The sequence below is a fragment of the Pseudomonas cichorii genome, assembly GCF_015471405.1.
In the GTDB taxonomy this organism is placed as follows: Bacteria; Pseudomonadota; Gammaproteobacteria; order Pseudomonadales; family Pseudomonadaceae; genus Aquipseudomonas; species Aquipseudomonas serbiensis.
In genome coordinates this window covers 1-56973 of sequence record NZ_BLVZ01000022.1, presented here as the reverse complement: position 1 = coordinate 56973, position 56973 = coordinate 1, and the positions used below count along the sequence as shown (strand labels likewise).

General features: G+C 56.0%; 52 protein-coding genes and 2 tRNA genes (1 of these 54 only partly in view). 25 read left to right on the top strand and 29 right to left on the bottom strand.

Annotated features, from left to right (window positions below; genetic code table 11):
- The 11 genes from secG to JL015_RS26230 form a co-directional block, all read left to right on the top strand.
- Positions 1-214: the 3' portion of a preprotein translocase subunit SecG gene (gene secG, locus JL015_RS26280; RefSeq protein WP_201005512.1), read on the top strand. Its footprint begins 167 nt before the window's first position; 214 of the gene's 381 nt are visible here — the last part of the coding sequence; its start codon lies off the left edge, out of view; the stop codon is at positions 212-214.
- Positions 215-261: 47 nt separating this feature from the next.
- A tRNA-Leu gene (locus JL015_RS26275) sits at positions 262-347 on the top strand.
- A gap of 96 nt (positions 348-443) precedes the next feature.
- Positions 444-520 (top strand) — tRNA-Met (locus JL015_RS26270).
- 129 nt (positions 521-649) lie between these two features.
- Positions 650-1108 (top strand): ribosome maturation factor RimP, encoded by a 459-nt coding sequence (rimP, locus tag JL015_RS26265; protein WP_162880526.1) that lies wholly within the window; start codon positions 650-652, stop codon positions 1106-1108.
- Positions 1109-1167: 59 nt separating this feature from the next.
- Positions 1168-2649, top strand: a complete 1482-nt coding sequence (nusA, locus tag JL015_RS26260; RefSeq protein ID WP_201005510.1) for a transcription termination factor NusA — start codon at positions 1168-1170, stop codon at positions 2647-2649.
- Between the two features lie 26 nt (positions 2650-2675).
- The gene (infB, locus tag JL015_RS26255) at positions 2676-5219 is read left to right on the top strand and encodes a translation initiation factor IF-2 (RefSeq protein ID WP_201020540.1); all 2544 of its coding nucleotides are present in this window, start codon (positions 2676-2678) and stop codon (positions 5217-5219) included.
- Between the two features lie 160 nt (positions 5220-5379).
- Positions 5380-5796: a 30S ribosome-binding factor RbfA gene (gene rbfA, locus JL015_RS26250; protein WP_201005506.1), complete on the top strand. Its 417-nt coding sequence runs from the start codon at positions 5380-5382 to the stop codon at positions 5794-5796.
- A gap of 3 nt (positions 5797-5799) precedes the next feature.
- Positions 5800-6717, top strand: coding sequence for a tRNA pseudouridine(55) synthase TruB (gene truB, locus JL015_RS26245; RefSeq protein ID WP_201020539.1), 918 nt, complete (start codon positions 5800-5802; stop codon positions 6715-6717).
- A 150-nt stretch (positions 6718-6867) separates the two neighbouring features.
- Positions 6868-7137 (top strand): 30S ribosomal protein S15, encoded by a 270-nt coding sequence (gene rpsO / locus JL015_RS26240; RefSeq protein ID WP_002555121.1) that lies wholly within the window; start codon positions 6868-6870, stop codon positions 7135-7137.
- 172 nt (positions 7138-7309) lie between these two features.
- Entirely contained in the window at positions 7310-9415 is a 2106-nt protein-coding gene (gene pnp / locus JL015_RS26235) for a polyribonucleotide nucleotidyltransferase (protein ID WP_201020538.1), read from the top strand.
- A gap of 291 nt (positions 9416-9706) precedes the next feature.
- A complete protein-coding gene (locus JL015_RS26230) occupies positions 9707-10057 on the top strand; it encodes a BON domain-containing protein (protein WP_201020537.1) in 351 nt (116 codons plus the stop codon).
- A gap of 138 nt (positions 10058-10195) precedes the next feature.
- Here JL015_RS26230 and JL015_RS26225 read toward each other — a convergent pair whose 3' ends face one another.
- The 16 genes from JL015_RS26225 to dksA form a co-directional block, all read right to left on the bottom strand.
- Positions 10196-10522 (bottom strand): DUF2845 domain-containing protein, encoded by a 327-nt coding sequence (locus JL015_RS26225; RefSeq protein ID WP_201020536.1) that lies wholly within the window; start codon positions 10520-10522, stop codon positions 10196-10198.
- 5 nt (positions 10523-10527) lie between these two features.
- Positions 10528-13536 (bottom strand): DUF748 domain-containing protein, encoded by a 3009-nt coding sequence (locus JL015_RS26220; protein WP_445177111.1) that lies wholly within the window; start codon positions 13534-13536, stop codon positions 10528-10530.
- Between the two features lie 60 nt (positions 13537-13596).
- The gene (locus tag JL015_RS26215) at positions 13597-14613 is read right to left on the bottom strand and encodes a class I SAM-dependent rRNA methyltransferase (protein ID WP_201020534.1); all 1017 of its coding nucleotides are present in this window, start codon (positions 14611-14613) and stop codon (positions 13597-13599) included.
- Between the two features lie 109 nt (positions 14614-14722).
- A complete protein-coding gene (locus tag JL015_RS26210) occupies positions 14723-15901 on the bottom strand; it encodes an acetyl-CoA C-acetyltransferase (RefSeq protein WP_201020533.1) in 1179 nt (392 codons plus the stop codon).
- A 114-nt stretch (positions 15902-16015) separates the two neighbouring features.
- A complete protein-coding gene (locus JL015_RS26205) occupies positions 16016-16885 on the bottom strand; it encodes an oxygenase MpaB family protein (protein ID WP_201005497.1) in 870 nt (289 codons plus the stop codon).
- A 196-nt stretch (positions 16886-17081) separates the two neighbouring features.
- Positions 17082-18746: a glucose-6-phosphate isomerase gene (gene pgi / locus JL015_RS26200; RefSeq protein ID WP_201005496.1), complete on the bottom strand. Its 1665-nt coding sequence runs from the start codon at positions 18744-18746 to the stop codon at positions 17082-17084.
- 188 nt (positions 18747-18934) lie between these two features.
- Positions 18935-19315 carry an aspartate 1-decarboxylase gene (panD, locus tag JL015_RS26195; protein WP_201020532.1) on the bottom strand — a complete coding sequence of 127 codons (381 nt, stop codon included), beginning with the start codon at positions 19313-19315 and terminating at the stop codon, positions 18935-18937.
- A 7-nt stretch (positions 19316-19322) separates the two neighbouring features.
- Entirely contained in the window at positions 19323-20171 is an 849-nt protein-coding gene (gene panC / locus JL015_RS26190) for a pantoate--beta-alanine ligase (RefSeq protein ID WP_201020531.1), read from the bottom strand.
- A complete protein-coding gene (gene panB / locus JL015_RS26185) occupies positions 20168-20968 on the bottom strand; it encodes a 3-methyl-2-oxobutanoate hydroxymethyltransferase (protein WP_201020530.1) in 801 nt (266 codons plus the stop codon). Before panB ends, panC begins: the two co-directional genes overlap by 4 nt.
- A gap of 223 nt (positions 20969-21191) precedes the next feature.
- Complete coding sequence (gene folK, locus JL015_RS26180; RefSeq protein WP_201020529.1) at positions 21192-21695, bottom strand: 2-amino-4-hydroxy-6-hydroxymethyldihydropteridine diphosphokinase; 504 nt, start codon at positions 21693-21695, stop codon at positions 21192-21194.
- The gene (locus JL015_RS26175; RefSeq protein ID WP_201020528.1) at positions 21688-23088 is read right to left on the bottom strand and encodes a polynucleotide adenylyltransferase PcnB; all 1401 of its coding nucleotides are present in this window, start codon (positions 23086-23088) and stop codon (positions 21688-21690) included. Before JL015_RS26175 ends, folK begins: the two co-directional genes overlap by 8 nt.
- A gap of 690 nt (positions 23089-23778) precedes the next feature.
- A complete protein-coding gene (locus JL015_RS26170) occupies positions 23779-25206 on the bottom strand; it encodes a sigma-54-dependent transcriptional regulator (RefSeq protein WP_201020527.1) in 1428 nt (475 codons plus the stop codon).
- 22 nt (positions 25207-25228) lie between these two features.
- Positions 25229-28183, bottom strand: coding sequence for a sensor histidine kinase (locus tag JL015_RS26165; protein ID WP_201005484.1), 2955 nt, complete (start codon positions 28181-28183; stop codon positions 25229-25231).
- Positions 28167-28343: a hypothetical protein gene (locus JL015_RS26160; protein ID WP_002552060.1), complete on the bottom strand. Its 177-nt coding sequence runs from the start codon at positions 28341-28343 to the stop codon at positions 28167-28169. Before JL015_RS26160 ends, JL015_RS26165 begins: the two co-directional genes overlap by 17 nt.
- A gap of 89 nt (positions 28344-28432) precedes the next feature.
- On the bottom strand, positions 28433-29320 hold the full coding sequence (gluQRS, locus tag JL015_RS26155) for a tRNA glutamyl-Q(34) synthetase GluQRS (RefSeq protein ID WP_201020526.1): 888 nt from the start codon (positions 29318-29320) through the stop codon (positions 28433-28435).
- 80 nt (positions 29321-29400) lie between these two features.
- Positions 29401-29841 carry an RNA polymerase-binding protein DksA gene (gene dksA, locus JL015_RS26150; protein WP_117166288.1) on the bottom strand — a complete coding sequence of 147 codons (441 nt, stop codon included), beginning with the start codon at positions 29839-29841 and terminating at the stop codon, positions 29401-29403.
- A gap of 338 nt (positions 29842-30179) precedes the next feature.
- On the opposite strand from dksA, the gene JL015_RS26145 reads away from it, so the two are divergent.
- Both JL015_RS26145 and sfsA read left to right on the top strand, forming a co-directional pair.
- On the top strand, positions 30180-31352 hold the full coding sequence (locus tag JL015_RS26145; protein WP_201020525.1) for a pyridoxal phosphate-dependent aminotransferase: 1173 nt from the start codon (positions 30180-30182) through the stop codon (positions 31350-31352).
- Positions 31352-32065 (top strand): DNA/RNA nuclease SfsA, encoded by a 714-nt coding sequence (gene sfsA, locus JL015_RS26140; RefSeq protein WP_201020524.1) that lies wholly within the window; start codon positions 31352-31354, stop codon positions 32063-32065. Before JL015_RS26145 ends, sfsA begins: the two co-directional genes overlap by 1 nt.
- Position 32066: 1 nt before the next feature.
- Here the strand turns inward: sfsA and JL015_RS26135 are convergent, their stop codons facing one another.
- From JL015_RS26135 to JL015_RS26090, 10 genes are all read right to left on the bottom strand, one after another.
- Positions 32067-32399, bottom strand: coding sequence for a Rieske (2Fe-2S) protein (locus tag JL015_RS26135; protein WP_201020523.1), 333 nt, complete (start codon positions 32397-32399; stop codon positions 32067-32069).
- Between the two features lie 158 nt (positions 32400-32557).
- Positions 32558-33556: an NAD-dependent epimerase/dehydratase family protein gene (locus JL015_RS26130; RefSeq protein ID WP_201020522.1), complete on the bottom strand. Its 999-nt coding sequence runs from the start codon at positions 33554-33556 to the stop codon at positions 32558-32560.
- The gene (locus tag JL015_RS26125; protein ID WP_201020521.1) at positions 33553-34665 is read right to left on the bottom strand and encodes a MalY/PatB family protein; all 1113 of its coding nucleotides are present in this window, start codon (positions 34663-34665) and stop codon (positions 33553-33555) included. Before JL015_RS26125 ends, JL015_RS26130 begins: the two co-directional genes overlap by 4 nt.
- Positions 34662-35483 carry an NAD(P)-binding domain-containing protein gene (locus JL015_RS26120; protein WP_201020520.1) on the bottom strand — a complete coding sequence of 274 codons (822 nt, stop codon included), beginning with the start codon at positions 35481-35483 and terminating at the stop codon, positions 34662-34664. The genes JL015_RS26125 and JL015_RS26120 overlap by 4 nt, the downstream gene beginning before the upstream one ends.
- On the bottom strand, positions 35476-36126 hold the full coding sequence (locus tag JL015_RS26115; RefSeq protein WP_201020519.1) for a hypothetical protein: 651 nt from the start codon (positions 36124-36126) through the stop codon (positions 35476-35478). Before JL015_RS26115 ends, JL015_RS26120 begins: the two co-directional genes overlap by 8 nt.
- Positions 36127-36206: 80 nt before the next feature.
- Positions 36207-37340 (bottom strand): hypothetical protein, encoded by a 1134-nt coding sequence (locus JL015_RS26110; protein WP_201020518.1) that lies wholly within the window; start codon positions 37338-37340, stop codon positions 36207-36209.
- A gap of 84 nt (positions 37341-37424) precedes the next feature.
- Complete coding sequence (locus JL015_RS26105) at positions 37425-37946, bottom strand: hypothetical protein (RefSeq protein ID WP_201020517.1); 522 nt, start codon at positions 37944-37946, stop codon at positions 37425-37427.
- A complete protein-coding gene (locus tag JL015_RS26100; protein WP_201020516.1) occupies positions 37947-38732 on the bottom strand; it encodes a hypothetical protein in 786 nt (261 codons plus the stop codon).
- Positions 38733-38834: 102 nt separating this feature from the next.
- Positions 38835-40133 (bottom strand): FAD-dependent oxidoreductase, encoded by a 1299-nt coding sequence (locus tag JL015_RS26095; RefSeq protein ID WP_201020515.1) that lies wholly within the window; start codon positions 40131-40133, stop codon positions 38835-38837.
- Between the two features lie 547 nt (positions 40134-40680).
- The gene (locus JL015_RS26090; RefSeq protein ID WP_201020514.1) at positions 40681-41118 is read right to left on the bottom strand and encodes a hypothetical protein; all 438 of its coding nucleotides are present in this window, start codon (positions 41116-41118) and stop codon (positions 40681-40683) included.
- Positions 41119-41810: 692 nt separating this feature from the next.
- Between JL015_RS26090 and JL015_RS26085 the strand changes: the two genes are divergently transcribed.
- The 3 genes from JL015_RS26085 (at position 41811) to deoC (ending at position 44059) form a co-directional block, all read left to right on the top strand.
- Complete coding sequence (locus tag JL015_RS26085) at positions 41811-42107, top strand: c-type cytochrome (protein ID WP_201020513.1); 297 nt, start codon at positions 41811-41813, stop codon at positions 42105-42107.
- Between the two features lie 178 nt (positions 42108-42285).
- Complete coding sequence (locus JL015_RS26080; protein ID WP_201020512.1) at positions 42286-43161, top strand: ChaN family lipoprotein; 876 nt, start codon at positions 42286-42288, stop codon at positions 43159-43161.
- A gap of 118 nt (positions 43162-43279) precedes the next feature.
- Positions 43280-44059, top strand: a complete 780-nt coding sequence (deoC, locus tag JL015_RS26075) for a deoxyribose-phosphate aldolase (RefSeq protein ID WP_201020511.1) — start codon at positions 43280-43282, stop codon at positions 44057-44059.
- 304 nt (positions 44060-44363) lie between these two features.
- Here the strand turns inward: deoC and JL015_RS26070 are convergent, their stop codons facing one another.
- Both JL015_RS26070 and JL015_RS26065 read right to left on the bottom strand, forming a co-directional pair.
- On the bottom strand, positions 44364-44708 hold the full coding sequence (locus JL015_RS26070) for a pentapeptide repeat-containing protein (RefSeq protein ID WP_201005471.1): 345 nt from the start codon (positions 44706-44708) through the stop codon (positions 44364-44366).
- A gap of 95 nt (positions 44709-44803) precedes the next feature.
- Positions 44804-46339, bottom strand: coding sequence for a bifunctional aminoglycoside phosphotransferase/ATP-binding protein (locus JL015_RS26065; RefSeq protein ID WP_201020510.1), 1536 nt, complete (start codon positions 46337-46339; stop codon positions 44804-44806).
- A 130-nt stretch (positions 46340-46469) separates the two neighbouring features.
- Between JL015_RS26065 and mrcB the strand changes: the two genes are divergently transcribed.
- From mrcB to JL015_RS26050, 3 genes are read left to right on the top strand one after another with little or no spacing between them, the layout of a single operon-like run.
- The gene (gene mrcB, locus JL015_RS26060; protein ID WP_201020509.1) at positions 46470-48794 is read left to right on the top strand and encodes a penicillin-binding protein 1B; all 2325 of its coding nucleotides are present in this window, start codon (positions 46470-46472) and stop codon (positions 48792-48794) included.
- A gap of 16 nt (positions 48795-48810) precedes the next feature.
- The gene (locus tag JL015_RS26055; protein WP_201020508.1) at positions 48811-49539 is read left to right on the top strand and encodes a tetratricopeptide repeat protein; all 729 of its coding nucleotides are present in this window, start codon (positions 48811-48813) and stop codon (positions 49537-49539) included.
- Positions 49539-49865: a YqcC family protein gene (locus JL015_RS26050; protein ID WP_201020507.1), complete on the top strand. Its 327-nt coding sequence runs from the start codon at positions 49539-49541 to the stop codon at positions 49863-49865. The genes JL015_RS26055 and JL015_RS26050 overlap by 1 nt, the downstream gene beginning before the upstream one ends.
- On the opposite strand, the gene JL015_RS26045 is transcribed toward JL015_RS26050, so the two are convergent.
- A complete protein-coding gene (locus JL015_RS26045; protein WP_201020506.1) occupies positions 49862-50281 on the bottom strand; it encodes a DUF4124 domain-containing protein in 420 nt (139 codons plus the stop codon). The genes JL015_RS26050 and JL015_RS26045 overlap by 4 nt on opposite strands.
- A gap of 400 nt (positions 50282-50681) precedes the next feature.
- On the opposite strand from JL015_RS26045, the gene JL015_RS26040 reads away from it, so the two are divergent.
- From JL015_RS26040 to msrQ, 6 genes are all read left to right on the top strand, one after another.
- Positions 50682-52406 carry an acetolactate synthase 3 large subunit gene (locus JL015_RS26040; RefSeq protein WP_201020505.1) on the top strand — a complete coding sequence of 575 codons (1725 nt, stop codon included), beginning with the start codon at positions 50682-50684 and terminating at the stop codon, positions 52404-52406.
- 2 nt (positions 52407-52408) lie between these two features.
- A complete protein-coding gene (ilvN, locus tag JL015_RS26035) occupies positions 52409-52900 on the top strand; it encodes an acetolactate synthase small subunit (protein WP_025258538.1) in 492 nt (163 codons plus the stop codon).
- A gap of 53 nt (positions 52901-52953) precedes the next feature.
- Positions 52954-53970 carry a ketol-acid reductoisomerase gene (gene ilvC, locus JL015_RS26030; protein WP_200994731.1) on the top strand — a complete coding sequence of 339 codons (1017 nt, stop codon included), beginning with the start codon at positions 52954-52956 and terminating at the stop codon, positions 53968-53970.
- Between the two features lie 145 nt (positions 53971-54115).
- Positions 54116-54973, top strand: coding sequence for a CDP-diacylglycerol--serine O-phosphatidyltransferase (pssA, locus tag JL015_RS26025; RefSeq protein ID WP_201005457.1), 858 nt, complete (start codon positions 54116-54118; stop codon positions 54971-54973).
- A gap of 63 nt (positions 54974-55036) precedes the next feature.
- On the top strand, positions 55037-56050 hold the full coding sequence (gene msrP, locus JL015_RS26020) for a protein-methionine-sulfoxide reductase catalytic subunit MsrP (RefSeq protein ID WP_201020504.1): 1014 nt from the start codon (positions 55037-55039) through the stop codon (positions 56048-56050).
- Positions 56050-56670, top strand: a complete 621-nt coding sequence (gene msrQ, locus JL015_RS26015) for a protein-methionine-sulfoxide reductase heme-binding subunit MsrQ (RefSeq protein WP_201020503.1) — start codon at positions 56050-56052, stop codon at positions 56668-56670. The genes msrP and msrQ overlap by 1 nt, the downstream gene beginning before the upstream one ends.
- Positions 56671-56973: the final 303 nt, after the last annotated feature.

Below are 56973 nucleotides of genomic sequence, written 5' to 3'. Positions count from 1 at the left end.
TACTGCTATACTCGCCGCAGCTTTTTTCATAACCAGCTTGGGGTTAGGTTACTTTGCTAAAGAGAAAGCTCAAGGGCTGACTGAAGTAGGTTTACCAAATCCAGCGGTATTGGAAGTGAAACAAAAACCGGCAGCAGATGATGTTCCGGTGCTCGAAGGGCAAAAGCCAGCGGTAGTTCCAGCTGACGTACCTCAAGCTCCAGAGCAGAAGTAAAAAAGAATTCGGCGATGTTTGTTGAGGTCGCCAAAAAGAGTTGTAATGCCGAGGTGGTGGAATTGGTAGACACGCAACCTTGAGGTGGTTGTGCCCATAGGGTGTAGGGGTTCGAGTCCCCTTCTCGGTACCAATTAAGCAGGATAGCCCGCACTAGCGGGCTTTCTTGTAGGTGGATGTTGGATTGACCCTTTAAGGGATCGGTCGTATACTTCCGCCCCAGCTTTGTCGCGGGGTGGAGCAGTCTGGTAGCTCGTCGGGCTCATAACCCGAAGGTCGTTGGTTCAAATCCAGCCCCCGCAACCAGTTTCGCGAAGCCCCTATTCTAGGGGCTTTTTGTTAGCTGGACAGTACATAACGCCGATGTTCAGCGGCGTTTTCATGATGGGCTTTAGCCCATTTTTTTATTTCTAAAGCATGCACGAGGGGGTTCAGGTGTCGAGCAAGCTAGAACAGTTGCAGGCCTTGTTGGCCCCGGTGGTCGAGGCTCTTGGCTATCAATGCTGGGGAATTGAATTTCTTTCCCAGGGCCGACATTCACTGCTGCGTATTTATATCGACAAAGAAGGCGGCGTTCTGGTGGAGGACTGCGAAATAGTCAGTCGCCAGGTCAGCGGTGTTTTGGATGTTGAAGATCCCATCAGTGCTGAATACACGCTTGAAGTGTCTTCTCCCGGCATGGATCGCCCGCTGTTCACTCTTGAACAGTTTGCTTTGCACGCTGGGGAACAAGTGAAAATAAAGCTGCGCTCGCCATTCGATGGTCGACGCAACTTTCAAGGCCTTCTCCGCGGGGTGGAGGAGCAGGATGTCGTGGTGCATGTAGAAGATCACGAGTACCTGTTGCCGATCGACTTGATCGACAAAGCCAACATTATTCCCACGTTTGACTGAGACGTGCCAGATACTGCGGATCCCGCGGATCCAATGGCTTGCGAAAGGCGAGGCGTACGATGAGCAAAGAAGTACTGCTGGTTGTTGAGTCGGTGTCCAATGAAAAGGGCGTTCCGGCAGGAGTGATTTTTGAAGCGTTGGAGCTGGCTCTTGCCACTGCTACCAAGAAGCGTTTCGAAGATGAAGTTGAGCTGCGTGTGGAAATCAACCGCCACACCGGGAACTACGAGACGTTCCGTCGCTGGACTGTGGTCGAAGACGAAGATCTGGACGATCCGGCCTACGAGTTGGCTGTAGACCAGGCCCAGGCTAAAAAGCCGGGTGCTGTCGCTGGCGATCTGATCGAAGAGAAGATCGAGTCCATCGAGTTCGGTCGTATTGCTGCGCAGACCGCCAAGCAAGTCATTGTGCAAAAGGTTCGTGAAGCCGAGCGTGCTCAGGTGGTCGATGCCTATCGCGAGCGTCTGGGCGAAATCATTTCCGGTACTGTTAAAAAGGTTACACGTGACAATGTCATCGTTGACCTGGGCAACAATGCCGAAGCATTGCTGGCTCGCGAAGACATCATCTCCCGGGAAACTTTCCGGGTAGGTGTGCGTCTGCGGGCTCTGCTGAAAGAAATCCGCACTGAAAACCGTGGCCCTCAGCTGATTCTGTCGCGTACTGCGCCAGAAATGCTGATCGAGCTTTTCCGTATCGAAGTACCGGAAATTGCCGAAGGTCTGATCGAGGTGATGGCTGCCTCCCGTGACCCGGGTTCTCGTGCAAAGATCGCTGTTCGCTCCAAGGACAAACGAATCGACCCGCAAGGCGCCTGCATCGGCATGCGCGGTTCGCGTGTTCAGGCCGTATCCGGCGAGTTGGGTGGCGAGCGTGTGGATATCGTGCTCTGGGACGATAACCCGGCGCAGTTCGTGATCAACGCAATGTCCCCTGCAGAAGTGGCGGCAATCATCGTCGATGAAGATGCCCATGCAATGGATATCGCTGTTGGTGCGGACAACCTGGCTCAGGCCATTGGTCGTGGCGGTCAGAACGTGCGTCTGGCGAGTCAGTTGACTGGCTGGACCCTGAACGTGATGACCGAATCGGACATCCAGGCCAAGCAGCAGGCAGAGACCGGTGACATTCTGCGCAACTTCATCGAAGAGCTGGAAGTCGACGAAGATCTGGCGCAGGTACTGGTTGATGAAGGCTTCACAAGCCTGGAAGAGATTGCCTACGTACCGCTGGAAGAAATGCTCAACATCGATGGCTTTGACGAAGAAACCGTCAACGAGCTTCGCGCTCGTGCCAAGGATCGCTTGTTGACTAAAGCCATCGCTACTGAGGAAAAGCTGGCAGACGCCCATCCGGCCGAAGACCTGCTCTCGCTTGAGGGTATGGACAAGGATTTGGCGATGGAACTGGCGGTGCGCGGCGTAATTACCCGCGAAGACCTGGCCGAGCAGTCTATAGATGACCTGCTCGACATCGACGGCATTGACGATGATCGTGCCGGCAAGTTGATCATGGCCGCCCGAGCCCATTGGTTCGAGTAACAGGCGCGGCCTGAGGAGAGAAGTGCATGACGCAAGTCACGGTGAAACAACTGGCCGATGAGGTCAAAACACCGGTAGAGCGCCTGCTGCAGCAGATGCGTGAGGCAGGTCTGCCGCACACCGCCGCCGAGGAACATGTGACCGACAGTGAAAAGCAATCGTTGCTGACTCACTTGAAAAGCAGCCACAAGGCTAAAGTGGAAGAGCCGCGCAAGATTACCTTGCAGCGCAAGACCACGAGCACCTTGCGCGTTGCTGGCAGCAAAAGCATCAGCGTTGAAGTGCGCAAGAAGAAAGTTTTCGTGCAACGCAGCCCGGAAGAAATCGAAGCCGAGCGCAAGCGTGAGCTGGACGAACGCCGTGCGGTAGAAAATGCCGCCCGTCAAAAGGCTGAAGAAGAAGCCAAGCGCCGCGCCGAAGAAGAAGCGCGTCGCCAGCCTGCTGCTCAACCGGTCGTTGCAGAAGCTGCTCCTGCGCCAGCCCCTGTGGCTGCTGCCGAGCCAGTACGTGAAGCGCCTGCTGCCCCTGCGGCACCTGCGCCAACATCCGCACCTGCTGCGCCTGTTGTCGAAGTTCGCAAGCGTGACGATCAGCGTCGTCCGGACAAGACCCGTGGCGATGATCGCAACTCTCGTGGCGGCGACGGCGAGCGCAAGAACGCCCCGCATCGTGCTTCGGTAAAAGAGAAGGCACCGGCTGTTCGCGTTGCTCCTCGTACTACCGACGAAGAAAGCGATGGTTTCCGTCGTGGTGGTCGTGGCAAGTCCAAGCTGAAGAAACGCAATGCCCACGGTTTCCAGAACCCTACCGGTCCGGTTATTCGTGACGTTGCCATCGGCGAGACGATCACTGTTGGCGAACTGTCGGCACAGATGTCCGTCAAGGCAGCTGAAGTCATCAAGTTCATGTTCAAGCTGGGCACTCCGGTGACCATCAACCAGGTACTGGATCAGGAAACTGCCCAGTTGATCGCCGAAGAGCTGGGCCACAAGGTCACGCTGGTCAGCGACAACGCCTTGGAAGACTCCCTGGCCGAATCGCTGAAATTCGTAGGTGAGACGTTCTCCCGTGCTCCGGTCGTGACCGTAATGGGCCACGTTGACCACGGTAAGACTTCCCTGCTCGACTATATCCGTCGTGCCAAGGTTGCTGCTGGCGAAGCCGGCGGTATCACCCAGCACATCGGTGCCTACCACGTTGAAACCGAACGCGGCATGGTCACCTTCCTCGACACCCCTGGTCACGCCGCGTTTACCGCAATGCGTGCCCGTGGTGCCAAGGCGACCGATATCGTCATCCTGGTTGTTGCAGCAGACGACGGCGTGATGCCGCAAACCATCGAAGCCGTTCAGCATGCCGTAGCTGCTGGCGTGCCGCTGGTTGTTGCAGTGAACAAGATCGACAAGCCGGGCGCTGACCTCGATCGCATCCGCAGCGAACTGTCGGTCCATGGCGTGACTTCCGAAGAGTGGGGCGGTGATACGCCTTTCGTTCCGGTTTCCGCGAAAATGGGTACCGGCGTCGACGAACTGCTCGAAGCGGTCCTGCTGCAGGCTGAAGTTCTGGAACTCAAGGCCACTCCATCGGCTCCTGGCCGTGGTGTTGTCGTTGAATCCCGTCTGGACAAAGGCCGGGGCCCGGTTGCGACCGTTCTGGTTCAGGACGGTACTCTGCGTCAGGGCGACATGGTTCTGGTCGGCTCGAACTTCGGTCGTATCCGCGCCATGCTCGACGAGAACGGCAAGCCTGTAAAAGAGGCTGGCCCGTCGATTCCGGTCGAGATCCTCGGTCTGGATGGCACGCCGGACGCTGGCGACGAGATGAGCGTACTGGCTGACGAGAAGAAGGCTCGTGAGGTCGCTCTGTTCCGTCAAGGCAAGTTCCGCGAAGTCAAACTGGCTCGCGCTCATGCCGGCAAGTTGGAAAACATCTTCGAGAACATGGGCCAGGAAGAGAAGAAGACGCTTAACATCGTCCTCAAATCCGACGTCCGTGGTTCGCTGGAAGCACTGCAGGGCGCCCTGGGCGGCCTGGGTAACGACGAAGTGCAAGTGCGTGTTGTCGGTGGCGGTGTCGGTGGTATCACCGAGAGCGACGCCAACCTGGCACTGGCCTCCAACGCTGTACTGTTCGGCTTCAACGTGCGTGCCGATGCCGGCGCTCGCAAGATCGTCGAGCAGGAAGGTCTGGATATGCGTTACTACAACGTGATCTACGACATCATCGAAGACGTCAAGAAAGCACTGACCGGTATGCTGGGCAGCGATGTTCGCGAGAACATCCTCGGTATCGCCGAAGTGCGTGACGTGTTCCGCTCGCCGAAGTTCGGCGCGATTGCAGGTTGTATGGTTATTGAAGGTGTCGTTCACCGTAACCGTCCAATCCGCGTTCTGCGCGACGACATCGTTATCTTTGAAGGCGAGCTGGAATCCCTGCGTCGCTTCAAGGACGATGCTTCTGAAGTTCGTGCCGGCATGGAATGCGGTATCGGCGTCAAGAGCTACAACGACGTCAAGGTCGGTGACAAGATCGAAGTCTTCGAGAAGGTCCAGGTTGCTCGCAGCCTTTAAGTCGCGAGCTGTAGGAGCCATGGCAGAACGAGGCATGCAAATGCCTCAGCTTCTGTCATGGGCTCTAAACGCAACGCCCGGTCTGGCAATTGTCAGGCCGGGCGTTTGCCGCTTTCAGACTGTCAGGGTTTGGTCCCGAGTCAGTAACAGGTAGCAAACCATGGCAAAAGAATATAGCCGTACCCAACGAATTGGCGATCAGATGCAGCGCGAACTGGCGCAGTTGATCCGCCGCGAAATCAAGGACCCACGTGTGGGTCTGGTCACCATCACTGCTGTCGATGTCAGTCGTGATGTCGGTCACGCCAAGATTTTCATGACCGTAATGGGCCAGGACAGCGCCGAGGAAATCGCGCAGAGCATCAAGGTGCTCAACTCCGCCGCAGGCTTTCTGCGCATGCAGCTGGCCCGTGAAATGAAACTGCGCAGCGTGCCGCAGTTGCACTTCCACTACGACGAAAGCGTGGCTCGTGGCGCACATCTCTCGGCATTGATCGAGCGTGCAGTGGCCGAAGACGGACAACATCAGGAAGGTTCCGCGCCACAAGGCGTGAAGCCGGACAGTACCGAGGAGTAAGGCGTGGCTCAGGTCAAGCGTATACGCCGAAACGTCAGCGGTATCATTCTGCTCGACAAGCCTCTGGGCTTTACTTCCAATGCGGCCCTGCAAAAGGTGCGCTGGTTGCTCAATGCCGAAAAGGCCGGGCATACCGGCAGCCTCGATCCTTTGGCGACAGGTGTGTTGCCGTTGTGCTTTGGTGAAGCCACCAAGTTCTCTCAGTACCTGCTCGATTCGGACAAGTCCTACGAGACGCTGATGCAACTGGGCAAGACCACCACCACGGCAGACTCTGAAGGCGAAGTGTTACAGACTCGCCCGGTGACCGTTGGTCGCGAAGATATCGAAGCGGTGTTGCCTGCTTTTCGCGGTCAAATCAGCCAGATACCTCCTATGTACTCGGCCCTCAAGCGTGATGGCCAGCCTCTTTACAAGCTGGCCCGTGCCGGGGAAGTAGTGGAGCGCGAGCCTCGTTCTGTTATTATTGCGCGCCTGGAATTGCTGGCTAGCGAGTCCGAGACTGCGCGTCTTTCGGTCGATTGCAGCAAAGGCACTTATATCCGGACTCTGGTCGAGGATATTGGTGAGAAACTGGGCTGTGGGGCCTATGTAGCCGAACTGCGTCGTACCCAGGCCGGGCCTTTCAACCTGAGCCAGACGGTCACGCTCGAAGAGCTTGAGCAGGTACACGCCGACGGTGGCAACGAAGCGGTCGACCGTTTTCTGATGCCATCGGACAGCGGTCTGCTACATTGGCCACTGCTGAAGTTTTCGGAACACAGTTCTTTCTACTGGCTGCATGGTCAGCCGGTAAGAGCACCGGATGCGCCGAAGTTCGGCATGGTTCGGGTGCAGGATCATGAAGGTCGCTTCATCGGTATCGGTGAAGTAAGCGAAGACGGGCGTATAGCGCCGCGTCGTCTGATTCGGTCAGAATGACCGGAACCAGGCTGGCTGCATGCAGGCAGCCTGGAACGAGGGTGGCTGTCAACAGGCACGGTCACATCTCATTTTTTAATACGGGGTTTGTCCCCGGCCTGTTGGAACCGTCTTCCCCGGAAGCGGCTCCTTTACTGAAGGATTGCCCACATGGCACTCAGCGTTGAAGAAAAAGCTCAGATCGTAACCGACTACCAGCAAGCTGTTGGTGACACTGGTTCGCCAGAAGTGCAAGTTGCACTGCTGACCGCCAACATCAACAAACTGCAAGGCCACTTCAAGGCCAACGGTAAGGACCACCACTCGCGTCGTGGTCTGATCCGTATGGTAAACCAGCGTCGCAAGCTGCTGGATTACCTGAAAGGTAAGGACGTTAGCCGTTACAGCGCCCTGATCGGTCGTCTGGGTCTGCGTCGCTAATAACGACGTTGCGAGAGGTTGGTTGTCTGTCACGATTCATCGGTATACCGATGGTTCTGGCAGGCTTCCAGCCTCTAGTTTTATCTGGACTGCCGAAGGGTCCGATTCCCCTCGCTGCCCAAGAATTCGCAAGAAACCAGTTCCCCAAGAGCCACAGAAAAGGTAGGAAACCGTGAACCCGGTAATCAAGAAATTTCAGTTCGGTCAATCGACCGTAACCCTGGAGACTGGCCGCATCGCCCGTCAGGCTTCCGGCGCAGTATTGGTCACCGTTGACGATGACGTCAGCGTATTGGTGACAGTGGTCGGCGCCAAGAACGCCGATGCAAGCAAAGGCTTCTTCCCGCTGTCCGTGCACTATCAGGAAAAAACCTACGCTGCCGGCAAGATCCCTGGTGGTTTCTTCAAGCGTGAAGGTCGTCCTTCCGAGAAAGAAACCCTGACTTCGCGTCTGATCGACCGTCCGATTCGTCCGTTGTTTCCAGAAGGCTTCATGAACGAAGTGCAGGTTGTCTGCACCGTGGTTTCCACCAGCAAGAAAACCGATCCGGACATCGCTGCGATGATCGGTACTTCGGCTGCCCTGGCCATCTCCGGCATTCCGTTCGACGGCCCTGTCGGCGCTGCCCGTGTTGCTTTCCACGAAAGCACCGGCTACCTGCTGAACCCGACTTACGAGCAACTGCAGGCTTCGAGCCTGGACATGGTTGTAGCCGGTACTTCCGAAGCCGTTCTGATGGTTGAGTCCGAAGCCCGTGAGCTGACCGAAGACCAGATGCTGGGTGCCGTTCTGTTCGCCCACGACGAATTCCAGGTCGTGATCAATGCCGTCAAGGAGCTGGCCGCCGAAGCCGCCAAGCCTGTCTGGGACTGGCAGCCAAAGCCTGAAGCCACTGACCTGCTGGGCGCGATCCGTTCCGAGTTCGGCGACGCGATCTCCCAGGCTTACACCATCACTGTCAAAGCCGACCGCTATGCGCGTCTGGGCGAGCTGCGTGACCAGGTCGTTGCCAAGCTGGCTGTTGAAGAAGGCAGCCCGTCTGCCGGTGAAGTCAAAGCCGCTTTCGGTGAAATCGAATACCGCACCGTGCGTGAGAACATCGTCAACGGCAAGCCTCGTATCGATGGCCGTGACACCCGCACCGTTCGCCCTCTGAACATCGAAGTGGGCGTTCTGCCGAAGACTCACGGTTCTGCACTGTTCACCCGTGGCGAAACCCAGGCTCTGGTTGTCGCTACTCTGGGTACTGCGCGTGACGCACAGCTGCTGGACACCCTCGAAGGCGAGAAGAAAGACCCCTTCATGCTGCACTACAACTTCCCTCCGTTCTCGGTAGGCGAGTGTGGCCGCATGGGTGGCGCTGGTCGTCGTGAAATCGGTCACGGCCGTCTGGCTCGTCGCAGCGTTCAGGCCATGCTGCCTGAGACTGACGTGTTCCCGTACACCATCCGTGTCGTATCGGAAATCACCGAGTCCAACGGTTCCAGCTCCATGGCTTCGGTCTGCGGTGCTTCCCTGGCTCTGATGGATGCCGGTGTGCCGATGAAAGCTCCTGTTGCCGGTATCGCCATGGGTCTGGTCAAGGAAGGCGAGAAATTCGCAGTTCTGACCGACATCCTGGGTGATGAAGATCACCTGGGCGACATGGACTTCAAGGTAGCCGGTACCTCCAAAGGTGTTACCGCGCTGCAGATGGACATCAAGATCAAAGGCATCACCGAAGAAATCATGGAGATCGCCCTGGGCCAGGCCCTGGAAGCTCGCCTGAACATCCTCGGCCAGATGAACCAGATCATTGGTCAGTCGCGTACCGAACTGTCGGCCAACGCTCCGACCATGATCGCGATGAAGATCGACACCGACAAGATCCGTGACGTCATCGGTAAAGGCGGCGCGACCATCCGTGCAATCTGTGAAGAGACCAAGGCTTCGATCGACATCGAAGACGACGGCTCGATCAAGATCTTCGGCGAAACCAAGGAAGCGGCTGAAGCAGCACGTCAGCGCGTTCTGGGTATCACCGCCGAGGCGGAAATCGGCAAGATCTACGTCGGTAAGGTTGAGCGTATCGTCGACTTCGGCGCATTCGTGAACATCCTGCCTGGCAAGGACGGTCTGGTTCACATCTCCATGCTGAGCGATGCTCGCGTAGAGAAAGTGACCGATATCCTGAAAGAAGGTCAGGAAGTTGAAGTTCTGGTACTGGACGTGGACAACCGCGGCCGTATCAAGCTGTCGATCAAAGACGTAGCCGCTGCAAAAGCGTCGGGCGTTTGATAGCTCGCTAGGCTTCGCCAAAGAAAGGATCCTTCGGGATCCTTTTTTTATGAGCGTAAATAACGGCTTACGCAAAGTCTCTCAAAACGCCCGACGGGAACATGCATCTTGCAAGTGAGGTTTTTGGTCGAACGGGCAATCTGCACGATCGTGCAAAATAGATAAAAATATAACTCATTGAATTTAAACGATTTTATTTCTTGTGGCAGATTGGCACACCCCTTGCGATATACCTGATAACCCTGCAGCCAACGATGTGCTGCAGTTTCTGAGAAAAACAGGAGTTATCGTATGAAGAAGTTCGCTATCGCTGCTGCCACTGCAACTGCCCTGACTCTGACCATGGCTAACGCTGCATTCGCTCAGACCAACACCCAGGCTCCAATGATGCTGGCTGCCGGTGAAGTGACTGAGGCCAAGGAAGCGACTACCGATACCTGGATCACCACCAAGGTCAAAGCTGACTTGCTGACTGAAAAAGGCATCCCAGGCTCGGACATCAAGGTTGAAACCAACAAAGGCGTGGTTTCCCTGTCCTCCACCGTCGCGGTGACTGAAGCCCAGAAGAAAACTGCTGTGGCTATCACCAAGAAAATCAAAGGCGTTCAGGCTGTTTCGGCCGATGGCCTGAAGGCTGAATAACCCTTTGAAATGAGCATCTGACGTCGAGCCGATGACCCCGCAGGTTGTCGGCTGACAGGAAGTTCATGCGAGAGGCTACAAGGATGTGGCCATTACAGGCCCCGGTGTTCGCACTGGGGCCTGTTCTATTTCTGCCGCTCAATGTCCGCGTTTGCTGTCGATCCTGACCAGACGACCACCCTCGAAGCGCAGGTATCGATACATCCCGTTATCGGGGCCGTAGACCCATTCCTCGACTCTCACTTCCTCGGACCTGCGGTAGTTGCTGCTGTAGGTTTCCTTGCTGCCCACAACTTCCTGGCTGACAGGTGTTCCGCACTTCTGCTGAACCTCGAAGATCCGGTCCCCCGTACTGATCAACTGGCTGCCGCAACGCAAGGTCGAAGCCTGTGCGCTTGTCGCCGCCAGCGCTCCAGAGAGCGCCAGCAGGATGAAGCCGGCAAGGCTGATCGGGGTTCTCTTCAAGTCGTTTACTCGCTGTCCAGATGAAGTGGGCTGATAACCCGGCCATCTGCTTGTGCCTGACCCAGGTGTGCATCGACGAAATAGATACGTTCGTCTTCCAGTTGCCCCTTCTGTACCAGATAGTCCTTGATACTGCCAGCCCGGTCCTGACCCAGTTCACGCAACAGGACCTCGTTGCCGCTCCAGAACTTGAGCACGGCGGCACGCATTCTGTTCAGGCGCTCTTCCTTGCCCAGGTCCGTCCACTCTGCCGGTGGCTGCTGCTTGAGGCGGGCGCGATAGATGCCTTCGAGCATCGGGCCTTTCTCGTCTTCAGGCACTTGCAACAAGGCGGCTCTGGCCGGGACCTTGTCACCACGGCGTTGCATGATCTTGTAGTAAGTGAACTGGTATTCACGCTCCAGGCGCTGCTGGGCGATCAGTGGGCCGTCGCTGCTGGCCGCGCTGGTGCCTTCGATCTCCAGGCGCAGGGCAGGGCGCTCCCTGAGTGCTGCTGCAAGTGTATCCAGAGCTTTTGTGGCGTCACTGCTCAACTCGCTGGAACCGGGCGCGAAACTCACATTGCCCAAATCTTCAGAGCCACCACCGCTGACCAGGCCGCCTAATAACTTGAAGGGCGCCTGGGCCGCGCGCAGCACAAGATTACGCAGGGTTTGCCAGACAATCGGCATGACGCTGAATTGCGGGTTGTTCAGGTCACCTTCGACCGGCAGCTCAAGTGCAATCCGGCCCTGAGTGTCCTTGAGCAAGGCGACCGCCAGACGAATCGGTAAGTCCACCGCGTCGGGGCTGTCGACTTTCTCGCCCAGTTGCAACTGCTCGACGAGCACCTTGTTTTCGGCCTTCAGCTTGCCCTGGGTGATCAGGTAATGCAGATCGAGATTAAGGCGGCCCTTGCGGATTCGGAACCCGGCGAACTTCCCGGAGTAGGGCGTCAGTGTGGTCAGCTCTACACGCTTGAAGCTGGTGGCGATATCGAGGCTGGCCATCGGATCGAACGGGTTGAGGCTGCCCTTGATGGTGACCGGGGCATAACGGTCCACCTTGCCCTCGACATTGACCGGTGCCGGTTTGGCCTGACGGTTATCGATGGTGCCAATACGGCCATTGAGCTGCTGCACGGCGGTGATGAAGTTGGGTGTCAGGGTAAAGTCGGCGAAGTTGGCCGAACCGTCCTTGATGTTGACCTCGCCGATATGAATACCCAGCGGTTTTTCATTGCCAGCTGTTTTGGGCGAGTCTTTGGCAGGCTGCTTGTCGGCAGGCTGGGGAATAAGCAGGTCGTCGATATTGGTGGTCCGGTCGTCATTGATCATGAAGCGTGCATAAGGCTGCTCCAGATTGACCTGGGTAATCGACAGGTTGTCGCCATGTTGATAGTTCAGGCCTTCAACCTCCAGGCGCTGCCACTTCATGAAGTCGCGCTGCTTGAGGGTGTCGAGCGTGTGCAGTTGATTGACCTGAGCCTTGCCGGTAACCCCCAGCGCCAGAGGCTCGGTACTTTTCAGGTCGAGCGCAATATCGCTGTCCAGCATCCCGCTGCGCATTTCCAGGCGAATGAACGGGCTGATATAGGCTTGAGCGAGACGCAGGTCGATGTCCCGTGTCGTGACCTTCAGGCGTGCGCTGACCGGGCTGAGATTGACGTCGCCCGCTGCTGTCAGCTTGCCTTGCTTGCCTAGCCCGGTATCGAGTTTGAGGGTAAAGGGCGATTTGTTCAGGCTGTCGAAGTTCTGCAGGTCCAGATTCAAGGGGCCGACGTCCAGTGCAACCGCTTCTGCAGGCACTCGGTCAGCCAGATGAACCTGATAGTCGCGCAGTTGCACGTCTCGTAGCAGCACCTGCCAGGGTTTCGCCGGAGGCGCGGGGCGAGCGGCAGTCTGGGGTTGGGCATCGGCGGAAGAGGCAGGCTCGGCAGCCTTGGCATCGATTTCCGGTTTTTTCGGTGCTGGTTTTGCCGGTTGGCTGGCAAACAGCTTCTGCCAGTCCAGTTGGCCATCCGCTTCACGGGCCGCCCAGGTTTCCAGCTTGTTGCTGCGGATCTTGCCGACAGTGACAAGCTGCTTGGCCAGATCCACCGAAGTCTCGCTGACCTCCAGACGCTGCAGGCGTACCAGTGGCCTCCCGTCAGGCGCATCGAGCGAGAACGGCGCGATGCTGGCCGCTGCGTTGCTGAGCTTGAGTTCGGTTTCCTTGCTCAGGTCGAGCGTGTAGGCGGTACTGAAGTTCAGTACACCGTCTTTCAATACGAGTGGCAGGGCATCGCGAACATACGGCCACCAGAGTTTCATCTTGCTGTCGGTGACTTTGAGCGTGCCCTCGGAGGTGATCGGCACGAGGCTGATGCGCCCCACCCAGTCGATCTGGCCGCCATCGGGGCCAGCGGCGACCAGTGTCATGTCTGCGTTGTCTTCAGGGAGCGTGCTGAGGTTCTTCAACTCCAGGTTCAGCTTGTCGTAAAGGAACTCAATGGGCTCGCCGGGGCGCATGTCCTGAAAGTGTACATAGCCGTCGGCCAGCTTTATTTCATCGATACGCAGCGGGAAGGGTTTGCTTGCGGGCTCATCCTTGGCGGGTTCACTGGGCGGCAGCTTGAACAGTTGCGCCAGATTCAGCTGGCCGGCCTTGTCGAACAGCAGCTCGGTTCTCGGAGTGCTCAGCTCTACCTTTTGCAGATGCAGCGCACCGCTCCAGAGGCTGTCGATCTGCAGGTTGGCATACAGCTTCTCGAAGGCAATCTGCTCTTTGCCTGGAATGCCGATGTTCAGGCCCCAGAGAGTCAGTTCAAGGCTGTAGGGATTGAGTTCCAGGCGTTCGAGCTTTGCCGGAACGGTGGAGTAGTTGCTCAACTGCTGGTTGGCGATACGCAGGGCAATGCCGGGCAGAATGAAAAAGCCCAGCAGGCTGTAAAGCACGAATACAGCCAGCAAAGTGCCAAGAGTACGTTTCAATCCTTTGGACATGTGGGGCTTTGTCTCTTTCTTTCGGAGCTCCTTGGAGTATGGCACGCCCATTGGGTTCAAAAGGCAAAGCCTCCCAGCGTCGTAGGAAATTTCCTTTAATACGAGGCGATATCAGAACTGCAGAATCAGCGTTTTGAGCGGAGGCTGATTGTCCTGTGAAGGGAAGTCTGCGGCAGGCTGAATGACCTGACAGTCACGTACCGGTCGGCCAGCTTTGGTTGCGCAACGCAGAACCTGCTCTCGCCAATCGTCCATGCTGACTTTTGCCAGGTTGTTGCAGCAGATCAGTACACCGTCTTCGGCAGTGCTCAGGAGTGCCGGTTTGAGCAGGCTCTGGTAGTCACGCAGGAGGTCGACCGTGCCGAAGGCGCTTTTCGCCCAGGCTGGCGGGTCGAGCAGCACCAGATCGTACTGACGTTGTTCAAGTCTTGTGTAGGCTGGAAGTTTTTGCCCGCGACGCGAACTGACCGGCAAGCCTGCCAGTTGCCGAATGGCCGGGAAATAATCCGACTGGATGAATTGCATCGGCGGCAAGTGCGGGTTGAGGGCTCCGTTTTCACGGCCCACGGCCAGATTGCTCTCGGCAAAGTCCAGATTGCAGACTTCACTCGCGCCACCGGCAGCAGCGCTCAAGCCGACGCCGCAGGTGTAGGAAAACAGGTTCAATACACTTTTGCCCTTGCTGTGCGCCTTGACCCAGCCGCGTGTATTGCGCAGGTCGAGAAACAGCAGCGGGTCCTGCCCGGTATGACGGCCGCGCACCCGATATTTCAGGCCCCACTCGTGACCGATCAGGTCCTCCAGAGCGGCCTCTTGAGGCTTGTAGACCGGGTCCTGGCGGTCGATGCGCGAGTTGCCCTGCGAGCGGTCGTTATAAACCAGCAAGGTTTCCAGGCCCAACCGGGCATTGACCTGTGCGTGCAGCCCAAGCAACGAGTCCAGATCCAGCGTGTTATGAAAGCTTTGTACCAGCAGTTGCGGGCCATAGCGGTCGATGGTCAAGCCGCTGGCACCTTCCTGGCTGCCGTGAAACAGGCGATAGCAGTCCGTCCCTTGCTGATGTAGCTCGGCCAGCAGGTTTTGACGGTTATCGAGGGCGACGCTGAGCGCCTGATTCAAGGAAGACATGCAGAGCGCCTTGGGCTGGAATTAGGCGCGGGAGTTTACCAGTTACAGGGCGAGGAGAGATTGCCGATCGCTCCCACAGGCATGAGAGCGATCGGCCAGACACCATAAATCAGCGAGCCAGCGCCAGTGCGACACCCTGACCGCCGCCAATGCAGAGCGTAGCCAGCCCTTTTTTGGCGTCGCGCCTGATCATTTCATGCAACAGCGTCACCAGCACGCGGCAGCCAGATGCGCCGATGGGATGACCCAGGGCGATGGCGCCGCCATTGACGTTGACCTTGTTCAGATCCAGGCCCAGTTCCTTGGCAACCGATAGCGACTGCGCGGCAAACGCTTCGTTGGCTTCTATCAGGTCCAGCTCTTCCAGTGCCCAGCCGGCCTTGTCCAGACAGCGGCGTGTCGCGCTGACCGGGCCGATGCCCATGATGGCCGGGTCTACGCCAGCATTGGCATAGCCGGCTATGCGCGCCAGCACCGGCAACCCCAGTTGTTCGGCTTTGGCGGCGCTCATCAGCATCACGGCCGCTGCTCCATCATTGATGGACGAGGCATTGCCAGCGGTGACTGTGCCGTCTTTCTTGAAGGCGGCCTTGAGCTTGCCCAGGGATTCGGCGGTGGTGCCGGCGCGTGGCTGTTCATCGGTATCGAAGTGCAGTGGGTCGCCTTTGCGCTGCGGAATCAGGATCGGGGTGATTTCATCCACGAAACGCCCGGCTTCGATGGCCGCGACCGCGTGCTGTTGCGAAGTGGCCGCGAATTCATCCTGGGCCTGGCGGCTGATTTCGTATTTGTCGGCGAGGTTTTCGGCCGTGATCCCCATATGGTAATCGTTGAAGGCGTCCCACAGGCCGTCGCTGATCATGGTGTCCACCAGAGAAGCGTGGCCCATGCGCAGACCGGTGCGTGCGCCGGGCATCACGTAATTGGCCAGGCTCATGTTCTCCTGGCCACCGGCAATGATGATTTCGGCATCACCACAACGAATCGCCTGGGTTGCCAGATGCAGAGCCTTGAGGCCGGAGCCGCAGACCTTGTTCAGGGTCATGGCAGGCACGGCAAACGGCAGCCCGGCCTTGATCGCAGCCTGACGTGCAGGGTTCTGGCCTGCACCAGCGGTCAGCACCTGGCCCATGATGACTTCATCGATCTGCCCGCCATCCACACCGGTCCGGGTCAGGAGTTGGCGAATAACCGCAGCGCCCAGTTCCACAGCGGGCACGCTGGCCAGTGAGCCCTGAAAGCTGCCCACGGCAGTCCGGGTGGCGGCAACGATAACGACGTCTTGCATGGTGCTGATCCTCATTGTTATTGGGGCTGAGCCGGGTAGCGGCTCTGTGTGATCAATCGGCTCATGTTGGCACATCTGCAAACCGGGGTTCCAACCGAGAACCCGGCGGTCACCTTATCCAGGCGCCATTCTTCGCTGTGCCCGATGAATGGAGCCGTTGCGCACGGCCCAGCGCAGTATCGGGGCGCTGCCATTGACTCCAGCTCGAATCATCTTGCGCCGCAGAGGGCCTTGCTCGACATCGAGCATCTCGCAGGCCCAGAGTGGAAGCAGGTCGATCCCGGCCTGCATCATCAGGGCGCCGAACGGTTTGACCAGCCAGTTGGGGGCCGGCTCGTTGAGCAACAGGCGTATCACCTCGCGGCTGCGCTCGTCGCACAGCAGTTGCCCGCGTATGTTCTCCAGATAGCTGGCAATTTCCTGGCGTGAGCCGGGTACATCACGTGCGCCCAGGCGTTCGGCGATAAGGGCTGTTTCAGCGTAGTAGGTGTCTTGATCGGCCAGTGACAACTCAGGGTTGAGATAGCGCAGATGTGCCGCGAGAAAGCTGCTGACTTCCGCTACATGCACCCAGGTCAGCAGCTCGGGATCGCTGGCGGCGTAAGGCCGGCCATCGGGCGCGGTTCCGGTGATCTGTAGATGGATGGTGCGCACCTTTTCGATCAGCCAGTTCGCATCGTGGGTGGCGCCAAAGGTTGTGCCAGCCAGGAACTGTCCGGTGCGACGCAGCCGGCCCAGCATGTCCTGTCGGAAGTTGGAGTGATCCCAGATACCGGACAATGCCAGGGGATGAAGCGCCTGCAACATCAAGGCGCTGATGCCGCCGATCAGCATGCTGGTGAAGTCGCCATGCACGCGCCAGCAAATGGCCTGCGGGCCGAACAGACCGGGATCGCCCTTGGGATTTTCCAGATCCAGTTGGCCCAATGACAATCCGGTCAGGCTTATGACCTGAGTTTCGATACGACGACGAATGAATTCCATGTGCTCTCGTTTTGAAACAACGGGCAGCTTCTACAGAGAGTAGGAGCCTTGTCGCCTGCAAGCTGCCTCCTACAAGTTTTGTATCGGCATTACAGAGCAGGAGCGAATTCATTCGCGAGAGGCCGTCACATCCGACAGATATTTGTCGTGTTCAATACCGTCATCGCAAATGAATCTGCCCCTGTTTCGACCTCGATCAGCCGCGATGACGCCCGCGGAAGTAGTTGATCAGGCCTTGAGTCGAAGCATCTTCGGCAGGGTCTTCGATACCGCCGGTCAGGCGCTGATAAACGCCTTTGCCCAGCTCTTTACCCAGCTCGACGCCCCACTGGTCGAAGGCGTTGATGCCCCAGATCACGCTCTGCACGAAGACCTTGTGTTCATACATGGCCACCAGCGCACCCAGACGGCGTGGGCTGATGCGTTCAACCACCAGCGTGTTGCTCGGGCGGTTGCCCGGAATGACCTTGTGCGGCGCAATCTGCTGCACCTGATCTTCCGGCAGGCCTTTTTCACGCAGCTCGGCTTCGGCTTCGGCGCGGGTCTTGCCCAGCATCAGTGCCTGGCTTTGCGACAGGCAGTTGGCGTACAGCCACTGGTGATGGTCGGAAACCGGGTTGAAGCTGACGATCGGCACGATGAAGTCAGCCGGAATCAGTTGGGTGCCTTGGTGCAGCAACTGGTGGTAAGCGTGCTGACCATTGCAGCCGACGCCACCCCAGATGACCGGGCCGGTATCGGTGGAAACCGGAGTACCGTCCTGGCGCACGCTCTTGCCGTTGGATTCCATGTCCAGCTGTTGCAAGTGCTTGGTGATGTTGCGCAGGTAGTGGTCGTAAGGCAGGATCGCGTGGCTCTGCGAGCCCCAGAAATTGCCATACCAGACGCCCAGCAGTGCCAGCAGAACCGGCATGTTCTTTTCAAAAGGCGCGCTCTGGAAGTGCTGGTCCATGGTGTAGGCACCGGACAGCAATTCCTTGAAGTTGGACATGCCGATGGCCAGCGCGATAGGCAGGCCGATGGCCGACCACAGCGAGTAACGTCCGCCAACCCAGTCCCACATCGGGAAGATGTTCTCTTCACGAATACCGAAGGCCACCGCCGCAGCGTTGTTGCTCGATACCGCGATGAAGTGGCGATACAGCTCGGCCTCGGAGCCCCCTTGAGCCAGATACCAGGCGCGTGCTGCCTGAGCGTTCTTCAGGGTTTCCAGCGTATTGAAGGATTTCGACGACACGATAAACAGCGTGGTTTCGGCGCGAATCTTCATCGACAGTTCGTGGAATTCACTGCCGTCGATATTGGCCAGGTAATGGCAGCGCACGCCTTTGTGGGCGTACGACAAGAGTGCTTCGGAGACCAGCTCCGGGCCGAGGAACGAGCCACCGATACCGATGTTCACCACGTCGGTGATGGGTTTCTCGGTGTAGCCGCGCCAGAGGCCATCGTGAATGCGCCCGACCAGTTCGGTGATCTGGTTGAGGACTTTGTGGACTTCCGGCATCACGTTGACGCCGTTGACCAGCAACTTGTCGCCAACCGGGCGGCGCAGCGCGGTATGCAGGGCCGGACGACCTTCTGAAGAGTTGACCAGTTCGCCGTCGTACTGCGCTTTGATAGCTTCTTTCAGGCCGACTTCATTGGCCAGATTGACCAGCAAATCCTGGGTTTCGCCGGTAATCAGGTTTTTCGAGTAGTCGAGAAACAGGCCGCAACTGCTGAGGGTGAATTGGCTGAAGCGTTGCGGATCTGCATTGAACGCATCGCGCATGCTGAAATCCTGCATGGCTTGGCGGTGTTGACTCAGCGCTTGCCAGGCGGGCAGAGCGGTCACATCAGAAGGATTGCGGTAGTACGCCATCGCTGCGGGTTTCCTTTAACTTGAACTGCCTTGGAGGTTGAAAAGCCAGGTCGCAAACTCGAATGCTCGGCAACGTAACGGAGACTACCCTCCGCATGCCTGTTTGTCTGCGCTCTGTCTTACCTGAGCCCGGTACTATTTCACACATGTCAGTGACCGGGCTTTTAGCTATTCGGTGTATGGATTGCTTAAGCAACCTGTACCGGTATGGCATTACTTGTATGGCTAAGTTCATTGCCCGGCGCCATATAGAGCATGCGCGGCTTGAAATTGACCAGCTCGGCGTCGGAGTACTGAGCATAGGCGCAGATGATCACACGGTCGCCGACCTTTGCCTTGTGGGCCGCTGCGCCATTGACCGAAATCATGCGCGAACCTTCTTCACCACGGATGGCGTAGGTGGTAAAACGCTCGCCATTGTCGATGTTGTAGATCTGGATCTGTTCGTACTCGCGAATGCCGGACAGGTCCAGCCACTCGCCATCGATGGCGCATGAGCCTTCGTAGTCGAGCACGGCGTGGGTGACTTCTGCGCGGTGCAGTTTGGCTTTGAGCATCACGGTTTGCATCTTGTTGTTATTCCTTGGTCAGGTGCAGATTGTCGATCAAGCGGGTCTTGCCCAGAAAGGCTGCAGCCAGAATGACCAGGTCCCGGTCTTGTCCGGTCGCAGGACGCAGGCTGGTGGCTTCGCGCACTTCCAGATAGTCGATACGGAAACCTTCGGTTTCCAGCGTCCTTTTGCCGATGTCGATCAGGGCATTGATGTCTTCGTTGTTGCGAATGCCGTCGGCTACCGTACTGAGCACGCGATACAGCGCAGGCGCTTTGGCGCGTTGCTCTTCGCTCAGATAACCGTTACGCGATGACAGGGCCAGGCCATCGCTGGCGCGCACGGTCGGCTCGCCAATGATCTGGATCGGCATGTTCAGATCCCGGACCAGGGCACGAATCACAGCCAGTTGCTGGAAGTCTTTTTCGCCAAACACGGCCAGATCGGGCTGCACCATGTTGAACAGCTTGCTGACGACGGTGGCGACACCATCGAAATGGCCTGGACGGCTTGCACCGCACAGCCCTTCGGAAAGGTGCGGGACGCTGACCAGCGTCTGATCAGCCATGCCGTGCGGGTACATTTCTTCGACGCTGGGCGTGAACAGCAGGTTGCAACCTGCTTCCAGAAGTTTTTCCTGATCGGCAGCCAGAGTGCGCGGGTAACTCGCCAGGTCTTCGTTGGGGCCGAACTGCAACGGGTTGACGAAGATGGTGGCTACCACGAAGTCTGCACGCTGGGATGCACGAGTGACCAGTGCCGTATGCCCGCTGTGCAGGTTGCCCATCGTGGGCGTCAAGCCGATCCGTTTACCTTCGCTGCGGGCGCGAGCAACGGCTGCGCGCAGTTCCAGTACGGTTTTTACTGTGTTCATGCCGAGAATCCGTGTTCAGTTGCCGGGAAGCTGACGTTTTTCACTGCGATGACGTAGGCCTGGATAGCGGACTGGATATCCGGCTGGCCGACCATGAAGTTCTTGACGAATTTCGGGACGCGACCGCTGATCGACAGGCCGAGCATGTCATGCAGCACCAGCACCTGGCCGTCGGTGGAGCTGCCAGCGCCTATGCCGATGACCGGGACTTTAACGGCCTGGGTGATTTCCTCGGCCAGTTCGCTCGGTACGCATTCCAGCAGGATCATGGCCGCACCGGCCTGCTCCAGAGTAATTGCGTCAGCGCGCATCTGGCGTGCCTGGGCTTCCAGGCGGCCCTGAACCTTGTAACCGCCCAGCACGTTCACAGCCTGCGGTGTCAGGCCCATGTGGGCACATACCGGAATCCCGCGTTCGGCGAGCAGGCGTATCGATTCGGCCAGCCACGCGGCACCTTCGACCTTGACCATGTGTGCGCCAGCCTGCATGAGTGCCGCGCTGTTGCTGAAGGTCTGCTCAAGGGTGGCGTTGGCCATGAACGGCAGGTCGGCGAGAATCAGCGCGCCCTGATTGCCGCGTTTGACGCAGGCAACGTGATAAGCCATTTCGGCAGTGGTAACAGGCAAGGTGCTGTCATGCCCTTGCAGGACCATGCCCAGCGAGTCGCCAACCAGCAACACTTCGACACCTGCCTGGCTGGCGGTGTGGGCGAAGGTCGCGTCGTAGCAGGTCAGCATGGTGATTTTTTCACCTTTCTGCTTGAGTGCCAGCAGCGACGTAACAGTTATATCAGGCATTTAAAGTCTCCATCAGGCGCTATGCACACTGCGGCGATTCATCTTGGAAAAGCAGGCACACCGTCGTGTCGCGGTGTTTCGCAAAGGCCTGTTTCACGCCCGTTCACCCTTGGGTTGGCGGCGGGAGGCCTATCTTCGTGAGGAGGGGGCATGAAGTCAATTGCAGGTGTTACCCGTTTTCATCATCGGTTACAGATGCGGCGTAACGGGTGACACAACAGCGTTACGCCTGAGCGGACAAACGCTCCAGACCCGCGAATGGACAGTCGGCCAATAACTGGCTCAGGGCGCGTCCGTCTGCCAGATGCAGTCGGGGGGCGAGTTCTGCCAAAGGGTAGAGCACGAAGGGCCGGGCGTGCATGTGATAGTGCGGCACTTTCAGGCGTGGCTCGTCGATAAGTCGCTCGCCGAACAGCAGGATATCCAGGTCCAGCGTGCGTGGCCCCCAGCGTTCATGGCGTTCGCGGCCTTGATCCAGCTCGATGCCTTGCAATGCATCGAGCAGCTCAAGCGGTGCCAGTGATGTATCCAGCGCTGCTACCGCATTGGTATAGCGGGGCTGGCCGGGCAGCAGGGAGTCGCTGACGTAAAAGGACGAGACGCCTGCCAGTTGGCTCTGTGGCAGTTGCGCTATTGCATCGAGGGCATGACGCAATTGCTCGGCCGGGTCAGCAAGATTGCTGCCCAGGCCGATATAGACACGTTCGAGGGTCGACTGCTTACTCACCCGACGCCTCGGCGTCTGAGCGCTTGCGTTTGGCGCCGCTGCTGCGACGACGCTTGCGTGGACCGGTGCCGGCCGCTTCAGGCTTGTTGCTCAGGTCACGAATCATGTCGCGGCGTTCGCTGTCGTTGCTGTCCTGATAATCGGTCCACCACTCGCCCAGGCCGTCGGTCTGCTCGCCAGCGGTTTCGCGCAGCAGCAGGAAGTCGTAACCGGCACGGAAGCGCGGGTTGTCGAGCAGCAGGTCGGCGCGCTTGCCGGAGCGGCGCGGCAGACGTTCCTGCATGTCCCAGATCTCGCGGATCGGCATGGTGAAACGCTTGGGGATCGCGATGCGCTGGCATTGCTCGATGATCAGCTCGTGGGCGGCTTCCTGCATGGCAGCAATCGGCGGCATGCCGCGCTCTTGCAGGCGCAGTACCTTGGCTGGCAGTGCCGGCCAGAGCAGGGCAGCGAACAGGAATGCCGGAGTGACCGGCTTGTTCTGCTTGATGCGCAGGTCGGTGTTGATCAAGGCCTGGCTGATCAGGGTATGGGTGTAGGTCGGGTTGTATTCCAGGGCCTTGGAGCTGGCCGGGAACAGTGGCTCGAACAGCTCCAGGTCCACCAGCATTTCAAAGGTGGGCTCGGCGTGGCCGGACAGGAACAGCTTGAGCACTTCTTCAAACAGACGGGCCGACGGGATATCACGCAGCATCGGGGCCAGCGGGCGAATCGGCAGGGTGCTGTGTTTTTCGATGCCGAAATCCAGCTTGGCCGCGAAGCGCACGGCCCGCAGCATGCGTACCGGGTCTTCCTTGTAGCGTTGCTCCGGGTCGCCAATCAGGCGGATCAGGCGGTTGCGAATATCGTGTACGCCGTTGGCGTAATCGAGAACCCGCTCGCTGACCGGATCGTAATACAGCGCGTTGATTGTGAAGTCACGGCGCTGGGCGTCTTCTTCCAGCGTGCCATAGACGTTGTCACGCAGGATGCGGCCGCTTTCATTGCGCGAGGACTGGTTGCTGTCCTCTTCGTCCTCATCCTGAGGATGATTGGCACGAAAGGTCGCGACTTCGATGATTTCCCGGCCAAAATGGATATGGACCAGCTTGAAGCGGCGGCCGATGATCCGGGCGTTACGGAATTCTGCACGTACCTGCTCGGGAGTGGCGCTGGTCGCCACGTCGAAGTCCTTTGGCTCGATATTGAGCATCAGGTCGCGTACACAACCGCCGACCAGATAGGCCTGGTAGCCAGCGTTTTGCAGGCGTTCGACGATATTGACGGCATGACGGCTGAACTGGCTGCGTTGCAGCGAGTGCTGGCTGCTATTGAGCACTTCAGGCGTGGTGCGCGTGTGTTGCTGCGGTTTACGCAGTGGGGAACGGAATGACTGGAACAGCTTCTTCAGCATGGGATGCACTGTTTGAAGGAATATTCGGCCAAAATGAAGAATGGCCGCACGATGGGCGGGGATTCTAGCATTTAGTCGGGGGATGGTGTAGGACGCTGCGCATCGGCATCAAGAGGAAGGGATGTAAAAGCTCTGGAAGCTACTGGGGGAGCCGAAGCTCCCCCAAAGTGCGTGCTCTTTATTTTTATTGTCTTTTTGGGCTTCTTGTTTTTGTTGAGTGCCCATTCACAGGGTTTCGCCTGTGAAATCTCCCAATCGGGAGTCAAGAGCAAACGGATTGCTTTGGTCGCTGCGTTGCAATGATCATTCGATCCAACCAGTTCAGGCGCTACCTAAGGGTAGTTTTTATTGTTCTCGGCCTGGTTGCGGGGCAAGCCCCAAATACAACTCCTCTCCAAAAGAATCAGTTAGCTGCGCCTCCGCCGTGTTGTTCTTGTTATGCGTGAGTCGATTCGTCTTATTTTTATTATGGGTGTCGTACTGCTTGTTGTTCTTCTTGTACTAAGCATATAGCAGAAGGTGTGCCAACTTTTGCGAACCCAGTAAAACCGGGGCTTTGCGGGTATCCGGCTTTTGGGTCAGGTACAAAAAAGCCGGGCTTCGTTACCGTAAGACCCGGCTTTTGTTACGGAGGAGGTACGAAGGTAACAGTTTTGTTAACTGACCTGCGCACCCCGACGCAGAGCCTTCTCAGGTTTCGTTGGCGACCCCTTTGCGGCGTGGAATGCCCAGGCGCTGGCGGCGTTCCCACAGGCATTTGCGGCTGACGCCCAGTTTGCGCGCCAGTTCGGTCTCGGTCATGTGGTCCTGATGCTCCAGAACGAAATGCTGGAAGTAGTCTTCCAGTGAGAGGTCTTCGGTAGGCTCGTTGTTGGTCGAGTTCGCGGAAGCGCTCAGTGGGGCCAGCCCCATGTATTCGTCTTCGTCCAGGCCGTCCAGTTCTATATCGATGCCCAGCAGGTCGGCAGAGATTTCCGGGCTTTCGCACAGGATCACCGAACGTTCCACTGCGTTTTCCAGTTCCCGCACGTTACCCGGCCAACTGTAATGACGGATCGCCTGTTCAGCGTCGGGGGCAAACTTCAGGTCGTTACGGCCGGCCTTGGCGCTCTGGCGTACCAGAAAGGCGCGGGCGATTTCGAGTACATCGTTACCGCGTTCGCGCAGTGCCGGCAGTTTCAGCGCAATCACGTGCAAGCGGTAATAAAGGTCTTCACGGAACTCGCCATTCTTGGCCAGGGTCTTGAGGTCCCGGTGGGTTGCGGCGATCAGGCGAACATCGACCTTCTGTGACTGCACGGAGCCCACGCGACGAATCTCGCCTTCCTGCAGTACCCGCAAGAGTCGGGCCTGCGCTTCCAGAGGCAGTTCGCCGATTTCATCGAGAAACAGGGTCCCGCCATCGGCGGCTTCCACCAGGCCTGCGCGACCTGCGCTGGCTCCGGTGAAGGCACCTTTTTCATGGCCGAAGAGTTCGGACTCGATCAGGGATTCGGGAATCGCTGCGCAGTTCACGGATATCATCGGTGCCTTGGCGCGGCGCGAAAGATTGTGCAGAGCGCGGGCGACCAGTTCCTTGCCGGTACCGGACTCGCCCTGGACCAGAACGTTGGAGTCGGTCGGCGCGACTTTACGGATCTTGCTGTAAAGATCGAGCATGGGCGGGCAGGAGCCGATGATGCCGATTTCGCCGTTGTGCGTGGCGCCCTTGTCGGCACCATTGGCTTTGGCGGGGGCACTGCGTTCTGCCTGCTGGCTTGAGCTGGTCTGGCGATCACGCAGGATACGTGCGACAGCCTGGAGCATTTCATCGTGGTCGAAGGGTTTGGCGATGTAATCCACTGCGCCCATTTTCATGGAATCAACGGCCGAGCGCAGGCTGGCATAGCTGGTCATGATAAGGACAGGCTTACCTTCGCCAAGCTTGATCAGTTCGGTGCCAGGAGCGCCAGGCAGTCGCAGGTCGCTGACGATCAGGTCAAACGACGAAATATTGAAACGCTCCTGAGCCTCGGGTACCGATCCTGCTTCGCTGACTTCGTACTGGTTGCGCTCAAGCAGACGACGCAGGGCAGAGCGGATAATGGTTTCGTCTTCGACGATCAAAATATGCGGCATCGATTCAGTTCTCTCGACGGTCTCAGTTCACGGCGGACGTCGCTTCGACATGGCGCGGCAAGGTTACCCTGATACGGGTGCCTCGTTGCTGCTCGGGGTCAGCCGGGCTGTCGATGGTGATTTGTCCATAATGCTCTTCAACGATGGAATAGACCAGTGCAAGACCTAGCCCGGTTCCTTCTCCCGGTTCCTTGGTCGTGAAGAATGGTTCAAACAATCGATCCATGATTGCCTTCGGAATTCCACTGCCTTCGTCTTCGACGATCAGATCTACAGTGTGTTCGGATGCTTCGCTCTTGACCCTGACAGCGCTGCCGGATGGCGAGGCGTCGCGGGCGTTGGAGAGCAGATTGATCAACACCTGTGCCAGCCGTTGCGGGTCGCCATCGACCTTGTGCTGAGGGTTGCACAGGTTATAGAACTGGACTTCGAAATTGCGGCGGTTCAGTGCCAGCAGACCAATGGCATCCTGAGCGACCTCGGCCAGACAGACGGCTTCGTCGTTATGCTGATGAGCGCCTGCGTGGGCGAAGCTCATCAAGGATTGCACGATGCGCGAGACACGCTTGGTCTGCTCAAGGATCTGACTGCTGATTTCCTTGATTTCACCGTCTTCCTCGCGCTCTTCGCGCAGGTTCTGCGCAAGGCAGGCGATGCCGGTGATCGGGTTGCCGATCTCATGGGCAACGCCGGCCGCCAGACGCCCGATACTTGCCAGTCGTTCCGAGTGGACCAGCTTGTCTTCCAGCATCTGGGTTTCGGTCAGGTCTTCGACCAGCACCACCAGGCCGCTGCTGCCGGGGGCCAGCGGCTCGTCGATAGCGGCCTTGTGCAGGTTGAGCCAGCGGGTCTGTCCGTCCAGAGCGAGCTTCTGCTTGTGCAAGTGCTCGTCCGGTACATTGATAAAGCCTGTCAGCAGGCCTTTCCATGGTTCTGTGATGGTTTCCAGGCGCGAGCCCACCACGCGCTGAGCGGCAATGCCGGTCAGCTCTTCCATGGCCCGGTTCCACATGAGGATTTCCTGATCCTTGGCCAGCGAGCAGACACCCATGGGCAGTTCCTGAAGGGTCTGACGGTGATAGCGGCGCAAGGCATCGAGTTCGGCGGCAAGGCCGGTCAGGCGCGAGTGATAGTCCTCAAGGCGGCTCTCGATGAAGTGAATGTCTTCAGTGACGTATTTCTCGCTGCCGGACTTGTAGGGCAGGAAGGTTTCCACCATGTCCTGGGCCACGCTTGGCCCCATCAGGCCGGACAGGTTGGCCTCGATTCGGTCGCGCAGACGGCGCAGGGCATAAGGGCGGCGCTCGTCAAACGGCAGATACAGATCGCGCAGCGCCTGCTCGACCTCCTTCTGCGCAGCCTTGGCACCCAGCGGCTTGGCCAGTTGCGTGGCGAATTCCTGTGGCGACACTGCATACAGCTCGCGGCGCTGCGGGCGACGTACATTGTCGACGGCACAGGCCTCGGCAGCACTGACTTCTTCGGGGCTAGCATTGGTGAACAGCGAAATCAGAGTGAACAACAGCACGTTGGCTGCCAGCGAGGCGATGGCCGCCATGTGCCAGCTTGTGTCATCCAGCACGTAGATCATGTTCAGCAGCGGAATATAGAAACCCTGCAGGTTACCGATCAGAGGTAACAGCATGCCCACAACCCAGACAGCCGTTCCGGCAAGCAGGCCAGCGATGAAACCGCGCCGGTTGGCGGTTGGCCAATACAGCACCGACAGCACACCGGGGAGAAATTGCAGGGTCGCAACGAAGGCGACGATGCCCAGGTTGGCCAGATCCTGTTGCGCACCAAGCATCAGGTAGAAGCAATAGCCTGCGGTGATGATCGCCACGATCAGGCCGCGCCGGGTCCATTTCAGCCAGCGATAGATATTGCCTTCGGCCGGAGGCTGATAAAGCGGCAGCACCAGATGGTTGAGCGCCATCCCCGAAAGCGCCAGAGTGGTGACGATAATCAGGCCGCTGGCAGCCGCCAGCCCGCCCACATACGCCAGCAAGGCCAGCGGCTTGCTGTTGGCGGCGATGCCGATCCCCAGGGTGAAATATTCAGGGCTGGTGGTGGCGCCCAGCTTGAGCCCGGCCCACAGAATCAGTGGCACAGCCAGACTGATCAGCAGCAGGAACAGCGGCAACCCCCAACTGGCGCTGACCAACGAGCGCGGGTTGAGGTTTTCAGTGAAGGTCATGTGATACATGTGCGGCATCACGATGGCTGAAGCGAAAAACACTAACAGCAATGTGCGCCATGGACCTTCCTGCAACGGCGTATGCAACGAGGCCAGAGCCGTCTGGTTTTGCAGCAGCCAAAGCTCCAGGTTCTGCGGGCCGTCGAATACGCCATACAAGGCATAAAGCCCGACGCCGCCCAGGGCAATCAGCTTGATCAGTGACTCGAAAGCAACGGCGAACACCAGCCCTTCATGTTTTTCCCGCGTTGCGATATGCCGTGAGCCGAAGAAGATGGTGAAGAGCGTGATCAACGCACAGAACGCTACGGCGACCCGATCCTGTACCGGCTCACGGGTCAGGATGCTGATGGAATCGGCCACGGCCTGAATCTGCAATGCCAGAAGCGGCAGCACGCCAATCAGCATGAAAACCGTGGTCAGCGCGCCAGCCCAGGTGCTTCTGAAACGAAAGGCAAACAGGTCGGCCAGGGACGAAAGCTGGTAGGTGCGGGTGATCTTGAGAATGGGGTAAAGCAACACCGGGGCCAGCAGAAATGCCCCGGAAACCCCGAGGTAGCTGGACAGGAAGCCATAGCCATACTGATACGCCAGGCCGACAGAACCATAGAACGCCCATGCACTGGCATACACGCCCAGCGACAAGGTGTAGGTCAGGGGGTGACGAATGATCCAGCGTGGAATGACGCCACGTTCACTGATCCAGGCAATGCCGAACAGGAACAGCAGATATCCGGCGCTGACCAGCAGCATCTGCGTCAGGCTAAAGCTCATCGGCATCTCGCTGGCTCTGAAGAATGAAGGTCACCACAATCAGGATCAGCCACAGCATATAGGGGCGATACCAGGCACCTGTCGCGTCGATCCACCAGTCCATGATGGCCGGGGAGAAGAGGTAGATGCCTACTACCAGGAGTAAGACCAGCCGGTAAATATACATAGGGTCTCCCTAGTAAGGAGCGGCATGGTAACGGATGCCGTACAACCTGCAAGTCTACTTATGTACGAGTTTTCCGCGACCGCTCTAGCTCAGTCTATTCGGGCTTCCTCAATTGTGCTCGTGCGCGGTATTGCCGCTGCATCCCAGTGCGCGATGCCCCAGTCGAGCACTTCACGGGCGCTGCCGTAGACCAGGTCGCTGGTCGTGGGCTGGCCGAGCGCTCGTAATGCCCGCAGCAATAAAGGTGTCGCCTGATCGGCGGGCAGTGGTGGCGAGCGATAGGATTTGCCCAGCTTGTGGCCATCGGGCTGAGTGATCAGCGGCACATGCAGGTAACGCGGCTGCGGCAGCCCCAGCAACTCCTGAAGGTAGAGCTGGCGAGGCGTTGAGTCCAGCAAGTCGGCACCGCGCACGATATCGGTAACGCCCTGCCAGGCATCATCGATCACCACGGCCAGTTGATAGGCATACAGGCCGTCGCGCCGTCGAATGACAAAGTCCCCGGATTCGCGGCCCAGATGCTGCTTGAAGGCACCCTGTACCCGATCGATGAAGCGGTACTCCAGCTCCGGTACGCGGATACGTATCGCGGCATCTTCGGTTGCATGCCCGGCGTTGCGGCAAAAACCGGGGTAGATGCCCTCGAAACCTTCCAGTTGTTTGCGCGAACAGGTGCAGGCATAGGCCAGGCCGTGACTGAACCAGCGATTCAGGACTTCGGCATAGGCATCATGGCGCAGGCTCTGGCGGACCAGTTCACCATCCCATTCAAAGCCGTAGCGCTCAAGGGTGTCGAGAATCGCAGCTTGCGCCCCGGCGACCTCCCGAGGCGGGTCCAGGTCTTCCATGCGCATCAGCCATTTGCCGCCTGCGGCACGGGCGTCGAGATAGGACGCGAGCGCTGCGACCAATGAGCCGAAGTGCAGGTAACCGCTTGGAGTTGGCGCAAAGCGTCCGATGTAAACCGGGTTTTTCATGGTTGCATCCAAACCAGGAAGTGGACTCATGAAACCAAAAAAGACGCCGAAGCGTCTTTTTGTTCAAGGTGGTCGTCAGATCACTTGCCGACCTGTTTTTCCTTGATTTCTGCCAGTGTCTTGCAGTCGATGCAAAGGTCGGCAGTCGGCCGTGCTTCAAGGCGACGAAGGCCGATTTCCACACCGCAGGATTCACACCAGCCGTATTCTTCGTCCAGGATCAGTTGCAGCGTCTTGTCGATCTTCTTGATCAGCTTGCGCTCACGATCACGGGCACGAAGTTCCAGGCTGAATTCTTCTTCCTGACTGGCACGGTCTGCTGGGTCGGGGAAGTTTGCAGCTTCGTCCTTCATGTGGTCTACCGTGCGGTCGACCTCTTGCATCAGATCCTGTTTCCACTTGTTCAGGATCTTGGTGAAGTGCGCGCGCATGGGCTCGCCCATATACTCTTCACCCGCTTTTTCCACGTAGGGTTCAAAGCCGCTGATTAGATGATTCTGTTGCTTTTCTGGGGTGGGCATGTATGGACCGCCTCTCACTCTTCTAATCTATTGCGCAGGATTGTTCCATCACCGACCCCTGTCGGCCCTGCAGCTGCAAGCGGGCGAACTTACCAGATCAAATCGTGGTGCGCTACTCCCGGTTGTCGAGCATCGTCTCGCTTCTCTACAGAACAGGACGCTTGTAACGCAAGCACACAGTCATCAAGGCGTGCAGCTGTCCCGGTCTTTTTATTTTCTGTTCAACAAGTACTGGCGTTTCATGATTTAAAGTACGGCACGGCAAACGCTTGGTTAGAATCTAGCCGAATGGTCATGACCGTTATGTTTCTGATTCGTGTTTCATTTAAGGAAGAAAAATGGCCCAGCCTTACAGTGAGCGTAGTCGCGCCATCGAACCTTTTCATGTCATGGCGCTTTTGGCGCGGGCCAATGAGTTGCAGGCGGCGGGCCACGATGTCATTCATCTGGAGATCGGAGAGCCCGATTTCACCACGGCAGAGCCCATCATTGCGGCTGGGCAGGCGGCGCTTGCAGAGGGTAAAACCCGTTATACCGCAGCCCGCGGCCTGCCGGAGTTGCGCCAGGCTATCGCCGGTTTCTACGCTCAGCGCTATCGACTGGATATCGACCCGGAGCGGATTCTTGTCACGCCCGGTGGTTCAGGTGCATTGCTGCTGGCCAGCAGTCTTCTGGTCGATCCCGGCAAACACTGGTTGCTGGCCGATCCGGGTTATCCGTGCAATCGGCATTTTCTGCGTCTGGTGGAAGGCGCCGCGCAACTGGTGCCGGTCGGGCCGCAAGAGCGTTACCAATTGACTCCAGAACTGGTAGCGCAGCACTGGAATCAAGACAGCGTCGGTGCCTTGGTCGCATCCCCGGCCAACCCGACAGGCACGCTTCTGCATGTGGATGAGCTGGCCGCGTTGTCGCAGACGCTCAAGGCGCGCAACGGTCATCTGGTCGTGGATGAGATCTATCACGGACTGACTTACGGCGTTGACGCGAGCAGCGTGCTGGAAGTCGATAACGATGCGTTCGTCCTCAATAGTTTTTCAAAGTATTTCGGCATGACGGGCTGGCGTCTGGGGTGGCTGGTGGCGCCTCCCGAAGCCGTTGCCGATCTGGAGAAGCTGGCGCAGAACCTCTACATCAGCGCTCCGAGCATGGCCCAATATGCCGCGCTGGCCTGTTTCGAGCCGCAGACCATCGAGATTTTCGAGCAGCGCCGCGCCGAATTCGGCCGCCGCCGCGACTTCCTGCTGCCTGCCTTGCGCGAGCTGGGTTTCGGTATTGCGGTCGAGCCGCAAGGGGCTTTCTATCTGTATGCCGATATCAGCGCCTTCGGTGGCGATGCCTTTGAGTTTTGTCGGCACTTCCTTGAAACCGAGCACGTCGCGTTCACGCCTGGGCTGGATTTCGGACGCTTTCAGGCGGTGCATCATGTGCGTTTTGCTTATACCCAAAGCCTGCCAAGGCTTGAAGAGGCGGTCGAGCGGATTGCCCGTGGCTTGCGGAGCTGGAAAAGCTGATGCGTTTCTCTCCTGAACTTGAGCAAGGTCGCTTGCTGATTCGCTACAAACGCTTCCTGGCTGACATCGAGACCGATAGCGGCGAGTTGCTGACCATTCATTGCCCCAATACCGGCTCGATGCTCAATTGCATGCTGCCGGGAGGACGAGTCTGGTTCAGTCGCTCCAATGATCCCAAGCGCAAGCTGCCCGGGACCTGGGAGATCAGCGAAACGCCTCAGGGACGCATTGCCTGCATCAATACCGGGCGCGCCAATACGCTGGTCGAGGAAGCACTGCGCGCCGGGGTTATCAGCGAACTCAATGGCTTTACGGCACTCAAGCGCGAGGTGGCTTACGGGCAGGAAAAAAGCCGGGTGGATTTTCGCCTCGAATACCCCGAAGGCTATGCCTATGTGGAGGTCAAGAGCGTCACGCTGGGCTTTGATGATTCAACTGTTGCGGCCTTTCCCGACGCGGTCACTCAGCGTGGTGCCCGGCATTTGCGTGAGCTGGCGGCACTGGCTCGCGATGGCGTGCGTGCCGTCTTGCTGTATTGCGTGAACCTCAGCGGCATAGATGCGGTTCGCCCGGCAGAGGAAATCGATCCGGCTTATGCCGCTGCGCTGCGTGAAGCTGTGGCGGCGGGTGTCGAGGTGTTGGCTTATGGGGTTCAACTGACGCCGGAAGAGGTACGCATCGACAGGCGTTTGCAGGTTCAGGGTTTGAGCTGAACTATTGCTCCTCATCCGGCAGCATGACCCAGATCCCTTCGGCGTCCTCCCGGCAGGCAATGGCGCTCAGCGATTGTCCTTCGCAAGGCCCCGCAACACATTCGCCATTCTCGACAAGAAACAGTGCGCCATGGCTGGCGCACTGGATCAGGCTGGCGCTGTCATCCAGAAACCGGTCCGCCTCCCACTCCAGCGCAATGCCGCGATGGGGGCAACGATTCCTGTAGACGAACACTTGACCCTGGCGACGTACTGCCAGCAGCTTCAGCCCACCACTTTCGAACCCGCGGCTTTCTGCCTCGGGAAGATCGGCTGCGGCACATAGACGCTTCATGAGGTTTTCCATTCGGTCTGATGTTCAAACGCAAACTATCAATCAGCCGGGCCAGCGTTCGGATTGGTGACTACAGGGATGGGATTGTATATCACTGTACGGTTTTTCATTACGAGCACTCTTGTGGAGTACTCGTAATGAGAAAGATCGATCAGCCACTAAACGGATGACAGTTTAGACTCCCAGCGGATGGAGTTGAGAATAGATGTTTCGAGAATGGTAGAAGGGCTCCAGCCAAGCAGTTCGCGCGCTAGCTTGCTGGATGCATAGCCACCAATGATATCTCCTGAACGACGACCAACCAGTTCCACGATCAGGTCGGATGTCGTAGCTTTTGTGAAAACAGAGACAAACTCTTTGACTGTGACACCTTGCTCCGAGCCCAGGTTTATGATGGGAAGACCAAAGGTATTGAGTGGAACAGACAAGTTATCTTTGCCAAATACTTCGGCTGCCAGAACGTGCGCGTCCGCAAGGTCGCGTACGTCCACGAAGTCTCTAATGGTCGAGCCATCACGAGTATCCCAGTCGACACCATTGAGCTGAAACGGCTTATTGAGGGTTGCACATTGGATCAACGAGTTCAAAAGGCTGCTCTTGTTGCTCCCCCGGAAACCCGTTCTTAGTTCTTTGTCGCTTCCAATCGGGTTGAAATACCTGAAGATGACGAACTGAAAGTCTCTTGCTCTCGCAATGTCACTGAGAGCGAGTTCCAGGAAGTATTTGGACCGGGCATAAGGGCTGGTTGGGTTGGGGGTTGCATTTTCATCGAAGCTATAAGCAACTTCTGAGTTGTACAACGAAGCTGTACCGCTGAGTATCAGCTTTTTAACACCGAGGTCAATCAAGTGATTAACCATGGCAACGGATTTCGAGAAGTTATTGGTGTAGTACAGTTCTGGTTCCAGGGTCGACTCGGACACATCAATCTTGGCCGCACAGTGAATAACCAATTGTATTTCAGGGTGCGCTTCAACGATGGCTGTCAGCAGCGTTTTGTCTGCAATGTCACCTTGATAGTAGTCAAAAGAGGTAAATGTCTCATGAGCCTGAGCAGGTTGTTCATCGAGAATGATCGGGTGATAGCCGGCATCAGCCAACGCAAAGGCAATGGTATTGCCAATATATCCAGCGCCGCCAGTAACAAGAATTTTCATTTAGAACTTCCAAACAAACTTAACATTGTGTTGGTTGCATTTTTTAGTTGATCTGTCGGGCAGGAGAAATTTAATCTTATCCAGCCGGGGGACCCAAACTCATGGCCGTCCGATACTGCAATGCCCCTGTGTAAAAGCTTCTCGAAAATGTTGTCACCTGCTTCTCTAGCATCAATCCACGCGAGATATGTCGCATCTGAAGGGCTATACCGTAGCGATGTGTGCAGCAAATCGTTGCGCAGTATAGCTTGGTTTTCCTTCAGGTGCACGACAAGCTTGTCAAGCCATTTTGCACAATGAAGATAAGCGTGCTCTAGCGCCACGAGTCCCAATGCGTTGATTCCCGTAGAGTAAAACTCTTTAGTCGATATAAACTTTTCCCGAAGTGACCGCGACGGAATCACTGCATAGGCTACGGATATACCCGCCAGATTGAACGTTTTACTGGGGGACAAGATTGTTATGGATCTATTCTCCAGGCCCTTTACTGAGCCCGCCGGGATATGGTAGCGCTCCCCGAGAATGAAATCTGCATGAGCTTCGTCAGAAATGATGACCGTGTCCAGATCCTGAATGCAGTTAGCCATGGCTTCTAATTGTTCCCGGCTGGACACGATTCCGGTCGGATTCGTAGGGTTACATAAAACCACTGCTGATGGTCGGGCACGTTTTATCTCAAGAAAATCGTTAGCGTAAAATGGCGTGCCTGCCATGGCTGGATTTATGATCCTGGATTCAACGTCGAAACCACTGCTTAGATTCAGCAGCTTGCTGTAATTAGGCCGTTGAAAGAAAAGAGGGCCTTTCTCGCAGACACTTTTAACGCCGGTCCTTACACCAGACATGGTATTTGGGACGATAACAATCCACTCACGATCAATATCCCACTGGTAACGGGTTTTGCACCAGTGTTGAATGGCGTCGTATAAAGTATCCGGTGTGTTGGGGTAGGAAAAGTGCCCTTCTGCAACTCTATCCTTTATTGCGGATAGTACAGGCTCAGGTGTTGCAAAAGACATGTCGGCGACCCAGTGCGGCTGGGCTTCCGGGTATTTGGCAAGTGCTAAAGTGTGCTTCGCCTGACGATGGATAACACGTAATTCATTCATCTGAAAAGCTCGCACATTGAAGTGAAATCCAGATCGTTGTAGTGCTGGGCTCCGTCTTTCTCCAGTAGGGAAAGTAAGTGTTTGGATAAGTCCAGGTTGTAATCTCTGAATTCATCCAAGGCGTATCGTATATCTTTTGTTGCGTATTTTAGTTTGCAGTGAACATCGTCATACTGTTGAGACAGGCTTTGATGAAGTTTCTGTCTGGCGATGGTATTCATCCAGAATCCTTCATGGGAGGTGAGTATTTCGGATATTAACTCCGCTTGGGGCAAAGAGCGCATGATTTGAAGCATTTGCCCCATCAGGCCAAGAGAGGTGAGCCCCCAGAGGTTATAAAATAATTTGAACTGTGTCGGGGTGCCGATATTCTGGAAGTTGTATATTTTTGAAGAAGTGCTTTTAAGAAAGACATCGTGTTCGGGTGACGCAATGTCCGAGGCTGCAAAGTAAATAAGGCTTCCATTTAAGGCGCCTGTTTTACTGCCCGTAAAAGGGGCTTCGATAAAGGTAAAGTGTTCACGACAGAAGTCGGCATTTATGTTTTTAATCGTTTCACATGTCAGTGTGGATATTTCAATAAATACGGTCTTGTGTGCCTTGCTAGCCACCGCTGAAATTAAAATATCGTCCCATACTTTTTTTGCAGTTTCTGCATCAGGCAGGCAGGAGACGACGTAGTCATACAGTGAAAGGTCGCAGGTGTTTAAATTCCCCTCTTCCCTGTGGTGATGACTGACCTTCCACGCGCAGCTGTCCAGATGTTTGCCCAGCGATGTCGTGATGATTCCTTTTCCGATAAAGAGGACTTTAGACATAGCTGGCACCCAGCACGGTGAAGGAGTCGGAAATCATCCCGACTTTGTAGGGGCTCAGTGGCGTAATTCCGCACTGCTCGAGAAATGGAAAATCCACAGCCAGGGATGTGCATTTTGAAATGGGTGAGGCGATGTGATCTGTAATGTCGATCACCGATAGCCCTTTGGCTTCAAAGTCAGGGGTTCGATAGTGTCGATAGGTCAGATGCGGGAGGAGGGATATCTCTTCGATTTCCGAGGGGGACATATCGAATTGAATGAAATTGTCGACCCCTTCCATATGGAAATGACTGAGTGAATTACCAAATTTAACCTCCCCGATGTGTTTTGCATATCCGAGAAAGGCACCTCTTGTAATAGAGTGGGGGGCATCAACAATGGCCAGTATCGGGTAATAGTACAGCACAGAGTCTAGCTCAATCATCACTTTCATAATGACTTCATGGCTGACGATGAAATCGTTGTCGCTATAACAGGTTGAGTGCATTTTTGAAATCGTCAAGAGTGTTCTTTGACTGATCGTTGCTTCCTTCGGTAAAAAAGAAAGAGCGTCGGAAATTTTAAGAGATAGACGTTCATGGCAAAAGGCTGCGTCAAACTGGATGTGTAGGTTTTCACACTTGAACTTCCATGGCGCTATCATTTAAAGAGTCCTTGTTGTAGTTGAATCAATGCGGGAATTAATGTTTTTAGGGGCGAGGGCTAATCATTTGTGTCATGATTTTAGCGGGAAGGCCTCAGGTGCTTGAGGCATAGCAGAAAAAGTAGTGCGGTGGCGCTGCATGTTAGAAATACCAGCTCTATGCCGCCGGATTTATATAGAAGAGGCCCCAGCAGATACCCGGTAGTCATTCCCGTAAATGTATATAGACCACGTATGCCGTTGAGCCTGGCTGTCAAACCATGAGGGATCTTGCGTTGAAACTGGTTGTGAGATCTTAAAAACATGATTTGAAAGGAAAAGCCGATCAGGAATGAGAGTGTGCCGATAAGCAATTTCGACTCTGCCAGGATGAAAGCAAGCTCTGAAAGTGCGATGATTGTAATGAGGATGCTGTATCGTTTGAAACGCTCGCCAAAAAAACGTTCAAACAGTATGTTGGCGATAATAAGACCGACCATTTGCGACAATATGATATGCGCATAAAGTCGGTCTGGTTGATCTGAAATGCTTTTGCAGTATATAAGTAGAGTGCTGATGAATAAGCCGGAAAGTAGCATTCCAATAAATATGAAGTTGTTTGCGAAACCCAGTTCTCTGGATTCGGCCCGGTCGGGGGGGGCTGATTTTGAGGTTTTTGAGATCAAGGAAGTGGATGTGGACGACGTGCAGGCGCTAAAAACGATGCAGATCGATAGCATGACAATGGCGAAACTCAGATAGTTGCCGGGAGCAATAAGGGTCAGGCACAGGGGGGCAATGGCCATGGCAACTGTTATTGAAAGTTGCATACGGGTATGGGCGCGCGAGAGTTCGCTTTTAATAACTTCGCTATTTATTACTGAGAGACGACGAAGGTTTATAATGCGAAGCGCTGCGCCGATGCAGAACATCAGGAAACACCCCCATCCCAGCGCTCGGGTATAGCCAAACATGAAAAAGGACAAGACCGCTACAGCGCCAAGAAAGCCCATAAGCCCCAGGAAATATCTTCTGTTATAGGCATCGACATAAGGAGCAATGACGACGCTTGTAAAGACAGTCGATGCCGCCATTGCACTGAGAAATAATGACATCTCAATGCTGCTCAACCCCAGGTGATCGACAATCAGAGGAATGGATGCTTGGGTAAAACGTTCCGTGAGGGAAATGCCAAAGCACAGTAATATAATGACGTGGTTTTTTAAGGTATTCATCACTAGGCTCCTTTGACCAGGTACTGGTATCGCCCAGGTGAAAAGGCGTTTTATAAAAATTGTGCTTTGGGAGGGGCACATGTTTTATGATGAGGTGCTTCTCATTCGGTATAAACACCACACCATTGTGGGGTTGAATTGAGCTTTGATACAGGCACGGTCAGACTCTTCATTTGTGAGGCAAGTGCTTGCGATCACTGCGGATGCTTTTCCTTGGGCAAATAACTGGTAGGCCTCCACCTTCGATCTGGTGTAGTTGACATGTTCGTATCTTTCTAGCTCAGGTACCAATGATGATGTCGAGGGGTGAATGGCGATTGAATGATAGGATTTATGGAGTAGAACCATTGGCATTGTTTTTTCAAACCAGACCTTTTCAAGTTCAATCGTCCCAATATTTTCAAAGTGGAAGTCCACCCAGGAGAATGGCTTGCCGTCGCGGTTTTCTCTGAAGCCTGCGGGCACTAAAAGTTTTGTGCCATGAGTTTTTGCATGTTCAACCGCTGCGTGGAATGTGTCATGTAATGACACACGGGCTCCAAGCTGTTCAGCTTGCTTGTGTGAATCGGTTCCGACTGGACCCAATGTGGCGATTGTCTCACACATTTAGGCTGCCCTTATAAATAGAGCGTCTGATCTTTTCAGCTTGTTGTTTTCTAAAAACACGGCCTCGATGATGTGCGCTGAGCACGTTTCCTTATCGGATAAATAGAGTGTCGTCGACGTCAGAACACTGGCTGCCTTGACTATCAGTGGGCACTGTATTACCAGTTTCTCCAAGTGCTCCGCTGCACGCTGCAGTGGCTCATCTGGTAATTCTCTATTGATGATGCTGTGGACAAGCACTTCGTCAACGTTCGTAAAGTTATGTTGCTTCAATTCACTTTCATAAATGAAGCTTCTTTTATCTGTATGGTCCGCCAGGTAAAGCAGTTTCAAACAGGTTATCGCGACCTTGCTGTACAGTCGTCTTTTCAAGGCGGGTGTCGAATGGCGTAAGTTTGAGGTGTAGTAAGCCAGCGGTTGGAGTTGATAGGCTATGAATTCTGCCGCGTTTACGTCGTCGAAAAGTGGTTGTGATAAATGAAGGTCGTTGATTATAAGTGAGTCAAATGCAATGGACAGGACGGCATTCGATGGATGATTTAAAGCCTCCGAACTCATTAAAATTAGCGACGTGGACTCGCTGCATTTTTCTTTGCATGACAATGCCGCTGCAATATCGCTGGGGGCCAGGATGCAAAGTATGTCTGTATCTGAATTGTAATCATAGGGGCTTGAGTTGCTGCGTAACTCGCCTCTCGCAGTTGACCCCGTTAATGCCAGTGTGTAAGGAATTCTGGACTCCCTTAAGCTGTCGACAAAGCTCTTGATTTCAACCAGGTTGTACATGTATTGATTTCCCTATTCTTCAATATCCTCGCAAGAAAACTCGGTTTTAAGGCAAGGGTATTTTTTAAAGATTTCCACTCTTCAAGGCTGATCCGTTGAGTGTCAGCCAAATGCCCCGGTTACCATATTGTTGAACATGGTGTAGGCGGATTGCACCTCGCTGATGTATTGATCTGCTGGCGCATCAAGCGGTGTTATGTTTGAGGAAATTGTTTCAATCTTGTTCGTTTCCGGATTTTGTCGGTAGTTGACGGCCACTGAAATTGCGTAGTTGGTTTCGCAGACGCTGAAGCAGACATTCATGTATTCGGGGTGCATCAACGGTCGGTTATTGAATATCGAATAGATCGCCAGAGCACAGACTCTTGCCTGGCAAGTTGCTGCGAACGCAGATTTCGGCAGGCTTGGGGCCTCAGCAGCATCACCAATCACATGGATGCCAGGAATCTTCAGCGATTCAAGTGTTTGCGTATTTACCGGGCACCATCCGTGATCACCGGTCAGCCCGTTAGCGGCGGTGAAGAGGTCAGCCTTCTGCCGGGGAATAATATTGATCACGTCGCCTTTGAATGTACCTGCCGCGCAGATCAGCTCGCGCGTATCTGCTCTCAGTTCAGTTACCGTGCCTCCTTGTTTTGCACCGATCCACTGGATGTAACTCTTGTCGGTTCCATAACCATAAAGCCGTGTCCATGCCAGTTCGAATTGAGCCTGTTTGGGAAAACGCTCTTTGGAGTCCAGAAAAATCAGCTTTGAATTTGGCTTGTGTTGCTTAAGATATTCTGCGATCAGGCTGACTCGCTCGTAGGGGCCGGGAGGGCACCTGTACTCTGTATTGGGGGCAGACATAAGGATGGTGCCGCCATCTGGCATTTCATGCAGTTGCTTTTTTAAGAGCGTCATCTGCTTTCCGCCTTGCCAGGCATGTGGAAATGCTTCAGTGAGCTCTTGGCTATAACCCTTGATATGCTCGAAATCGAAACTGATACCTGCGGCGACAACGCACCGATCATAGGGATAGCTCGAGCTACGGGTTTCTACCCGTTTTTTCTCGGTGTCGATGTTGACCGCACGGTCATACACCATATTGATTCCTTCAGAGGCGAGCTTTTTGTAGTTAAAAGTTAATGTGCTCTCATCTCGTTTGTCGACCAGGTATTCCGCACTCAGTGGTCCGCTGCGATATTCAGGGTTTGCTTCGATTAAGGTGATATTTACCTTTGGATCAAGGCGTCGCAGTGTGCGTGCAAATGTGGCACCTGCAAATCCGCCTCCGATGACCACAACGTTAAACTCCTTGGCATAAGCGGCGTTTATCGCAGGCCCTGCCACCGCGTCCAGCGCTGCAAGCCCGGCGCCCGTTGCTAGCCATTTAAGAAGCATTCTACGTTCGTCAATCATCCTGCTTTTCCGTTATTCGAGTTTCAAATGATTAGTTGAAATCAAAGGCTCTGTTTGTATGCCTATTTATCAAATGATCTTGATGCAGTGGCTCATGTCGTTGAGTGTGACAACTCAGTGTTTTCCACCAGCGTCGGGTTATGCCTTTAGAGGCTACTCCGTTCGAGCCAGTCGAAACGCTGCATGGAGAGGTTCCATGGCTGGATCCTTTGACGCCTGCCCTGTGCAGCAGGTTAAACGTCGAATGAGAACGGGATGATCATAATGGTGATCACCACGTACTTTGGTGTCGAATGGCCCAGCTGTTTTTAATTCTGAAGCTCATTGGTTTATGCAATGCATACACAGGTTGTCTCATGCGCTGAGGAGCAATCCAGAGAATGAGGATTCATATTGCTTTTTAGCGCTATGCTTGCACAGGCATTAATCGGAGGAAAATCAAAACGTACCCAACAGGGGGCGAGTACTGTTTCTCATGCAGAGCCTCCAGACTAATGCGTGCGTCTCTGTTAAATAGCAGCCTCTCATTCATCAGAGGCTTTATATTTTAGTTGGGGACGTCAGCAAAGTAGGACTGTGAATTCTGGAGGTATATCTTCGGTATATTGAGGTCGCCGTACTTTTCAGAGTGCTTGCCTACGTAGGCCCCTCTGTTTTCGCGAGGGCCGAAGGCTTTGTAGGTTTCCTCAAAACGTGCTTTGTCCGAGAAGATGGTAATATGAATTAACGGCTCCCCTAACTTTGTAGGAATCACGTTGATGGATTCCGTCCCTTTCTTTTGAGCATGGGAGTGGGCTTTGAAGTTGGCGGTTTGCTCTTTTACAAACGACTCCAGGAACTCTTTCTCCATTCCTTTGGGTGGGTTGAAAAGTATGACCACGGCTTTTCGGTCTTCTGTTTTTTGTGCGGCTTCATCCGCCAGGGCCGAGACGCTATTGAATCCAATAGAGAGTGACAGCAATGACAGCAGAATGGTCTTTTTCATGGAGGTCCCTGTTATTTCCTTGGGCGTCTGATCAGGTTTGGTTTATCACGTGTGGCTTGGCCCGAGAGGGAGGGCTCACGAGCTATTTATTTTTATTTGGCTTGATTGTATGTGTTTTGCTATTTTCAAGTTGTGCTTGTAAATGGCAGGTCTGTATATTTTTTGTGTTGGCGGTCGGGCTGATTGGTAATGTTGGGCCATTATTAGTCAGGTGCGATTTAAAGTAAAGTGCCGCCTATGGCCATTTGTCGACTGTTATATCTTTCGCGTTTTCTGTCGACAAGTCAGCAAGTGTAACAAAATGTGTTTATATGTCGAGTCCAATGTAGTGGTGTACGGAAGAGGAAAAACACTGTGGAATTTCAGACTTTCCGCCGCTTCATTTGTTGAATAGTAAATGCTGTGCTTCTTTGGTTTTTTGCGTTTAGCGGCGTCCTTGACGCAGCGTGTTTTCCCGAGATACGATTAAGGAAAAATCGTTACCGTGCAGTCATTAGCCCAAAAAATCACTACCCAATGAAATGCTTCGTCATTGCCAGAACAGCGTAAATATCACTAAAGGTGCTATTTATGTGTTCCGAGAAGCTGTCGAGGTCTCTGCCGGCGTGCCTCTTCGTTTGTTCAAACAGCGTGCCGCATGGCTTGGTTTCTGTGGCGTGCGGGTTGTTAAAAAAATATAAGGATATGGTTTGATGAGGGGTCTTGTTGCGGTGCCATTTTTTTTTATGTCCAGCCTCGCTTTTGCTGAAAGTGATGTGGCTGGTGTGATGGCAACTAATGGTTGTGTGAATTGTCACGGGTTCGAGGGGCGAGGTACCAGGGATGGCAATATTCCAGCTTTGGCAGGGCGCCCAAAAGAGTTTCTTGTCACCGTGATGGAGGGGTATAAGAAAGGTACTTTACAGGGGACGGTAATGAATCGCGTCCTGAAGGACTTTGATGAGCAGAAAATAGAGTTTCTGGCGAACTACTTTAGTTCGATAAAATGACTTTCAAATCGTTGTGATTGCATCTTAATAAAACTTAATCCAGGCCTGTTGCTCAAGACGGCTGCATGCCTTTTCATGAAATGCCCTGCGCGGGGTGATCGTTTGCTCTATATTAGGGCTGGTGTTGCTTACCTGAGCGTGGCAACACTGTCTCGGGTATCTACCTGACCACGGCATCATGGATCTCTGTGCTTGCCAAGCGCCGCTCTTGTTGCCGAATATGCCGTCCTCGCAGAGCCCGGACGGGCATGAGCATTTGGATTTAGGCATGATTCGTGACAACAGGAGTGGGCAGTTGCTGACCGCGCAGCAGCTCGCTCAGCGTCTGGCAATTGCTCCGCGTATTCTGGTTGGCGAGCAACACGACAACCCCGATCACCATGCATTACAGCTATGGCTTATGCAGGTACTGGCTGCCCGACGCCCGCAAGGCAGTCTGTTGCTTGAGATGCTGACCCCCGATCAGCAGGCCAGGGTCAGTGCGGTTCAGGCCGATCTGGCTGAGGAAAAATACCCGGCCGATCTGCCAACTGCGTTGCATTGGCAAAAGGCCTGGGACTGGTCGCTGTATGGTCCGCTCATGCGTTATGTGTTGGCTCAGCCTTATCCGGTGCTGTCCGCCAATCTCGATGCCCATGAGGTCATGTCGATTTACAGGCAGCTCCCTGAATCAAGCGGTACTCGCTCTACGGCTCCAGCAGTGCGTGAGCGGTTATTGGCGCAGATTCGTGATGCTCATTGCGGTCGGCTGCCCGAAGAGCAACTGCCAGCGATGCTGGCGGTCCAGCAGCAGCGTGATCGACGAATGGCCCAGAGCCTGCTGGCCGCTCCAGTCCCGGCTGTGCTGTTTGCCGGTGCCTGGCATGTGCGCAAGGATGTGGGAGTGCCTTTGCATCTGGCGGATCTGGGTGTTACCGAGCCTGTGGTTGTGCTGCTTCTGGCGCAGGAGGGAGAAGAGGTCGAACCGCAGAGTGCCGATTACGTCTGGTACACCGCAGCGATTCCTGGCAAGGATTACTGCGCTCAGTTTCGTCAGCGATCACCAGATACTTGATCTCGCCGACTCAGGCTTTTCTCTTCTTTTGGTAGTCCTTTTCTCTGACTGAGCTGCGTCCATCTCAGGCGAAGGCCACTCGTATATCGTCCTGCTCATATTTTTCGGAGCGGGACGTATGAAAGAAATGACCGCAGATGATGAGCGACTGGCTCTCCAGATTTTGAGCCTGCTTGATCTGTTCGCCTTTAGCAGTGATGACACCGAGCAGCGGATTGTCAGTATGTGTCAGCGCGCAGTGACACCTTTGGGAGCGGTGGCGGCTGTGTGCGTGTCCCCGCGTTTTGTCTGTCTGGCGCGCACTACGCTTGATCGTCTGTTTGCCCCGAAGGTCCGGGTGGTGGCGCTTGTGAATTTTCCCTACGGTGGCCCTGGCATTGAGCCTGTTCTGGCCGAGGTGCGTTCAGCTGTGATGTCGGGAGCTGACGAGATAGATGTCGTCTATCCGTTTCACGCCCTCTTGTCCGGCGACCAACAAACCGGCATGGATATGATTACGGCCTGCAAGGCCGAGTGCGGCAGCCGCGTGGTGCTGACCGTTACCCTGGAAACCGGTGGGTTGCGTGACCCGCAAATCATTCTTCACGCTTGTCGCAGCTCGATTCTGTTCGGCGCCGATTTCCTCAAGACCGGAACCGGTAAAGGTGTGGTCAGTACAACGCCGCAAGCCGCACGCATCATGCTTGAGTCGATTGCCGAGGTAGGCGGGCAGGTTGGCCTCAAGGTTGCGGGAGGAGTCCGTACCTTCAACGATGCAAGAGGCTTCATGGACATGGCGCGTTCCCGTTTCGGACCGCACTGGCTCAATGTCGACAGGCTGCGTCTGGGGGCTTCGAGCCTGCTGGATGACTTGCTGGTGAGGTTGGGTATGCAGGAGCCCGACATCAATAGACCCTGAAAAACAGGCAAAAAAAGACCCGGCAAAAAGCCGGGTCAAAAACCGTGATTAGCCTGATGAGGAGATAATCCTGAAAGTCCGAACCAAGGTCTTTCAGGCTATCGGCCAGTCTCGCGACCGGTTGTGATAATCATAACGATTCTCATTTCTAAGTCAACAGTTCTTTTTTCGCACGTCAATGCCGCACCGAATCCGACAGGAACGAACTCATTCGCGAAGAAGGTATGAAGAGAAAGACATCAAAAAAATCAACGCAACACAAAGCCCGCATGCATTGCGCACGCAGGCTTGATGGATGTGTTGCTTAGCGCGTGTGGTAGCGCATCCGGGTCCCGAAGGTCACCGACATCCGGATCTCATCCGCCGACAGTTCTGGCGGGAAGAACGCTCCCGAGATTTGTGCGTGCGCGATGCTTGCGCCTTCCATCGGGGTGTGGCGCAGGTCCAGGCCGCGAAGGTCGGCAGAGCGGAAGTAGGCGTCAGTAAAGTCGATGCCTGTTGGATCAAGAGCGCGCAAGTCCAGGCCCCTGAAATCCCCACCGACCATATCGATCGTGCCTGTTTTGGGCTTCTCTTGATTGAAGCCTTCGACATCATCTCTACGTAACAGCATGTAAAGCGGCGAATCGAGCTGCTTGGGCTGGCTCATGGGTGCCTCTGGGGTTCGTTGGAATTATGGCGCCATTATATCGCCATCATTGTCGGGCCGTGAAGCACTAGCTGCCAAACGGCTCAACGTTCATTTCACAGTCCTGGCAGGCGCTGGCGAAGGTTTTCGACAAGCTCATCCAGGTCGCTGCTTTTATGGGTCTCAACGTGCTTGCTACGCAGGCGTTCGTCCGCTGTTAGTGGCTCGCGACTTGCCTGTTGAGCTTCGATGACCTCCAGAGTGGCGTCCGAAGGATCGTTATTCTGTTCCTGGCGCTGCTTGAGCCAGCTGGCAATGACGGCCTGTGGCGCTTCACAATCAAGAATCAGAAAAGGCACACCTGTTGTTTCGGCAGCTTTGGCCGCAGCATTACGTTGTTCTTGCTTGAGGTAAGTCGCATCGATGACTACCGAGAAGCCAGCACGCAGAATGGTTTCGGCCAGTTCGTGCAGGCGGTCATAGGTGGCCTTGCTGGCTTCAGCGTTGTAAAGCTCGGAGCTCTCTGAGAAAAGGCGTTTGCGCTCGACATCCGAGCGCAGGCGAATGGCGCCCAGCGACTCGACCAGACGCATCGCCACATGGCTTTTACCCACGGCAGAGACACCATGGGTAATGGCCAGGAAGCTGGAGGGGATAGCGCTGTAGCTCTCGGCCAGATTGGCGTAGTTGCGATAGCGGCGCAGTGTGGCAGCCCGCTGTACACCGTCGGCGTCTGCCGGCTGGCTGAACAGTGCGACCTTGGCGCGAACCAGAGCGCGATAGGCTTTATAGAAGTTGAGCAGTTCCAGGCCCTGATAGTCGCCGGTCTGTTCCAGGTATTGGCTGATGAGACGGCGCGACAGGGATTTCAGGCCGCGGTCTTCAAGGTCCATGGCCAGGAAGCCGATGTCTGCGTAGACGTCGGTCATGCGGAAGGGCTCATTGAATTCGATGCAGTCGAAAATCACTACCTTGCCGTCGATCACCGTAGCGTTGCCCAGGTGAATGTCACCATGGCACTCGCGGATGAAGCCGTCTGCCTTGCGCTGGGCAAGCAGGGGCTTGAGGCGCTCGAAACTGGATTCGGCCCAGGCTTGCAGGGAATCAAGTTGTAACAGGTCGGCCTTTTCACTGAGGAGCGGGCGAATCTGCTCGAAGTTCTGCACGACCGGTGCCATGACGCTGTCTGGAGAGCCCAGCTCATTCTCGGTGGTGACTGTCGGCACACTGAGGTGGGCGTCGGCAATCTGCTTGGCCAGCTCGTCGATGTGCCCGACCGTCAGCTCGCCATTGGCTTGTAGGGAACTGAGCAAACCTTCCTGCGAGAACTGACGCATCTTGAGGGCGTATTCGAGGACTTCACCGCTGCCACCCAGTTGTGGCGCTTCTGCCGGGCCGGTGACCGGGATGACTTCCAGGTAGAGGCCTTCGGTCAGGCGCTGATTGAGGCGCAGTTCTTCATTACAGAAGTGTTCACGAGCGGCGAGGGTGGTGAAATCCAGAAAGCCGAAATTGACCGGCTTCTTGAATTTGTAGGCATAGGTGCCGGTGAGCAGAACCCATGAAATGTGTGTCTCGATGACCCGGAAGTTCTCTACCGGATGGGGGAAGAGGGCGGGATTCTGCAGGGCTGCAATCAATGACTGGCTCACGGGCGATCCTTCAAGAGTTGATTCAGAATGTAAGTGCTCATGGCCGCCATTATGGCCGCTTGGCGCGAGGCTGCAAACCGCTTGCTCGGGCGTCTGTCGGTCGTTGGCAAAGTGCGTATAATCCGCGGCCATGACTCGATCTCGCACTTCTCGTACTTCCAAAAAACCAGCTCCCCGTGGCCTTCCCAAGTGGTTGGGCTGGGTGCTGAAGCTCAGTATCGTCGGCTTTGTGGCGCTGGCTTGCGTTGCCGTTTACCTGGACGCGGTGGTCCAGGAGAAGTTTTCCGGCAAGCGCTGGACCATTCCGGCCAAGGTCTACGCACGCCCTCTGGAGCTGTTCGTAGGCCAGAAACTGAGCCGCGATGACTTCCTCATAGAACTCGACGCTCTGGGCTATCGCCGCGAAAGCGTGGCCAACGGCCCGGGCGCGGCAGCGGTCAATGGCAATACGGTCGATCTCAACACTCGTGGTTTTCAATTCTACGAAGGCACTGATCCTGCGCAGCAGGTCCGCGTGCGTTTTTCTGGCGACTATGTGGCGGACCTGACCTCTGGCAGCAGTGGTGCAAAACTGGCGGTGGCCCGTCTCGAACCGCTGATGATCGGCGGCCTGTATCCGAAAAATCTGGAAGACCGGATCCTGATCAAGCTCGATCAGGCACCTCCGTATCTGCTCGATGCCCTGGTTGCAGTCGAGGATCGTGATTTCTACAGCCATATGGGTGTATCGCCCAAATCCATTGCCCGTGCTGTCTGGGTCAATACCTCTCAGGGGCAGATGCGTCAGGGCGGCAGTACGCTGACCCAGCAGTTGGTCAAGAACTTCTACCTCACCAACGAGCGCAGCCTCACGCGCAAGCTGACCGAAGCCATGATGTCGGTGTTGCTGGAGCTGCATTACAGCAAGCAGGAAATTCTGGAGGCTTACCTCAATGAGGTGTTCGTCGGTCAGGACGGCCAGCGTGCGGTGCATGGTTTCGGTCTGGCCAGCCAGTATTTCTTCAGCCAGCCTCTGTCTGAACTGAAGATTCATCAGGTGGCATTGCTGGTAGGGCTGGTCAAAGGGCCTTCCTATTACAACCCTCGTCGCAACCCTGAGCGGGCGCTGGAGCGTCGCAATCTGGTTCTCGACCTGCTGGAGCAGCAGGGCGTTGCAACGGCGCAAGTCGTCGAGGCCGCCAAGAAAATGCCTTTGGGTGTGACCAAGACCGGCAGCCTTGCAGACAGCTCGTTCCCGGCATTCCTGGATCTGGTCAAGCGTCAGTTGCGTGAAGACTATCGCGACGAAGACTTGACCGAAGAGGGGCTGCGGATTTTCACCAGTTTCGATCCGATCCTGCAGATGAAATCCCAGGCGGCCATGGACGATACGTTCAAGCGGCTGGCCGGGCGCAAAGGCTCGGACGAAGTGGAAGCGGCCATGGTCGTGACCAATCCCGAGACCGGCGAAGTGCAGGCATTGCTGGGCAGTCGTCAGGCCGGGTTTGCTGGCTTCAACCGCGCCATCGATGCCGTGCGGCCGATTGGCTCTCTGGTCAAGCCGGCGATCTATCTCACCGCGCTTGAGCGTCCGAGCCAGTACACCCTGACCAGTTGGGTGGCCGACGAGCCGTTTCAGGTCAAGGGTGCGGATGGCCAGATCTGGAAGCCGCAGAATTACGATCGCAAGGCGCACGGAAACATTTTCCTGTACCAAGGCCTGGCGCATTCCTACAACCTGTCGACCGCCAAGCTGGGGCTTGAGCTGGGTGTGCCCAACGTCTTCAAGACCCTTGCCAAGCTGGGCGTGACACGCGAGTGGCCGGCTTATCCGTCCATGTTGCTGGGTGCTGGCGGCTTGAGCCCGATGGAAGTTGCCACCATGTATCAGACGATTGCCAGCGGTGGCTTCAATACCCCAATGCGCGGTATTCGTAGCGTGTTGACTGCCGAGGGTGAGCCGCTCAAGCGCTATCCGTTCCAGATCGAGCAGCGCTTCGATCCGGGTTCCATCTATCTGGTGCAGAACGCAATGCAGCGAGTGATGCGCGAGGGCACTGCCAAGTCGGTCTACAGCGTATTGCCATCGACCTTGAATCTGGCGGGCAAGACCGGCACCAGTAACGATTCGCGCGACAGTTGGTTCGCAGGTTTCAGTCAGGATCTGCTGGCAGTGGTGTGGATGGGCCGTGACGATAACGGCAAGACGCCGTTCACCGGAGCCAGTGGTGCCTTGCAGGTCTGGACCAGCTTCATGCGCAAGGCCGACCCGCTGCCGCTGGACATGGCAACGCCGGATAACGTGGTCCAGGCGTGGGTCAATGCGCAGACTGGCCAAGGGTCGGATGCCAACTGCCCGAATGCCGTGCAGATGCCGTATATTCGCGGCAGTGAACCTCAGCCCGGTGCAACATGTAGCGGTAGCCCGGCACCCGCCACTGAAGTGCTGGATTGGGTCAAGGGTTGGTTGAATTAAGCAATGAGGGTGTGACGTGAATAAATGGTTGATTCCGGCTGTAACGACCCTGGCGTTGCTCAGTGGTTGTTCCAGCGTGCAGCGTGGCTCGATCCCGGTCGTGGATTCGGGCTCAAAGGTTTCTAACAGTGAGCGTGTTTCGGCTTCGCGCAATACAGCGTATCGGGCCAATACCGTTCAGGCTCCTCAAGCGCAGGCAGTGCCACAGGATTCCGGTGTGGTCGTGATGGTTCCAGGTGGCGGTGCTGGTGCGGGCCAGACTTTTTCTGCGCCTGCGGCCTCGTCATCGTTCAGCATCGATACGCCGCCGGTCAATCAGCAGCCGATCAATTCGGCTCCGGTGAGCAACTACAGCATGCCGGCAGCCTCGGCGCCGAGCGGTATTCCTTCCAGTTCGTCCGGCCTGTCGGCTGACGAACAGCTTGATGGACCGGTATTGGCGCTGCTGACCACCGCTCAGCAGCAGCAAGGCAGCGGCGACCTCAATGGCGCATCGTCGAGTCTTGAGCGTGCCCAGCGTGTAGCTCCGCGTGAGCCGCAAGTGCTTTATCGTCTGGCCCAGGTCCGTCTGGCTCAGGGCGATGCCGCTCAGGCTGAGCAACTGGCTCGTCGTGGCCTGACTTATGCCAATGGCCGTGCAAGCCTGCAGGGAAGTCTTTGGGAATTGATCGCCCAGTCTCGTGAAAAACAGGGTGATTCGGCTGGCGCTGCACTGGCTCGTCAAAAAGCCCGGACCAATTTCTGATGGACCAGCGTCTGCCTGAAGTAGCCGAACAACTGCTGCTGATCGAACGTGAGTTGAGGGTGCTGGGTTGGTGGAGTGACACACCTCCCAGCGAAGAAGCGCTTTCCAGTACCGAGCCGTTCAGTGTCGATACCCTGGAGTTCGAGCAGTGGCTGCAATGGATTTTCCTGCCCCGCATGAAAATCATTCTGGAGAGGGATCTTCCATTGCCCAACTCGTCGGGGATTCTGGAGATGGCCGAGATGGTCTACGCCAGTCGCCAGGGTGAAGCCCGTAAGCTGCAGGAACTACTGGCTCAGTTCGACCGGTTGATCAGTCAGTCTTAACGGCAGTATTCAGCGATAGTCCTTTCCGTTTCGGCAACACGCGCCTTGCGTTGATCATCCGTGAGGCGCTTTGTCCCCCCTTCTGTCTGTTCGCGCACTCGCGGATTGTTCTGCAGTTGCGCGAGGTTGTTGCGCAGGACTTCGCAGTTGTCGGCCATTCTGGCTTCCTGAGCCCTTACCTGTTTCTTGACCCTGGCATCGATCTCCTGCTGTTGAGGGTCTGCCTGGCTGGCCGTTGGCGCGGCAGTAGTGGGTGGTGGCTTTTGCACATTGATTTCTTCTACCTGCTGGCCTGCCGGTGGCTGTGCATCGAAATGCGTGACCCCTTGGGCGTCGACCCATTTGTAGATTGGGGCGGCCTGGCTGGTGGTGCTGATCGCCATTGATAGTGCTGCCGCGAGAATCATCCAGCGCATGGTACTTCCTTGAAAATTCTGTGCGTCGCAAAACTACCATATACAACGGTCTTGAGTCCGAATCTGTCCCCCTTATCGGGTGCTGCCCGGAAGAAAGCTCACGGATTGCTTGACTTGCGGGGGGCGAATCACAACAATTCAAAGTTCGCTGTAGAAGGACTGCCAGAAGCAGACCGTCTCGGTAGATCATGAGGCGCACACCCGCGCCGACCTGTAACACCCGCAACGCGTTACCTCGCGCTGGGTGGGAATGTCCCGCAACACTCAGGGACATCCCAATACTTGCTCAGTCAGTGCTGACGTAGTCGGCGACCACCGTCGCTCATGCTCTGCTTGGCAGTAAACCTAATAAGACCCGTTCCGCAGTGAACGGTATTCTGGCGTTTTAGAGGTGAACAACGTGGAGCTTTTATCTGGCGCTGAAATGGTCGTCCGCTTCCTGCGTGACGAAGGCGTTAAGTACATTTACGGGTACCCGGGTGGCGCCCTTCTGCATGTCTACGACGCACTGTTCAAAGAACCGGCTGTGAACCATATCCTTGTTCGTCATGAACAGGCGGCTACGCACATGGCTGACGGTTACGCTCGTGCGACCGGCAAGGCTGGTGTGGTTCTGGTGACATCCGGTCCGGGTGCGACCAACGCCATCACCGGTATCGCCACTGCCTACATGGACTCCATTCCAATGGTGGTGTTGTCCGGTCAGGTTGCCAGCACGCTGGTCGGTACCGATGCGTTCCAGGAGACCGACATGATCGGTATCTCCCGTCCAATCGTGAAGCACAGCTTCATGATCAAGCATCCTTCGGAAATTCCGGAAGTCCTGAAGAAGGCCTTCTACCTGGCGCAGTCCGGTCGTCCGGGTCCTGTGGTCGTCGATATTCCGAAAGACATGACCAACCCGGCCGAGAAATACGAATACGTATTCCCGAAAAAAGCCAAGCTGCGCTCCTACAGCCCGGCCGTTCGCGGTCATTCGGGTCAGATCCGCAAGGCAGTTGAAATGCTGCTGGCTGCCAAGCGTCCTATCATCTATGCCGGTGGTGGCGTGGTCATGGGCAACGGTTCCGAGCCTTTGACCGAACTGGCCAGACAGCTCAACGCTCCTGTCACCAACACCTTGATGGGGCTTGGCAGCTATCCGGGCACCGACCGTCAGTTCGTCGGCATGCTGGGTATGCACGGCAGCTACACCGCCAACCTGGCCATGCACCACACCGATGTGATCCTGGCCGTGGGCGCACGCTTCGATGACCGCGTCATCAATGGCGCGAGCAAGTTCAGCCCGAACGCCAAGATCATCCACATCGATATCGACCCGGCTTCGATCTCCAAGACCATCAAGGCCGATGTGCCTATCGTTGGGCCGGTTGAGAGCGTGTTGACCGAAATGGTCGCGACCCTCAAGGATATCGGCGAGACCCCGAACAAGGAGTCCGTTGCTGCCTGGTGGAAGCAGATCGATGAGTGGCGCGCCGGTGGCGACCTGTTCCCTTACAACCGTGGCGATGGCAGTGTCATCAAGCCGCAGACGGTCATCGAAACATTGTGCGAAGTGACCAAGGGCGAGGCTTACGTTTCCTCCGACGTGGGTCAGCACCAGATGTTCGCGGCTCAGTACTACCGCTTCAACAAGCCTAATCGCTGGATCAACTCCGGTGGTCTGGGCACCATGGGCTTCGGTTTCCCGGCGGCCATGGGCGTCAAACTGAGCTTCCCGGACGCAGATGTTGCGTGTGTGACCGGCGAAGGCAGCATCCAGATGAACATCCAGGAGCTGTCGACCTGTCTGCAATACGGTCTTCCCGTGAAGATCATCCTGCTCAACAACGGCGTGCTTGGCATGGTCCGTCAGTGGCAGGACATGAGCTACGGCGCTCGTCACTCCCATTCCTACATGGAGTCGTTGCCTGACTTCGTGAAGCTGGTCGAAGCTTATGGCCATGTCGGCATTCGGGTCACCGATCTGAAAGACCTGAAGCCGAAAATGGAAGAAGCCTTTGCCATGAAGGATCGCCTGGTGTTCCTCGACATCCAGGTCGATGTGACCGAGCACGTCTACCCGATGCAAATCAAGGACGGCTCCATGCGCGATATGTGGTTGAGCAAGACGGAGCGTACATAATCATGCGGCACATCATTTCCCTTTTGCTGGAAAACGAACCGGGTGCATTGTCTCGTGTCGTCGGCCTCTTTTCGCAGCGCAACTACAACATCGAAAGCCTGACTGTGGCGCCAACCGAAGACCCGACCCTGTCGCGTCTGACGCTGACTACCGTCGGGCACGATGAAGTGATCGAGCAGATCACCAAGAACCTCAACAAGCTGGTCGAAGTGGTCAAGCTGGTCGATCTGTCCGAGAGCGCTCACATCGAGCGTGAACTGATGCTGGTCAAGGTCAAGGCCACCGGCGCCCAGCGCGCCGAGATCAAACGCACGACGGATATCTTCCGTGGGCAGATCGTTGACGTGACGGCCAGCGTCTACACCGTACAGTTGAGCGGTACAAGCGACAAACTGGACAGCTTCATTCAGGCCATCGGCACCGCCGCTATCCTGGAAACAGTACGCAGTGGCGTGACGGGCATTGCCCGTGGCGACAAAGTGCTGAGCATTTAATTAACTCAATTAGCAAATGGCCTGAAGGCCTAGATAGATAACAGGGGAATTCCATGAAAGTTTTTTACGACAAAGACTGTGACCTTTCGATCATCCAGGGCAAAAAAGTCGCCATCATCGGTTACGGTTCCCAGGGCCACGCTCAAGCGTGCAACCTGAAAGACTCCGGTGTTGACGTCACTGTTGGCCTGCGCAAAGGTTCGGCTACTGTCGCCAAAGCTGAAGCTCATGGCCTGAAAGTAACTGACGTTGCTTCTGCCGTTGCTGCTGCCGATCTGGTCATGATCCTGACCCCGGATGAATTCCAGGCTCAGCTGTACAAGAATGAAGTCGAGCCGAACCTGAAGAAGGGCGCAACCCTGGCTTTCTCCCACGGCTTCGCGATTCACTACAACCAGGTCGTGCCACGCGCTGACCTGGACGTGATCATGATCGCGCCAAAGGCTCCAGGCCATACCGTACGTACCGAGTTCGTCAAAGGCGGCGGTATCCCTGACCTGATCGCTGTTTACCAGGATGCTTCGGGCAACGCCAAGAACGTCGCTCTGTCCTACGCTTCGGGCGTTGGTGGCGGCCGTACCGGCATCATCGAAACCACGTTCAAGGACGAAACCGAAACCGACCTGTTCGGCGAACAAGCCGTTCTGTGCGGTGGTACCGTTGAGCTGGTCAAGGCTGGCTTCGAGACTCTGGTAGAAGCTGGCTACGCTCCGGAAATGGCTTACTTCGAGTGCCTGCACGAACTGAAGCTGATCGTTGACCTCATGTACGAAGGCGGTATCGCCAACATGAACTACTCGATCTCCAACAACGCCGAATACGGCGAGTACGTGACCGGTCCGGAAGTCATCAACGCTGAATCCCGTCAGGCCATGCGCAACGCTCTGAAGCGCATCCAGGATGGCGAATACGCGAAGATGTTCATCAGCGAAGGCGCTACCGGCTACCCATCGATGACCGCCAAGCGTCGTAACAACGCTGCTCACGGTATCGAAATCATCGGCGAGCAACTGCGTTCCATGATGCCTTGGATCGCGGCGAACAAAATCGTCGACAAGAACAAGAACTAAGTTCTTCCGTTCTGAAAGGACGCGGCCAATCGGCCGCGTTTTTTCGTTATGGGATCAGTGTCTGGTATAAAGCTGCATCGTTTGTCGACGAACCCTCGTCGCAGACACCTGTCGAATCTTTTCAAACCGCTGCAAGGTAATGTCCATGAGCGAACGTCCTGAAGAGCCAAACAAGGCCTCTGACGCCGAAAGTCTGCTACCTATCGATGAACATGTTGAAGAAGGGCACGACGCCGAAGGGCGCAAGGTCCGCCATCGCGGGATCTATCTCCTGCCTAACCTGTTCACTACTGCGAACCTGTTTGCAGGTTTTTACTCCATCATCAGTTCCATGAGTGCCCAGAGCGCCTTGAGCGCGGGTGATTCGGCTGCGGCGAGCAAATATTTCGCTTTCGCGGCCATCGCCATCTTTGTCGCGATGGTCCTCGATGGTCTCGACGGTCGTGTGGCGCGCATGACCAATACTCAGAGCGCTTTTGGCGCCGAATATGACTCGTTGTCGGATATGGTCGCCTTCGGCGTTGCGCCGGCACTGCTGGCATTCGGCTGGGCACTGGGCGATATGGGCAAGGTCGGCTGGATGGTCGCCTTCATCTATGTGGCTGGTGCAGCGTTGCGACTCGCCCGTTTCAACACCCAGGTGGGCAAGGCGGACAAACGCTACTTCATCGGCCTCGCCAGCCCGGCTGCTGCGGGTGTGGTTGCCGGTACGGTCTGGGCTTTCAGTGACTTCGGAATCCAGGGTTCGAAGCTGTCTTTCCTGGTGGCCTTGCTGGTCGCTGCGGCGGGCATGTTGATGGTCAGTAATATCAAGTACAACAGCTTCAAGGAGCTGGACTTGAGAGGCCGAGTGCCGTTCGTTGCGATTCTGGTGGTTGTATTGGTGTTTGCAGTGGTGTTCAGCGACCCACCGCGCATTTTGCTGCTGATATTCCTCGGTTATGCGCTATCCGGCCCGGTTCAATACCTGTTACATCTTCGTCGCCACAAGTCCGCCGACTGATCGGATATCCCTCATACTTCGTAGACTGTAGGTGCATAAGCTCACCAGGTTTACGGAGTTGCCATGCTGATCAAGTTGCCTTCGACGTCCGACTCCAAAGAGTCGGACGTTACGCCTGAAAAAATCTATCTCTCACGTCGCGCGCTACTGGCCAGCTCACTTGCTGGTCTGGCGGTTACGGCTATGCCGCGTCTGGCGAGTGCGCAGGATCCATCGCGATACGCCGATGTCGAGGCCGGGAAAGCGCCTGCCTGGTTTTCCGAAAAGCTGCCAGGCACGCAATGGCAGGCCGTCAACGTCAAGGATGAGGCGATCACGCCCTTCAAGGATGCGACCCATTACAACAACTTCTATGAGTTTGGAACCGACAAGGGTGATCCTGCTCGCAATGCGGCGTCACTGAAGACTGAGCCGTGGAGTGTGGTCATTGATGGTGAGGTCGCCAGGCCGGGGCGCTATGCCCTGGAAGACTTCATGAAACCCTACCAGTTGGAGGAGAGGATCTACCGGCTTCGCTGTGTAGAGGCGTGGTCGATGGTCATCCCCTGGATCGGTTTCCCTATCTCGGCATTGCTCAAACAGGTGGAGCCTACTTCCAAGGCCAGATACATCCGTTTTGAAACGCTTCAGGACCCTCAATCCATGCCGGGGCAACGCTCCGATTTTGCATTGATCGACTGGCCTTATGTAGAAGGGCTGCGCCTGGATGAAGCCATGAATCCGCTGGCCATTCTTGCGGTCGGCATGTACGGGCGGGAGTTGCCTAACCAGAATGGCGCGCCGTTGCGATTGGTCGTGCCCTGGAAGTACGGTTTCAAAAGCGTGAAATCCATCGTGCGCATCAGTCTGGTCAGTGAGCAACCGAAGACCACCTGGCAAAGCATCGCTGCCAATGAATATGGTTTCTATGCCAACGTAAACCCTGAGGTCGATCACCCGCGCTGGACCCAGGCCCGTGAGCGTCGGCTGCCGAGCGGGTTGTTCAGCCCCAATGTTCGTCAGACCGAGATGTTCAACGGGTATGCCGAAGAGGTTGCTTCTTTATATGCCGGCATGGATCTGAGGAAGGACTATTGATGCGATATCCGTTTTGGCGTGTTGGGGTTTTTCTGGCTGCCTGCGTTGCTCCTGTCCTCTGGCTGTATCAGGCCTGGATCTTTGCCCTGGGGCCGGACCCGGGCAAGGTTCTGGTTGATCGCCTTGGATTGGGAACGCTGATCCTGTTGCTGATTACTCTGGCGATGACGCCTTTGCAGCGAGTGACGGGCTGGGCAGGGTGGATTGCAGTGCGCAGGCAGTTGGGGTTGTGGTGTTTTGCCTATGTCATCTTGCACATGACGATGTATGCACTGTTTATCCTCGGGCTGGATTGGGGGCAGTTGGGGGTAGAGCTGGTCAAGCGGCCTTACATCATCGTCGGCAGCCTGGGTTTTCTCGGGTTGTTGGCTTTGGCCGTGACGTCCAATCGCTACAGTCAGCGGCGCTTGGGGATGCGCTGGAAGAAACTGCACCGGCTTGTTTATGTGATTCTGGGGCTGGGGTTGTTGCATATGCTCTGGATCGTCAGGGCTGATCTCAAGGAATGGGCTTTATATGCTTCGCTTGGTTCGGTGTTGTTAATCCTGAGAGTCCCAATGATTGCGAGGCGAATCCCCCGGTTCGGCACCCGGAAAGCAGCGGGTTCGATAAAAAGCTGAAATTAAGTGTTGACGGGCGATTTAATGTCTCTATAATTCGCCCCACTTCCGGCGCGGACGGAACTGAAAAAGCCTTGTAGATCAATGGTTTACAAGTGTTTATCAGGTTCTGGAGTGGCTTCGGAAGTGCTTCGGTCGCAGCCTGATCGATAGCGGTTCGAGAAAGAGTTTGACACTGCCTTCGGGTGCTGTAGAATCCGCCTCCCGCTAACGAGCAACGCGAAGTTGATCGAAGCGCAAGTGGTTGAAGTTGCAAAGGAAACTTTGAAACTTGTTGAAATAACCGCTTGACAGATACAGAGG

What these genes read in the sequence shown, in the direction of transcription:
- JL015_RS26080 (WP_201020512.1), top strand. Translation starts at nt 42,286, where the DNA reads ATGGATCTCTGTGCTTGCCAAGCGCCGCTCTTGTTGCCGAATATGCCG.
- pssA (WP_201005457.1), top strand. Translation starts at nt 54,116, where the DNA reads ATGAGCGAACGTCCTGAAGAGCCAAACAAGGCCTCTGACGCCGAAAGT.
- JL015_RS26210 (WP_201020533.1), bottom strand. Translation starts at nt 15,901, where the DNA reads ATGCAAGACGTCGTTATCGTTGCCGCCACCCGGACTGCCGTGGGCAGC.
- msrQ (WP_201020503.1), top strand. Translation starts at nt 56,050, where the DNA reads ATGCGATATCCGTTTTGGCGTGTTGGGGTTTTTCTGGCTGCCTGCGTT.
- JL015_RS26105 (WP_201020517.1), bottom strand. Translation starts at nt 37,946, where the DNA reads ATGTGTGAGACAATCGCCACATTGGGTCCAGTCGGAACCGATTCACAC.
- JL015_RS26045 (WP_201020506.1), bottom strand. Translation starts at nt 50,281, where the DNA reads ATGCGCTGGATGATTCTCGCGGCAGCACTATCAATGGCGATCAGCACC.
- JL015_RS26050 (WP_201020507.1), top strand. Translation starts at nt 49,539, where the DNA reads ATGGACCAGCGTCTGCCTGAAGTAGCCGAACAACTGCTGCTGATCGAA.
- mrcB (WP_201020509.1), top strand. Translation starts at nt 46,470, where the DNA reads ATGACTCGATCTCGCACTTCTCGTACTTCCAAAAAACCAGCTCCCCGT.
- dksA (WP_117166288.1), bottom strand. Translation starts at nt 29,841, where the DNA reads ATGCCCACCCCAGAAAAGCAACAGAATCATCTAATCAGCGGCTTTGAA.
- JL015_RS26135 (WP_201020523.1), bottom strand. Translation starts at nt 32,399, where the DNA reads ATGAAGCGTCTATGTGCCGCAGCCGATCTTCCCGAGGCAGAAAGCCGC.
- pgi (WP_201005496.1), bottom strand. Translation starts at nt 18,746, where the DNA reads ATGGCGTACTACCGCAATCCTTCTGATGTGACCGCTCTGCCCGCCTGG.
- JL015_RS26165 (WP_201005484.1), bottom strand. Translation starts at nt 28,183, where the DNA reads ATGCCGATGAGCTTTAGCCTGACGCAGATGCTGCTGGTCAGCGCCGGA.
- JL015_RS26205 (WP_201005497.1), bottom strand. Translation starts at nt 16,885, where the DNA reads ATGGAATTCATTCGTCGTCGTATCGAAACTCAGGTCATAAGCCTGACC.
- JL015_RS26085 (WP_201020513.1), top strand. Translation starts at nt 41,811, where the DNA reads ATGAGGGGTCTTGTTGCGGTGCCATTTTTTTTTATGTCCAGCCTCGCT.
- JL015_RS26100 (WP_201020516.1), bottom strand. Translation starts at nt 38,732, where the DNA reads ATGTACAACCTGGTTGAAATCAAGAGCTTTGTCGACAGCTTAAGGGAG.
- deoC (WP_201020511.1), top strand. Translation starts at nt 43,280, where the DNA reads ATGAAAGAAATGACCGCAGATGATGAGCGACTGGCTCTCCAGATTTTG.
- JL015_RS26115 (WP_201020519.1), bottom strand. Translation starts at nt 36,126, where the DNA reads ATGATAGCGCCATGGAAGTTCAAGTGTGAAAACCTACACATCCAGTTT.
- rpsO (WP_002555121.1), top strand. Translation starts at nt 6,868, where the DNA reads ATGGCACTCAGCGTTGAAGAAAAAGCTCAGATCGTAACCGACTACCAG.
- JL015_RS26230 (WP_201020537.1), top strand. Translation starts at nt 9,707, where the DNA reads ATGAAGAAGTTCGCTATCGCTGCTGCCACTGCAACTGCCCTGACTCTG.
- panB (WP_201020530.1), bottom strand. Translation starts at nt 20,968, where the DNA reads ATGCCTGATATAACTGTTACGTCGCTGCTGGCACTCAAGCAGAAAGGT.
- JL015_RS26090 (WP_201020514.1), bottom strand. Translation starts at nt 41,118, where the DNA reads ATGAAAAAGACCATTCTGCTGTCATTGCTGTCACTCTCTATTGGATTC.
- msrP (WP_201020504.1), top strand. Translation starts at nt 55,037, where the DNA reads ATGCTGATCAAGTTGCCTTCGACGTCCGACTCCAAAGAGTCGGACGTT.
- infB (WP_201020540.1), top strand. Translation starts at nt 2,676, where the DNA reads ATGACGCAAGTCACGGTGAAACAACTGGCCGATGAGGTCAAAACACCG.
- JL015_RS26110 (WP_201020518.1), bottom strand. Translation starts at nt 37,340, where the DNA reads ATGAATACCTTAAAAAACCACGTCATTATATTACTGTGCTTTGGCATT.
- JL015_RS26125 (WP_201020521.1), bottom strand. Translation starts at nt 34,665, where the DNA reads ATGAATGAATTACGTGTTATCCATCGTCAGGCGAAGCACACTTTAGCA.
- JL015_RS26145 (WP_201020525.1), top strand. Translation starts at nt 30,180, where the DNA reads ATGGCCCAGCCTTACAGTGAGCGTAGTCGCGCCATCGAACCTTTTCAT.
- JL015_RS26095 (WP_201020515.1), bottom strand. Translation starts at nt 40,133, where the DNA reads ATGATTGACGAACGTAGAATGCTTCTTAAATGGCTAGCAACGGGCGCC.
- sfsA (WP_201020524.1), top strand. Translation starts at nt 31,352, where the DNA reads ATGCGTTTCTCTCCTGAACTTGAGCAAGGTCGCTTGCTGATTCGCTAC.
- gluQRS (WP_201020526.1), bottom strand. Translation starts at nt 29,320, where the DNA reads ATGAAAAACCCGGTTTACATCGGACGCTTTGCGCCAACTCCAAGCGGT.
- rbfA (WP_201005506.1), top strand. Translation starts at nt 5,380, where the DNA reads ATGGCAAAAGAATATAGCCGTACCCAACGAATTGGCGATCAGATGCAG.
- JL015_RS26120 (WP_201020520.1), bottom strand. Translation starts at nt 35,483, where the DNA reads ATGTCTAAAGTCCTCTTTATCGGAAAAGGAATCATCACGACATCGCTG.
- JL015_RS26170 (WP_201020527.1), bottom strand. Translation starts at nt 25,206, where the DNA reads ATGCCGCATATTTTGATCGTCGAAGACGAAACCATTATCCGCTCTGCC.
- JL015_RS26160 (WP_002552060.1), bottom strand. Translation starts at nt 28,343, where the DNA reads ATGTATATTTACCGGCTGGTCTTACTCCTGGTAGTAGGCATCTACCTC.
- ilvN (WP_025258538.1), top strand. Translation starts at nt 52,409, where the DNA reads ATGCGGCACATCATTTCCCTTTTGCTGGAAAACGAACCGGGTGCATTG.
- JL015_RS26070 (WP_201005471.1), bottom strand. Translation starts at nt 44,708, where the DNA reads ATGAGCCAGCCCAAGCAGCTCGATTCGCCGCTTTACATGCTGTTACGT.
- JL015_RS26215 (WP_201020534.1), bottom strand. Translation starts at nt 14,613, where the DNA reads ATGTCTTCCTTGAATCAGGCGCTCAGCGTCGCCCTCGATAACCGTCAA.
- JL015_RS26175 (WP_201020528.1), bottom strand. Translation starts at nt 23,088, where the DNA reads ATGCTGAAGAAGCTGTTCCAGTCATTCCGTTCCCCACTGCGTAAACCG.
- panD (WP_201020532.1), bottom strand. Translation starts at nt 19,315, where the DNA reads ATGCAAACCGTGATGCTCAAAGCCAAACTGCACCGCGCAGAAGTCACC.
- ilvC (WP_200994731.1), top strand. Translation starts at nt 52,954, where the DNA reads ATGAAAGTTTTTTACGACAAAGACTGTGACCTTTCGATCATCCAGGGC.
- JL015_RS26220 (WP_445177111.1), bottom strand. Translation starts at nt 13,536, where the DNA reads ATGGGCGTGCCATACTCCAAGGAGCTCCGAAAGAAAGAGACAAAGCCC.
- nusA (WP_201005510.1), top strand. Translation starts at nt 1,168, where the DNA reads ATGAGCAAAGAAGTACTGCTGGTTGTTGAGTCGGTGTCCAATGAAAAG.
- panC (WP_201020531.1), bottom strand. Translation starts at nt 20,171, where the DNA reads ATGAACACAGTAAAAACCGTACTGGAACTGCGCGCAGCCGTTGCTCGC.
- JL015_RS26130 (WP_201020522.1), bottom strand. Translation starts at nt 33,556, where the DNA reads ATGAAAATTCTTGTTACTGGCGGCGCTGGATATATTGGCAATACCATT.